This window comes from Moraxella lacunata (genome assembly GCF_900453205.1).
GTDB lineage: Bacteria > Pseudomonadota > Gammaproteobacteria > Pseudomonadales > Moraxellaceae > Moraxella > Moraxella lacunata_B.
In genome coordinates this window covers 222,675-280,345 of sequence record NZ_UGQU01000001.1, presented here as the reverse complement: position 1 = coordinate 280,345, position 57,671 = coordinate 222,675, and the positions used below count along the sequence as shown (strand labels likewise).

Here is a 57,671-nt window from a genome sequence, read left to right as displayed (position 1 = left end):
GATGTTCATAACGTATTCCTAATAATAAAATAAAAAGTGTATCGTAACAACGTGGCAATATATGACAAGTCATTAACATAACTTAACATAACCATGCTTAGCCATTTTAACAAAACTTATTTTCTCATTATTATCACAATGGTAATGTTTTGTCTTTATATTTATTTAACATAATCTATTTTTTTAAAATGCAGTTATAAACCCCTAAAATCAATACAAGGCTAGTAATATGTAGGTGTGGGGATGTGCTGAGCACGTCCTTTGGCGGTATCAATTTTTATGGGCGTGCAAAAACAGCCCTGCAAAGCCTGTGGAGAACATTTGATTTGTTAGGCGTAATAAAATAAAAACCATACGCATGATTTTATCCCATAAATTTTTACAAAAATACACAAATTTTTGGTACAATGGTTTTATTTTAAATCAAATTGTTATTTTAAACCAAATAAGGAAAAACCCATGCCAGTCGGTGATGTCAGTCTTGTGCCATTATTGCCCATTGATGGTGTAAAAATCGGCATTTGTGAAGCAGGTGTCCGCTATGCAAACCGCCGTGATTTGACGGTGTTCAAGATAGATGACGGGGCGAGTGTGGCTGTTGTTACCACGCAAAACCACTTTGTGGCAGCCCCTGTGCAAATCGTGCGTAAACATATCCAAACGCACACGCCACGCTATCTACTCATCAATACAGGCAACGCCAATGCAGGCACAGGGCAGGACGGCTTGGATAGGGCGTTGGCGACTTGTCAGGCGTTGGCGGACAAAACAGGCGTGAATGCGTGCGAAGTGCTACCGTACTCCACAGGCGTGATAGGCGAGACTTTGCCGAGCGAGCGGATTATTGTAGGACTGGATAAGACATTGGCGGATTTGACTGCCGATAACTGGCTAAACGCTGCCCACAGTATCATGACGACCGACACCATCCCCAAAGGACATAGCGTACAGACCACGATAGACGGCACGACTTACACGGTAACAGGCATCAGCAAGGGGGCGGGGATGATACGCCCAAACATGGCGACCATGCTTGGCTTTGTGGCGACAGATGCTTGTATCGGCCCAAAGCTACTCCAAAAAATCTTGGTGGATTTGACCAACCAATCTTTCAATCGCATTACCATTGACGGCGATACGTCCACCAACGACTGCTGTACGCTCATCGCCACAGGCAAGGTGGGAACTCTGATAGACAGTGAAAACCATGCCCATTATCAAGCCATTTATCAAGCCATTAAAGAAGTTATGCTAAAAATCGCCCAGCTCATCGTGCGAGACGGTGAAGGGGCGACTAAATTCATCACAGTCAGGGTAATAGGTGGTAAGACCACGGACGACTGTGCCAAAGTTGCCTATGCGGTGGCTCATTCGCCCCTTGTCAAGACGGCATTTTTTGCGTCCGACCCGAACTGGGGGCGGATTTTGGCGGCGGTGGGTTATGCTGGCGTGCCATTTGACCAAAGCTGTGTGAGCGTATCGCTCGATGAGATTGCCATTTGTCAGCGTGGCGGACTGGCGGACGGCTATACCGAAGAGCAGGGGCAATCGGTCATGAGTCGCCCTGAGATCACCGTCAGTATTGATTTGGGGCAGGGCGATTGTACCGATACGGTCTATACTTGTGATTTGTCGCATGAATATGTGAGTATCAATGCCGATTATCGTTCATAATAGTTTTTAAATAAAAAGGCAAACCATGAAAAAATTATCCATCATCTTAACTTTAACCTTATCCGCCCTAATCTTGCAAGGCTGTGTGCATAAAGTCGTTACCGTTCCTGTCAAAGTTGCCTATAAGACCACCAAAGGCGTAGTTAAAGGTACGGCAAAAGTGGTCGGAGAGGTCATTCCTGACGGTGACAAAAAAGACAGTAAAAATGACGATTGAATATTAAAAAATAGTTACAATTTAGCAAAATTATAAACACAACATTGGGACAAAAAACCGTTCTAATGTTGTGTTTTTGTAATTATCAGAGCGGATAATATTACAAAACCAACCCTTTTAAGATTTTTTCTTTATAATAGCCCGTTTTGAAACGGACTTAGGTTGAGATTTTTTAATCATATATTGTTTGATAATTTATAAAACTAAATAAAATATTAAACAATTTCAATGATTAAGCAATTTTAAATTAAGTCCGTTTTTGTTTACAAATGCATTGTAAATTTAGGTGTTTTATGACAAAAACAAATAAAATGAAAAAAATCTTGATGATTGTCGGGGTTTTGTTAATTGTGGTTTTGGTGGCGGTGCTACTGTTCTTGTTCCGCCCTGTGGCGACCAAACCGGTCAAATTGGCAGGCGATGAACCTGTGGTGGACATGGTGCTGGTGGGCGGTGGTATCATGTCGGCAACGCTTGGTACGTATCTGTCGGAGCTTGAACCGACATGGAAAATCCAAATGTACGAACGCCTTGACAAGGTTGCCCAAGAAAGCTCAAACGGCTTTCATAACGCAGGCACGGGGCATTCAGGCTTTATGGAGATGAACTATACCGCCGAAGCCGAAGACGGCAGTATCTCGATTGAGCGTGCCGAAAAAATTGCCGTGCAGTTTGAGATTTCCAAGCAGTTTTGGACGCACCAAGTCAAAAACGGAGCGTTGGGCGACCCCAAAACGTTCATCAATCCTGTGCCACACATTGCCTTTGTGTGGGGCGACAACGTGGACTTTTTAAAACGTCGCCACGAAGCCATGATAAAATCCCCTTTGTTTAGCGACATGATTTATAGCGAAGACAAGACAGAGATAGGGCAATGGGCACCGCTCGTTACCAAAGGGCGTGACGACAGCCAACCAATCGCCGCCACTCGCATGGACATCGGTACAGATGTAAACTATGGAGCAATCACCACACAGCTCATCAATCATTTGGGTAAAAATAGCAATTTTAACCTAAAAGTTAGCACCGAAGTGACGGGTATTAGCCGTAACGATGACGGCACGTGGACGGTGAGTGTCAAAAACCTTGCCGATAACAGCGTCTCACACACTAAGACTCGCCGTGTCTTTATCGGGGCAGGTGGTGCGGCGATAAAAATGCTACAAATGACAGGTCTGCCTGAGAGCAAATATTATGCAGGGTTTCCTGTGGGCGGTCTGTTTTTGATGACCGATAACCCTGATGTGGTCAATGCTCACACCGCCAAAGTCTATGGACGTGCCGAACTTGGAGCACCACCCATGAGCGTGCCACACATTGATACTCGCTATATTGACGGCAAAAAATACGTGCTGTTTGGACCTTTTGCCACGTATTCAAATAAATTTTTGAAAAATGGCTCGCAAACTGACTTATTGGCATCAGCAACCAAAGATAACGCCTTGCCTATGGCGGCGGTGGGACTGGATAATTTGGATTTGGTAAAATATCTGGTCAGTCAAGTATCACTCTCGCCTGAACAAAAAATGGCGGAACTGCGTAAATATTATCCAGAAGCCAAGCAAGCCGACTGGATAGAAAATCAAGGCGGTCAGCGTGTGCAAATCATCAAAAAACTGCCAAATGAGCCTGCCAAATTGCAGTTTGGTACAGAGATTTTTGCATCCCAAGACGGCACGCTTAGTGCCTTGCTCGGTGCCTCACCGGGGGCGTCTACATCGCCAAACATGATGCTTGATTTGTTGGCAAAATCTTTCCCTGATGAAGTGCAGGGCAAATGGAATGCCAAACTTTTGGAGATTATCCCGTCTTATGGACAGGATTTGGCAAAAAACCCAGAACTGCTTGATAAAGTGCGTACCGACACCAGTCGCACATTGGGTCTGGTCTATACATCAAAAACCCAAAGCACTCCTGTGCCACAGGATGGTGCAGACGTGCCAGAGCCGACTAAGTTTGTGCCGTCTCCTGACGCCAAAGAGCCAGTGGTAGAAGTGGGCGAAGAGAGCCAGACCGAGCCTAAAAAAGCAGCGTAAGCATGACATAAATACAAAAATAAAGGGTAAGTAGTTGCCCTTTATTTTTTATCAAAATTTATGGATTCAAAAGTAAAACGTGGGGTAAATCATATTTATCCCAATGACTGTAATTTAAAACAAGCCGATAATTTAAACAAGCCAAAAACATGACAAAATTTTTACGTTTTCTGCAAGGCGTTAGTTGGGTAGTACTCATCATGCTTGGGGTATATCTGTGGATATTTGATTGGGGTGTGGGCTATCTGGCACTTACCGCCATCATCGCAGGCGTGCTAACATATCTGCAAAGCAAAAACATCATCAAAGGGCAAGGCATTGCATGGATGGCGATAGCGGTGCTATTTGGTTTGCATATCTGGGCGTGTTACGAGCTACACGCCCACAAAGCATGCCATGACACAGGCGAGCGGTGGTCGCAGTATGGGGCGTTGTGAAAATACCCCAATCAGATTGATTGGGGTATTTTTGGGGTGGAAGCTTATAGGGTAGCTCTTATAGGATAACTAGGTCGCTTTGAATGTATATCTGCAACTCATTATTATTTGTTGCCTGCCATACATCATATGCTTCACCGTTCTTGTCATTAATGGTCTGGTTGGTTTTGGTGAATTCACCTTGCTGACCGAGTTTTATTTTATCTCCGTCATCACCCCGAACATACAAGCCACCAACATTATCAAGGGTGTTCATATAGGATTGGTAGCTATCTGCACTATTAATGGTTAGTGTATTGATGGCTTTGCCATCAGCACTGGTCATGTCAATAGATTCGAAATCAAGCAAGTCTGATAGGCTTATTGAGCCAGCATTATTAACTTTTAAGCTGTCAAATCCATTACCGCCATTAATGCTTTGTCTTCCAGAATTGATACTACCTAAACTAACAATATCATCACCATCTCCGGTTTCAATACTCATAGAATTCTCACCTTTAATTGTAATGATATCATTGTTGATACCGCTTATTATCTTGGAGTTAGATGAGTGGAAGTTGGTGATAGAGCCGTTAATAGTAAGATGATTCACACCATCTCCAAGGTTTAAAGTAGCTACACCATCAGCATATCCAGCTCTATAATCACCTTCAATGATAATTGTATCATTGCCTTCTTCGGCAAATAAAGAAGCGCCGTCAACCTTACCTTTTATGTGTAAATAGTTTGTACCACCACCTAATTTTATGTAATTAACCCCTGTAGTGCTAGCGTTAAAATTGCCATTAATAACTACTTTATCATCTCCATTACCTGCTTCTATATTAGTAGCAAAGGCATCCTTATTTAAAGTGATGACATTGTTACCATTCCCAGCGTTTACTTTCATTGAAAAAGCTTCCATCAAGTTAATCTCATCATTAGAGTGACCTGTGGTGATAACTGAATTTCTAGATTCACCGGCGATAGTTAATGTATTTTTACCATTCCCAAGAATAATATCACCCAAATTCTTACCACCTATTTTTATAACATCTGCACTGTTGGTGCTGTCAGAAATGTTTTCCGTGATAATATTGCCATGATTGTTACCCTTAATGACAACAGTATCATTATGATTACCGAGACTTATGTTGGAAGTATTATGTCCTTCAATGTCTAGGTAATTTTCTCCATTTCCCATTTTAATTAATCCTGAATTGGATGTCCCCTTGATGATAATGGTATCCTTGCCATCTAAGGTGGTTATGGAGCCAGTTACTCCTTTATAAATATTAATATTATTAGTACCACCTCCAGTGTTAATATTTACCCCCTCAGTATGACCATAAATATTTATATTATCATTACCATCTCCTGTGGAGATCCAGTTTGTAAATCCTGTTGAGAATTGACTCCCACGAACTTCTCCAGAGATTGTAATGTCATTGTTTCCATGACCTAAATCTATCATGGAACCCACAAGAAGATTTCCATTAACATCAAGAGTGTCGTCGCCATCTAATGCTGTAACATCAATCTGGATATTCTTGTAACTACTACCCTCTGGTCCTACATTTACTGTAATATTATTCATACCTCCACCAGCATGAATACTAGTTTTGTAAGGATCTAGAGCTGCACTGGTCGTAATATTAATATTGTCACTTCCAGAACCAGTGACATATTTATTACCACCACCTCCAATAGCTTTTATGCTATTATCGCCATCTCCCAAATCAATTATATTCAAATCATTGCTATCAGAAAGTTTGCTTTCATAAATAAAGCTATCATTACCTTCTAGTGCTGTAATTTTGCTATTTTCCATACGTCCTTTGACTACAATTTCATTGTTTCCATTACCCAAATGAACAGATGAATCGAACACGAACGTTCCGTCTTTTTCATAATCCTTATTGATGGTTAGAATGTCATGACCTGAACCTGTTTGGACATCTGCTTTAACCAGTTCGGAGTCGGCATCAAGTGTGATGGTATCACGACCTTTACCTGTAATAATACTTCCAGAAAAGTCATTTTTAGAAATGGCAATGCTGTTATTACCATCTCCTAAATTAATTTTAGCTGAACTTCTTCTGCCACTGTCATTAATATTAAGAATATCATTACCATCAGCAGTCGTTATGGTAGACCGAACTCCTGAGTTAATTGTAATCTCATTATCCCCACCGCCTAAATCGATGATGTTTTGTTTGCCTCTTTTTTCTCCATCATCGGAATGAATCGTTAGGCGGTCTATTGCATCTCCACCATAAATTTCACTGCCGGCAACTCGTCCGATGGTAGCTGTATTTACCATTCCTTTTTCGTCAGCAATATCTGTATTTAATGATGTTTTCCCATCAGAATAAAACTTTTTGTAGTCATCAATTTCAATTTGATTACCAGAAACTTGGTACGAACGTTTATAAATACCGCTACCCAAATCTAACAAACTTTCTTCCAAGTCCCTAAGTTCTGCCGTATCATTACCATTCCCCAAATAAATACGTGCATTCCCGATAAAGTTTTTAGCAATGATTTTATCATCACCTTTTTCCATAAATACACCGGCATAATGCTTGATGTCGTCAATGACTCTACCCGGTCTCTGATTGCCTAAATGACCATTGATAATATAGGTGTCATTTCCTTCACCGAAATGCACCGATGTGCCAAGCACCTGCCCTCCTTTTAGCTCTAAATGGTCATTACCATCAGCCAAGTCAAGATCACCAAATACATTGCCTCTAGAAGCTGCATTACCTACATATCCAACTTTGATAGTATCATCAGCATTTGTGGTTTTTATACCATCAGCGTGATGTTTGGTGTAATGTTCAGCTCCTGAACTGTCTGTGTAATAATCAGTATGATCTCTACTGGTCATTTCTTTCTCAGTTGGACCGCCCTGTAAATCCCATTTGTTATCAATAATGCGTGTATCAACATTAATGCCTTGAACCACCGCAACAGAAACATCAATAATTGTGACGTTCTGTGTTTTATCGCCAACTTTAATCGCTAAAGTTTCATCTCCTTCCGTCGCTTTATCGGCCACAATCGGTAAAGTAACACTAAACTCTTTTACCCCTTTTGGTACATTTAATGTGCCATCTGCATTTTGTTTAACACCATTACCAAAAACAACATTGCCATAATCCGCTTTTTCAACACCGCTAATGCTAAAAGCAACTTTATCATTACCGTTGGTATTATCAAGTTTTACCGTGGCAACCAAACTTTTACCTTCATCCACAGATTTTACAGCCTCAACTGTGGTAACCGTGGCTTTTGTAATAGTTGGAGTGGGTGGGATAGGTGCTGGTGTTACCGATGTATCATTGATATTAAGCATGGTTTGCTTATCGCCAACGCTAAGTGTGGCACTAACATCGCCTTCGGTTTTATTGTCAGCGATAACATCTAGGGTAATGGTAAATCTATCAACACCTTTGGGGATATTTAGCGTACCATCTTTATTGACAGTCACCCCATTAAATGTGACATTGTAATCTTTATTACTGCCAATATTGGTAGTAAGAGCAGGGTTGCCGTTGGGGTTATCTAGTCTTACGGTTAAGGTAATGCGCTCACCTTCATTAACCGATGGTTTTTCAGCGGAAATGCTGGTAACAGTGGCTTTTGTAATAGTTGGAGTAGGTGCTGGTGTTGTTGATGTATCCACCACTTGAACAGTAGCATTCTTTGAACCCACGCCAAGCACAAGATTTTGATTACCTTCCGTCGCTTTATCCGCCACAATCGGTAAAGCAACACTAAACTCTTTTACCCCTTTTGGTACATTTAATGTGCCATCTGCATTTTGTTTAACACCATTACCAAAAACAACATTGCCATAATCCGCTTTTTCAACACCGCTAATGCTAAAAGCAACTTTATCATTACCGTTGGTATTATCAAGTTTTACCGTGGCAACCAAACTTTTACCTTCATCCACAGATTTTACAGCCTCAACTGTGGTAACCGTGGCTTTGGTTGGCGTGGGTGTTGGGGTGGGTGTAGGAGTTGTTGAAGCATCAGCAATGCCCACAGCGACAGATTTATCACCAACTTTTAGTGTTAGAGTTTCATCTCCTTCCGTCGCTTTATCCGCCACAATCGGCAAAGTAACACTAAATTCTTTTACCCCTTTTGGTACATTTAATGTGCCATCTGCATTTTTAGTCACGCCATTTGAGAAAGTGGCATTGCCATAATCTGAACTCGCCACACCTGATAGGGCAAAAGCGACTTTATCATTGCCATTGGTATTATCAAGTTTTACCGTGGCAACCAAGCTTTTACCTTCATCCACAGATTTTACAGCCTCAACTGTGGTAACCGTGGCTTTGGTTGGCGTGGGTGTAGGAGTTATAGTAGGTGACGTAGGTGTTGGTGTTGTGGAATTTGAGTTGGTTGGTCTGTCCGAGTCATTACTTGCAGCAGCAATACCAACTACCCCAGCACCTAACAGTCCTAATAGCAGTGGACTATAATCATTTCCTGATAAAGCAGTGGAGCTAAGCTCAGCGGTTGTTATGGAGTCTATGCTTGCCTGTGAACTATTTAACCCATAAGAGCTAAATTGACCATCTTGAACACCGAGCACTTCCACATTCTCAGTGGTAAAATAATCTTTGATGACAAGATAGGTTTCATCGTCATCTTCTTTTTTGATGACCAGATCATTACCCTTTTTGGTGGTGCGTAGTTGTTTTGGAGACAGTTTGGTGTCCTTATCCAAGATGACAAAATCAACATTTGGCACTGCTTGAACTGACATGCTTTGATTGTCAATATCAAAGGTGCTGATTGCTTTTTGCGAAGATACGATATTTACGGTTGTATTTTTCATGAGAGCCTCTTGCTTGATGAAAATTTATGAAATTGCCACTTGTCATAACCGAGCATGACTGTTTTTTGGCAGATATAGTTATATCATAAATTTTCAGAAGCATCGTTCAAATTTCCGACGTTTTAAGGGGAGTTTGTAATTTATCTTGTGATAACACGCCAAAACCACCATCTAGATAAGACCCAGCCTATTCCATAAGACAAGGCAAGCCATTGCCAAATTTGATTGATGGTAAGATTATCACTAAAATTTATACCAAAAAAGCCGATGCCCCATAGTCCAATCATGGTAAATATGAAAGCCGACCAACCATGTCCAATGGCTCTTAGATAAAAAGCATTTAGACTGGCAGTACACTCAAAAACACCTCGCAATATCAATAAAGGTAATGCACCAAATATTAGCTCTTGTGAAAAAGTATCAATGTTGTAGTAGCCAACCCATAATGAGCTTGTACCATAGATGACTAACCCCGCTACCACGGCAAATCCTAAGAGTATCATTTCAGCGTATTTTATGGTTTTTAAAGTGGCAATAGAAGGGCTTGGATAACGCTGTCCAAGCCAAATGCTCATGGCAATCATTAGTGCAATCGGTAAGGATAAAAACAAATCATAAATATTACTCATAATCTCATGAGCGGCAAGCATGTTTTCATTAGCTACTGCCAACAGACTGATGATGATGGGAAATAGTGAGTATTCAGCCAAGTAGCTGGCACCAATGGGCAGTCCATATCCAAGCAATTGTCTAATTTCTGACCATTTTGCCCAAAAAGCGGTGATGGGAGTGTTATGTATGTAAGGATGGATGCGACGATAGCTTATGTATCCAACGATGACAAATACCAGCCAATAATACAGATTCGTTGACAGGGCCGTACCAGTCGTGCCTTGCCATGAATTGCCAAAATATCCCTGCACACATCCGTAGCCGATAATTATTTTAAAAGGCAGTGCCATCCATAAAATCTTAAAGACCACATCAGACATATCGATTGCTTGCAAGTAGGCAACCAATATACGAATGCCTAACACAGCAGGTACGCCCATGGTAATAACATAAAGATATTGGACTGCTAGGGTCTTTAAGTCGTCACTAATGGACAGCTGACGAATGCCTAGACTGCTAAACCATAACAGTCCCCATGCTACCACTGTCATGATGACCAACAACCAGCCAGACTGTATCAGTAAGGATGCAATGCCTGCGTTATCATTTTGTCCAAAACGTGGGGCGATGGCATAACTGGTTCCTTGCAATACCCCTTTGGCAGCCAAAATCCATAGTCCATAAAATGCATTAGCAAGAGCATAACCTGCAACGTTTGTGCTAGAGATGCCACTTAATAGATAAGTGTCAATGAGTGGGATAATGACCAATGTCATTTGAATAAGCCAAATTGAGCCTATCTGCTTAATCAAAATCGATGTAGTGCCGTCTTGATGACTATCGGACATGACTGATACCCAAAGTTTGCACTAATATTAGAGCTGATAGACCAATCCCTTTATCAAAACAATAATTACCATGCTCATCGATCATTTTCCAATAAGAAACATACTGTCCTGAGATGTTGGGGCTTATAAATTCTACCGAGATGGTAACGCATTCGCCAGGATGTGTTGTGGGGATGGCAACTTGATTAAAGAGTGGTGCAAGATGGTAATCAGCGGAATTTTGGTTGCTAGGATAGATAATGTCTATTTTGGGATTTTGACATGATAAAAAGCGGTTATGCCAGATTGTTTGACCGACATTTTGGATTGTCCAGCTTTTGATAAATCGGGTATTGGGGGCAATGAGCAAACCATCAGGCGGTGCTTCATCAACAAAAGCACTGGCATCTAATTTGCCCTCATGCGTGCTGTTGGTAAAATGCTGTTTTGAGATAACAGGATTGACCGCACCAATATCAAAATCTGCCCATTTCATCTGCAATAATATCTGTGGATGCACATTCATCGCCCGAGCTAGGCTGATGATTTGGCTCATGCGAGCATCTTTGGTGGGGTCTAATAAGGCATAGAGCGTGGCTTTGGCAAGCCCAGCATTACTGGCCAATCGCTCCATGCTAACGTTGTGCTGGGAGCAGTACTGACGAACATAAATGCTCAAGTTGGACATGAGTTTAGGGCAGGGTTGCTTTTGCTGAATCATATACGACACCAAAAGAATGGTTAAAACATCTGTAACATAATCTTTTATCCTATAATAAATTTGACACAAAAAGCAACAAAAATACACGTTATTTTTAAAAATCGTCAGAATTTTGAACGGTAATATTTTTAAATCATTTATCCTTATCTATTTTAAAAAATAAATAATCTAACAGCATCATCTATCGTACGTCTATTTATTTATCAGCTCCTTTTATAATCCGTCAAATCCACCACCATATCACAGTAATGCCGTGTCAAATCGTGGTTATGACTGACCATAACCAGTGTGCAGTTTTGGGTGCGACAGGCGTGCGTGAGCAAATCGAGCGTGGTTTTTTGGGTAATGGGGTCTAGGCGGTTGGTAACCTCATCGGCAAACAGTAGCACAGGTTTCATCATCAAAGCTCGCATGATGGCAATGCGTTGAAGCTCGCCCCCAGAGACGCTCTCGCTTGTACGGTGCAGTAGGTCAGGGTGGAGCTGTAAGGCTTCCATGAGCGGGGCGATTTGGCTTTTATCGAGACTATGGCGTTTGACCACGTCATCGATGAGCGTGCCGAGCGTGATGTTTTGGGCGAAAGCGGACGGCGGGTCTTGGTAGAGTTTTAGCACTTGGTGGCGTTTGGGTTTGGTGTGCCATGTCATCACCCCTTTGGATGGATTGATAAGCCCGCAAATGGCGTCCCCCAGCGAGCTTTTGCCGATACCGCTATCGCCGATGAGTCCCACCGCTTGCCCTGCGTGGAGTGTGATATCTAACCCGCTAAACAGCTCTTTGTTGCCACGACTGATTGCCACGTCTTTTAAGGTCAAAAGGGGCGTTTCAGTGGGGGCGATGCCCGCCTTTGTCCATGTGGCAGGGTTGGCACTCATCAGCTCTTTGGCGTAGTCGGATTTGGGATTTTGTAGGACGTCGGTGGCTTGCCCTTGCTCCAAGAGCTTGCCTTTTTTCATGACCATGAGCAGGTCATTATCGCCACTTAGACGGTTGGCGACTTCGATGTCATGCGTGATAGTCAAAAGGCAACCGCCTTGTTTGGCGACTTGGGCGAGCATATCCACGACAGCGATTTTATTGGTGTGGTCAAGCCCTTTGGTGGGTTCATCGGCGATGACCATATACGCCCCACTCACGGTGGCAGACGCAAAGGACGCACGTTGTGCCATGCCCCCTGACAGCTCATGGGGATAGTAGTCTTTGGCGTGGGCTAGCGAGAGTTGCTCTAAGGTGCGTAAGGTGGCGTCTTTAGCGGCAGAGTTATCGACTCGCTTGACAAAATGCAGGCTCTCCCAAATCTGGCGAAACACCGTCATGGTGGGGTCAAGCGAACGCACCGGTTCTTGGGGGAGCATGCTCAAATCACGCCCCCACAGCGTGGCAAATTGGCGTTCATCAAGCTCGCCTTGTCCGCCATGGAGTGTTTTGCCGTTGATGAGAATTTGCCCTTTGACCGTCAAGCCCTTGGGTAATGCCCCCATGACCGCTTGGGCAAGTAGGCTTTTGCCTGAGCCTGTCTCGCCTAGGATAGTCAAATTTTGCCCTTTTTTTATGCTAAGACTAATGGGCTCGACTAAGGTAGTACCGTCTGCGGTGTGGACGGATAAGTTATTGATTTGGATTAAAATATCTTGTGATGATTGGGTGTTTTGCATGATTAGCCGTCCTGTTTACCTGATAATAATTGAAAAGAAAGCACGAGTAAAAACACGGTGATAATCGGCAAAAAGAACACCAAAGGAGCTTCATAATAATAAGGAAACAGCTCGGTCATCATCAGACCCAACTCGGCGGTCGGTGGTTTAAGACCGACATTGACAAAGCCGAGTGTGGCAAGGGCTAGCACCGCATTACCCGCCCCAAATGCTGAGAGTGTCCACATGACAGGGGTGAGCCGTGGCAGATAGTGGCGTTTGATGATGTACCACAGCCCCATGTCCATGAGTGTACTGGCTTGTACTTCGCTCGATTTGCGTAGGTTTAGGCTCATCGCACGGGTCATCTTAAAAAACTCCACCCACATGACAAGTGATACGCCCAGATACAGCGACCAAAAACTGTTAGGAGCGATGGACGCAAACAGCAGGATAAACAATAAACCAGGTAGAGCCATGATACAATCACAGATAAAGTTAAAAAACTTATCCAAAATCCCGCCAAAAATCCCCGCCAGTAAGCCAAACAACAGCCCAAAGATGAGCGACACCCCCACCGAGCCGACAATGAGCGAGAAAGACAAGCGAATGGCGGACGCCAGTCGTGCCATCATATCACGCCCCAGATGGTCAGTGCCAAAGGGGTGTTCGCCACTCGGGGCAGATAGGATAACATCTAGGTTTTGCAGTGCCATGTCATAGGGACGTACGAGCGGACTGACGTAGGCAAAGCCGAGTAGCACCACCAAAATGACAAGTCCGATAAGCTGAGTGGGGGTTAGGTTTTTTAAGTATTTCATCATAATATTGGCAAGTTGATAATGGGGTTTGGCAAATGCTGATAAGGCTTAGTGAGCTTCATAACGAGGGTCGATGTAGCGATTGATGACATCCAAGATGGCATTTAACATCACGAACAGTCCGCCCATGACCAAAGCCGAACCTTGTATCATCGGTATGTCTCTGGCGATGATGGCATGGACTAGGGCATGACCGATACCCGGCCATGCAAATAGACTCTCCACGATGACTACGCCCTCGATGAGGTAGATGAGCTGTACCCCATGATAGGCAACAATGGGAATGGCAATGTTACGCACGCCATGCCGTCTAAACGCCTGCCAAGGGCTTAGTCCCTTTAATTTGGCAAATTCATAAAACGTAGAATCAAGCACCGCCACTGCCGCATTACGACTGACCCGAATGGACACCGCCGACAGACCCAAGGCGAGTGTGAGAGCAGGCAGGACGTAGTTAATCGGCTTGCCGTAGCCGATGGCAGGTAGCCATTTTAAATGCACCGCAAAGATGGTAATGAGTAGCACGCCAATGATAAAGGCAGGGGCAGAGCGGAGCAAGGTGGCGATAAATAAGGTAAAACGGTCAAAGACGCCATTAGGTCGCAGGGCAGAGAGTATGCCAATGGGCGGTGCGATGATGAGTGAGATAATCAAAGCGACAAAAGCGAGTGACAGCGTGTGCCCAAACTGGTGGGCTATCTCGTCCCACACGCTTGCCCCACTGACGAGCGAGTTTCCCAAATCCAAGCGGAGCAGGTCGCCAAACCATGCTATATACTGCTCATACCACGGCAAATCAAGCCCCAGTTCGGCTCGCACTTGGTTGGCAGAGCTTGCGGTAACTTGGTCGTAGCCATAGCGAGACGCAGCGATACGATACGCCATGTCGCCGGGCAGGCTTCGCATAAGAACAAAGGTCAAAGTGCCGACCGACCAGACGACCAAGAGCAGTTGGATAAGCCGTGATGTGAGTAGTTTTAGCATGATAATAATGATAAGCAAAATTGGACTATTATAATTTTTATTGATGATGAAAGCAAATGTAATAACATAATATTTTTTAAAATAGAAAACCCCACGCATGACATGGGGTTTGGTGTTTAGATTTGGGTGGGTGGAGTGTTGGGATTTGCAGGGGTGAAGACCTGTTCGTCCAAACGCTCCGCACGACTTGCCAAACCGCATTTAAAGCAATAATGATTAAAGGTGCTTTTACGGGTGGTGCAATTTGGGCAATATTCAAACAAATGTATCCCACAATGCGGACAAAAATCCAAATCGGTGTTGCTAAAATCGAGCGAGCGTTCACAGCTTGGGCAAATGCCCTTACCGATTTTGACATGAGCCTCATCATAGTCCATTTGTTGTTGGCGTTCGTTGCTGGATAAGGCTTCTTCGACTCGTTTGCGTTCTAGATAGGCATTCATCGCCCCAATGGCGTATTTGCCGACAACCACCGTTACGATAATCCCCACGCCATAACGAACATAACCGCCATAGTTGGGTAGATATGGCACAAGCTCCACAAAAAACGCAAATAAGGCAAAAAACACAAAGCCCCACACAAACGGCCATGCGTTGGTGTGGCGATAGCGTTTAAACAGATAACCTGCCAATAATAGCAGTGGCAAGGTAATCATCAAACGATAAATAAATACCTGCAATTCGGTGCGGTTGTTGTGGCTATTATAACCGTCCATAGCGTCCGCTTCCATGAGTGTGATTTTTCGTTCGATGTTTTCCACCGCTTGTCGTCTGTCAAGTTGGCGTTTTTCTATGGCGGACAGCTCACTTTGCAGGGCTTTTTCTTGGGCTTTTAACTCGTCAAGCTCGCTGGTGCGTTTGATGACTTCGGGGTTTTGGTCGGACTGCTCGGTAACAGAGCGTGTGGCAAGCCAATTCTCAAAACTCTCACGAGCGGTGGCGTAGGTGGTTTGTTGATTATCAAGCTCGTGTTTCTTTTGTTCCCATTCGTGGTCAATATCTCGTTTGGCATCGATTTGATGGTCTTTTTCTTGTTGGAGGGCATCATAGGCAGGGCGGTCGAAAACAAAATCAGACAGCTCCACAGACTCTGTGCTAATCATCGGCAAATCCGCCACGATTTTGCTCCCCAGTCCAATCAAAAAGCCAGCAAAAATTATCGCCACAATCCACAAAAAGACATTAAACCATTTTTCAGGTTGTCGCCCTGCGGTTTTGGCTTTTGGGGCGGGTTTAAAATTGGCTTTACCTTTTTTGTTCATGTTCTGTTCACTCATGATAAGCTCCAATGATGAAAAAATGACGAAATGATAAGGGTGTGTGGTTTCTAAAAGACTTCTTTCCAAACCCCGATTTTTGTGGATTTTTAAAAACTTCAACCCCAATACTTATAAGGGTTTATTTTTAGTTTGGAAAGAGATTTATTTTATAAAATAAGATGAGAATTTGATGATTTCAATCAATTTTTGCATGAAAAATGGCTATCCGACCACTTAACTGTGTGATTTTAAGATTTTTTACTTAATTTTTAAAATTAAGTGGTCGGATTGTTTTTCATCGTCAAAAACTTGTCTGATAGAAGACTCACAGCCTTTGTTTTTTCCTTGAAAAACGGGCGATTCCCCTTCTTTTTTAAACAGGTATTTTTCATTGCAAATACCAAAGGCAGGCACGCCCTATAAAAAAGACCGCATAACACGGTCTTTATGGGCTTACCATTTAAGCTGATTTAGGTTGTATTTACGCTCAAATGGGTCAAGGGTCAAGCCTTGTAAGGATTTATGAGCGGACGCACTTTGTTGGTAGTACACGACAGGGATAAGTGGACGCTCATCTGCCAAAATGGTGGCGACTTGTTTTTTGAGTTCATCTCGCTTGGCATCATCGGTCGTGGTGGCGATGTCATGTAAGGCTTGGGTGAGTGTGGGGTTTTGGTAATTCATCACGCCCCAGTCGCTCCCTTGTGGGCTTAAGTCGGATTGTAGTGAAGCTAGTGGGTCTGGGGTGTTGCCGTAGTTACGAGCGTACAGAGCCATTTGCAATGAACCGTCTTGGTGGGCTTTGGGAATTTCTGATGAGTTGGTGATATTAACTTGTAAATCCACACCGATTTTACGCCATTGGTCTTGTAAGGCGGTGGCGATAAGCGGTAACTCTGGGCGGTCAGAGAACGTGATGAGTGATATGGTAAAGGGCTTACCGTCTTTTTGTAGCACGCCATTTGCCCCTTCGGTAAAGCCATTGGCAAGCAGTTTGGCTTTAATGGCAGGATAATCAGGGGTGGATTTTGCCACGCCTGCCTGCCAACCGCCAAACATGGGTGGTAGTAGCTCATACGCCCCCGCATCGCCAATGCGTAGCACCGATTTGGCAATGGCTTCACGGTCTATGGCATCAGATAGGGCTTGGCGAGTGGTCTTATCGGCAAAGAGTGGATTGGCAATGTTCATCTTAATGGCAATGGTGCGAGCGAGCGTTTGGGTTGCCACTTGTAGGTCGCTGTTGTTTTGTAGGCGTTTTAGACTGGCACTGTCTAGGGTGTACACCAAATGGTCATCGCCACTCTCCACGAGTAGGGTGCGAGTCTCACTGCGAGAGTTGGCAAGGTAGTTAATGCGATTGATGTGGGCTTTTTGACCCCAATAGTCGGCATAAGCGGATTGTTCAATCTTTTGTGGTGGCTCAACCTTATCCGCCCGATACGCCCCTGTGCCGATGATTTTGGTGGCTTGCCCTTTATCATCAAAGGACGTTGGGGCTAGAATAATGGCGGTGGCGTGTGCCAAATAGGACGGTAGGGTGGTCAAAGGTTCGGCAAGAACGAACTCGACGGTTTTGTCATCGATTGCCTTGATAAGCTCGATATTGGCACTTTCTAGGGCGGTGGGCTTGTTTAGGGCGAGTGTTAGGCTATTAACCACTTCTTTGGCGGTCATGGGTGTGCCGTCATGGAATTTGACATCATCACGCAACGTAAATACCCATGTTTTGCCGTTGTCGGCGGTTTCCCATTTTTCGGCCAGGGCAGGGATAATCGCCCCTTTGTCGTCCACGTCCACGAGCGTCTCGCCAATACCCATACGCTGATAGACAAAGCCTGATGTGCTAGGGTCAGCATTGGTAATCTCCCAAGGGGTGACGACCGTGAGTGTCTTATCGCTCATGGCAGGCGTGGCGTTGTCTGTGGCGGTAGTCGCCTTGTCGTCATTACCGCAGGCGGTCAAGGCAAGGGCGGTGGCAAGTGAACAGGCTAGGGCAGTGTATTTAAAAGTCATGATAAAATCCTAAGGTCAGCCAAATGGCAAAAAGTAAGCTATGTTATTATATAACTTACAAAAATACAAGCTACTTATAAATAAAAAATGAACGAGCGTTGGAAATAAAAGAGTTTTTTAGGGAAAATGCGTGGGGATTGGCTTAAATATTTAAAAAATTATTTAACATAATCATATCTTTTTCTTAAAAACTTTATAAAGGAGAATTCCAATTTTTTCACTTTACCAAATTTTCCCCATGCTCTAATTTGCCAAATCCAAAAAACCTTTTTTACTTTATATTAATTTATTTAACATAATCCATTTTGTTTAGCAAACTATTAAAATGGAAAAAAATGAAAATTTAAACACATCATTATTTACCACGGAAAATCGAAAAATTCATTATTGGCAACTATTTGAAATGGTAGGGGAAATTGGATTTATTACTAATTGATGTATTTGAAAATTATAGCAAATTAATGCCAATTCACACCGATTCCACATTTTTTAATAAGGTTTTGGTGCGTAATACACACCTTTGTATACCCCCTTTTAAGGTATAATAAGCAAAAACCCGTTATCCACATCTTGTACGCACCTTAGAACCATAAGGGCAACCACCCAAGATTAAGTTCGTGTCGTAGCTTTAAGAGTGGATAACCTTTCATCAATCAAAACCGTACAGTTGATAGACTCTAAACCGAATACAAGGCAGGTTAATGATGAATAATGCTAAACAAACCAAAAATACCAAGCAAACCAAAACCAATGTAGCGAACAAGCCCAATGAACCCATTTACTGTGGCATTGATGTGGGCAAAAAGGTCTTTGTGGTATCACTTTCTTGTAAGGATAAAACCAAAACCTTTTCAAACACTGGGGGCGACATCAAACAAGCGATGGCTTATCTTAATACCAATGCAGGCACAAACCTAGCTTTGGTAGTACTTGAAAGTACAGGCGGATTAGAAATCCCCCTTGCCAAAGCCCTGTATCAATCAGGCTTTAATGTGGTGATTGCCAATCCTAATAAAACCAGCCAGTTTGCTAAGTCTTATTCTAATGCTAAGACAGATAACCAAGATGCCAAAATGCTTGCTCTTTATGCCAAGTTTTTAAGTCTTGATGAGAGCAAACTTACTCATTTGCTCTATGTCCCACCAAGCGAAGAGCAAGAACGCTTAGAGGCATTGGTAGTACGCCGTCATCAGCTTGTGGCAATGCGTGTACAAGAAAAGAACCGTATTTGGCAAATTCATCAAAGTCAGCTTGAGAGTGTTAAACAAGTCATTGCTTACCTTGATGAACAGATTGCTAAGTTAGAACAAGACATCGACACCCTAAGCAAACATTTTGATGACACCACAAAAAAGTTTAAAGACATCAAGGGGATTGGTGGTGTTACTGTCGCTACCTTGATGTCAATGTTACCTGAACTTGGTACATTAAGCAATAAAGAAATCGCCTCCTTAGTGGGCGTTGCCCCACACCCCAAAGAAAGTGGCACACTTAAATACAAGAGCCATTGCAAAGGGGGTAGGCAATCGGTTCGTAATGTCTTATACAATGCCACCAATGTGGCAAGACAATATGAACCCAAATTTAAACAGTTTTATGAGCGTTTGATAGGCAAAGGCAAACCCTTTAAAGTTGCCATCAACGCTTGTATGCGTAAACTCCTAATCGTCATTAACGCCATTGTTAGAAATGACAGTGTTTGGCAAGCGGATTATCATCTTAATCTTAGCGTTAAGTAACATCCACAAGCCAACAAAGTTAATGAGGGTTGGTGGTACTGTATTCTTTAGGGATACAGTTGCTACTGCCAATGGTGTATTTTGAAGTTAAATGATTGTAAATAAGCATAAATCCCATTTTATCGTTTAACACCCCAAATCAAAAACCCCAATCTGTCATGGATTGGGGTTTTTGATTTGGGGCAATTTTTGTGATTAACGCTCTAAAATACAAGTAACGCCTTGACCGCCGGCGGCACAGATAGAAATCAAGGCACGCCCTGAACCTTTTTGGGCGAGCAGTTTGGCGGCGGTTGCCAAGATACGTCCGCCTGTGGCAGCAAAGGGGTGTCCTGCGGCAAGGCTTGACCCATTGACATTGAGCTTACTGCGGTCAATGCTACCAAGTGGCTTATCTAACCCCAAGCGGTTTTTGCAGAAGTTTTCATCTTCCCAAGCGGCTAGAGTGGAGAGTACTTGACTGGCAAAGGCCTCATGAATCTCATAAAAATCAAAGTCTTGCAAGGTCAGACCAGCACGAGCGAGCATTTTTGGTACGGCATAGGCAGGTGCCATAAGCAGTCCTTCGGTCAGCCCGTTTTTACCCACAAAGTCCACAGCCGCCGTTTGTTGGTGAGTGATGTAGGCAAGCGGTTCAAAACCGTGCTCACTTGCCCAGTCATCACTGGCAAGTAGCACACAAGACGCACCGTCGGTCAGTGGCGTGGAGTTACCTGCGGTCATGGTTGGGTTGGCGTTACGCTTACCAAAGGCAGGTTTTAGCGTGGCAAGTTTATCAAGCGTGGTGTCTGCACGCAAGTTATTATCACGGTTTAGCCCTTTATAGGGAGTCATCAAATCATCAAAAAATCCTGAGTCATACGCACGAGCCAAATTTTGATGGCTGTTAAATGCCAACTCATCTTGGTCGGCACGACTGATGTTCCATTCTAGGGCGGTGATGGCTTGGTGTTCGCCCATAGATAGGCGAGTGCGTGGCTCACCATTGGCAGGGAATGACAGCAGGTCTTTGGGGTTGATGTGGGTTAGGGCGGTCAGTCGAGCTTTGGCGGTTTTGGCGTTATTGATGGCAAGCAGGGGCTTACGAATGCCGTCCCCGAGTGCAATCGGTGCGTCCGATGTCGTGTCCGTCCCACCTGCGATACCACTGTCGATGATGCCCAGTGCGATTTTGTTGGCGACGGCAAACGTGGCTTGCAAACCTGTGCCACACGCCTGCGAGATGTCATAGGCAGGGGTTGTGGGCGATAGGGCGGTGTTTAGCAGGGCTTCACGGGTTAGGTTCAAATCACGGCTGTGTTTTAAGACCGTGCCGGCAACCACTTCGCCAACCTCTTTGTCCGCCAAATTAAAGCGAGCAACCAAACCGTCCAACGCCGATGAGAGCATATCAATATTACTGGCGTCTGCGTACGCACCATTTGAGCGAGCAAAGGGAATGCGGTTTCCGCCAAGAATGGCAACTTTTTTGATGGTCATGACTTATCCTTAATGAAATGAATTGATAAAGGTAACAGGGTTTTGGCAGATGATTTTTAAGATAAGTTAAGGTAAAAATCTAATAAATTTGCACGAAATTATCCTAAAATCAATCTTATCAAAACCCAAAAATGACATCGTATCTATCATTTTAGCTTATCCTAGCTTATCATCATTTGACTTAAAAGGGAAAATGTTTTTTGCGTTCTTAACTAATTTTTTGTTATTTATTTAAAATTTATAACTTATTTTTATAATAGAGAAAATTTTGTGCCAACATTTATTTTTATGCTAGAATGGGGCTTATCGTATTTACAAACAAAAGGATACTCCTATGAGCGACCGTTATGGTGAATTGGTGCAATCAGGTCTGGGCAGAACTGTTGCAAAAAATCTGGGTTTGCCCACACCCATTAAACTTGACCGCTTTGAAGTAGGTCAGCCTGTGGTGCGTGGCGAAGTGGCATTTGGGGCGATAGGCGACAGTGATGTGAGCCGTAGTGTGAATGAGATTTTGACCGCATTGGACGCCAAAATCACCACTAATGATAAACTCGATGACCGCCTAACGGACGAGAACGTGCGTTTTAAAGTGGCGATTTTTGATGTTACCAACATCAAAGATACGGACGGCTTAAAGGCGGTGTATGAATTTTTCCATAAAATCGCCCGTCGCATCAAACCGTCTGGTCGGATTGTGCTGATTGCTCGCCCGTCTTGCTGTACAGGCACGGACATTGATTTTGCTTTGGCACAACGGGCGGTGTTGGGATTTGTTAAATCAGTCGCCAAAGAATTTAAAAAAGGCATTACCGCCAATGTCCTATACACCCAAGTCGGTGCCGAAAAGCACCTAGACCACGCCTTACGCTTTTTTATGTCGGCAAAATCGGCATATGTGTCAGGGCAAGCGGTCTATATCAAGGATAATGGCGATGAGCTGTCGCTGGTCGATTTTGACGAAACCAAATCCCTAAAAGGCAAAAAAATCCTAGTTACAGGGGCAAGTCGTGGCATTGGCGAGTCAGTTGCCAAAGTGTTGGCACGAGACGGGGCACAGCTGTACTGCTTGGACGTGCCTGCGTCTTTGGCAGATTTACAAAAAGTCGCTGGCAATTTGGGCGGTCATGCCTTGCCACTGGACATCACTCAAACGGACGCTGGCGAGCAGATTTTAAAAGCGTGTGGCGTGTTGGATGGTGTGGTGCATAACGCTGGTGTTACTCGTGATAAGACTCTAGCCAACATGAGTGCCGACAAATGGGATTTAGTGCTAAACATCAACCTAAAAGCCATTAGCACCATTAATAACTACCTACTTGCCAATAATGGCTTGTCCGAGTCGGCTCGTATCGTCTGTGTGTCTAGTATCTCAGGCATTGCCGGCAATCTGGGGCAAACCAACTACGCCATGAGTAAAGCAGGGGTTATCGGTCTGGTAGAAGCGACCGCCAAGAGTCTAGACGGTTCGGCACGCCGTATCAATGCGGTCGCCCCCGGATTTATTGAAACTAAGATGACCGGTGCCATTCCTTTTGCCATTCGTGAAGCCGGTCGCCGTATGAACTCAATGAGTCAAGGCGGTGAGCCTGTGGACGTGGCAGAGACGATTTCGTGGCTACTGTCGCCAAAAGCGTCAGGACTCAATGGTAACGTGGTGCGTGTGTGCGGTCAAAGCGTGCTTGGGGCGTGATTTTATTCATTGGTAAATTTTGATGTGAAACCATATAAGCCGTACACTTGTACATTTTTGATTTACATTCCCCCAAAAATCCATTAAAATTTACCAAAATTATTCTATATTAAAGGTATGATATGGCAGAACAAAATTTTAAAGAATTGCCAAAAATGCACACCACTTATGCCAACGTTATCAAAAGTTTGATTCCGCACGGCGACAACCGAGCAGGGGCATTGCCTGATTCGGTGTATGCAGTGGACAAACTCGCCATTGACCAGAACAATTTGCGAGACTATCGGCGAATCTGTGGGTTTATTGATGATGGGCGTGTACCGCCAACGTATTTTGCGGTGTTGTCGCAGACGTTACAGATGAACATGATGGCAAAGCCTGATTTTCCTTTTGCCATGCTTGGGCTCGTGCATTTAGAAAACAGCGTTACGCAGTATCGTCCGATTTTTGATACCGAAACGGTCAAGATGAGTGTGCGACTTGACAACCTAACCCCCCATGACAAGGGGCAAACCTTTGATTTTATCACCGAAGTGCATATCGATGATGAGCTAGTATGGCAAGGGACATCAACTTATCTGTCTCGCCAAAAAAAGCCTGTCGATGAACGCACGGTCAAATCTGTGCCTGAGAGTGTGGCACGCTTAGAGCCTGATGACAATGGTTGGGCGGAGCTGATTAATATCCCAGAAGACATCGGACGGCGGTATGCGTTCGTGTCGGGCGATTTTAACCTAATCCATTTGCACCCCTTATCAGCTCGGGCGTTCGGCTTTCCTAAGGCAATCGCTCATGGCATGTGGTCAAAGGCGGCGAGCATTGCTCAATTTTATGATTTGCCGAAGGCGTACCGAGTGGACGTGTCATTTAAAACGCCCATTTTCTTGCCGTCCAAGATTGACTTTGTGGCACGCCAAGAGAGCGATGGGCGAGCCTTTGCCCTGTATGCGGCAGGGACGGAAAAACCGCATTTACTCGGCAAAATTACGTTTTTATGATGGGTGAAAAAGACATACTGAGTATGTCTTTTTTTATTTTTATTGAGTGTAAATTTGAGTTCAAAAGGGTGAGGTTTATAAAATTGCTATTTTTTTATGGAAAAATAAAGATGTTTAAAAAATCTATTATTCCCATTTTATGCTCATCACTTCTATTATTAGGCTGTGATAATAGACTGGCTCATAAAGTCATAGCATATCAAGAAGAAGTAAAACTATCCGATGGTAGTTTTATTTGGGTAGATATTAAAAGACATTATAGATTAGCAGGAGAACCTTTTCAAAAAGCTAATTATTTACCGAGTATTGTAGAGATTAGTTGGGATACGGGGTTTCTTGGGATGGTGGTGCGTCTGGTGTTTTAACCAAAAATGGGGAATTGTATGCTTGGGGAAGTCATGATGGTATGTTTGGAATGGGCAAATCTACAGATGAATATCCTAGCCGTGATGATGTTTTGACGGTGCAAAAATCGCTGTTTACAACCCATTAAATTTATTATAGAATAAAAATCATTCTTTTTTTTATCAAGGTAACAGGAGTTTTTTATGAGTAGTTCTATGAAAGACATTTTTTATCATACCTTCCCCACCAGAGCCTTGTCCGCTCTTTTTTTATGTCTGTCACTTGCTTTAACTGCGTGTAATGATAAATACCCTAAGGCAAATATGCCTGATACGCCATTAGAAACACCCTTAGAGATTATCATAGAACCTAAGAAAGTGGCGATGACAAAGACTTGGGCGGCAGGGATTAAAGACGATGGCACATTATGGACTTGGGGGAGTGGTCTAAGTAAGATTAGACGCACCACCACAGGCAACCATGTAGACCCCACTCCAATGCCAGTAGAGGGTATCAATGATGCCGTTGCCATCTCTGGTGGCATTGGTCATATGCTACTGCTTAGAAAAGATGGCAGTGTATGGGGATGGGGAAGTAATCATGATGGCTATGTAGACCCCAATGATGATAATACTTTGATTTATCAGCCTAGAAAGATAGAAGGTTTGGAAGATGTGGTGGATGTGGTGGCAGGGTTAGGTCTTTCGGCTTTTTTGAACAAACACGGTCAGGTTTATGTGCTGGGAGAGAATACTGCAGGGCTTTATGGAAACCCAATTAAACAGCTACCAAAACCAACCCAAGTTCAAGGCTTACAAGATATTATAAAAGTGCAAGCCAATTCAGACTATATTTTGGCACTAGACAAATTTGGACAATTATACTCTTCCTCAAGATACATTCAATATCTAGGTAATGATAAAGCAGAAACAGCCACCCACGAAAATGGAAAAACATATTACCCCATAACAAAATTAACTTTCCCTAAGAAAGTGGTTGATTTTGATGTTTCTTTTGCCAATATTGTTCTACTGGAAGACGGAACAGTATGGAGCTGGGGAGATAGTAGTTATACGGGACATGGACAGCCTTCAACCGATTTTGTTACCAAACCAACACGAATTTCTAGTTTATCTAAAGTTGTAAAAATTGATACCCATTCCGCCTTAACCCAAGATGGTAATTTGTATACTTGGGGTTTGCAAAGTTTTGAATGCTCTTCGTGTTCAAATGGCGTTCGGTCTCGTTATTATTATTCGCCAGTTCTTATTGCACAAAATATTGATATTAAACAATTTATTGACAGTAAGAACCATCAAGGTTTTCTTGATAAGAATGGACAGTTATGGACTTGGGGTGGCAACAAATACGGAACAGCGGGTACAGGCGAAGTTCAACAGGGTAATTGGACAAAAGATGAAGGCGAGGCACTTAGTCTAAAAAAATCCCTATTTACAACCCATTAAAACGGGCGTATAATCGTTCTCAATTTTCATTTTTAAGGTAACAGGAGTTAGTTATGCAAGCAACTATGAAAGATGTGTTTTATCACACACCCTCCATCAGAGCCTTATCCGCTCTTTTTTTATGCCTATCTGTTACCTTGACTGCTTGCGGTAAAGACCATCCCACCGCCAACATTCCTGATGCACCATTAGAAAAACCTTTAGAGATTATTGCGATGACAAAGACTTGGGCGGCAGGCATTAAAGAGAATGGGGCATTATGGACTTGGGGAAGTGGTTCGGGCAAAATCAGAGCCACTACCACAGGCAATCCTGTAGACCCTACTCCTATGCCAGTAGAGGGCATTAATAGTTCCGTAAGGTGCGTACCACGCACCTTTTAAACAAAATGGAATATTGGTGCGTAATACACACCTTTGTATACCCCCTTTTAAGGTATAATAAGCAAAAACCCGTTATCCACATCTTGTACGCACCTTAGAACCATAAGGGCAACCACCCAAGATTAAGTTCGTGTCGTAGCTTTAAGAGTGGATAACCTTTCATCAATCAAAACCGTACAGTTGATAGACTCTAAACCGAATACAAGGCAGGTTAATGATGAATAATGCTAAACAAACCAAAAATACCAAGCAAACCAAAACCAATGTAGCGAACAAGCCCAATGAACCCATTTACTGTGGCATTGATGTGGGCAAAAAGGTCTTTGTGGTATCACTTTCTTGTAAGGATAAAACCAAAACCTTTTCAAACACTGGGGGCGACATCAAACAAGCGATGGCTTATCTTAATACCAATGCAGGCACAAACCTAGCTTTGGTAGTACTTGAAAGTACAGGCGGATTAGAAATCCCCCTTGCCAAAGCCCTGTATCAATCAGGCTTTAATGTGGTGATTGCCAATCCTAATAAAACCAGCCAGTTTGCTAAGTCTTATTCTAATGCTAAGACAGATAACCAAGATGCCAAAATGCTTGCTCTTTATGCCAAGTTTTTAAGTCTTGATGAGAGCAAACTTACTCATTTGCTCTATGTCCCACCAAGCGAAGAGCAAGAACGCTTAGAGGCATTGGTAGTACGCCGTCATCAGCTTGTGGCAATGCGTGTACAAGAAAAGAACCGTATTTGGCAAATTCATCAAAGTCAGCTTGAGAGTGTTAAACAAGTCATTGCTTACCTTGATGAACAGATTGCTAAGTTAGAACAAGACATCGACACCCTAAGCAAACATTTTGATGACACCACAAAAAAGTTTAAAGACATCAAGGGGATTGGTGGTGTTACTGTCGCTACCTTGATGTCAATGTTACCTGAACTTGGTACATTAAGCAATAAAGAAATCGCCTCCTTAGTGGGCGTTGCCCCACACCCCAAAGAAAGTGGCACACTTAAATACAAGAGCCATTGCAAAGGGGGTAGGCAATCGGTTCGTAATGTCTTATACAATGCCACCAATGTGGCAAGACAATATGAACCCAAATTTAAACAGTTTTATGAGCGTTTGATAGGCAAAGGCAAACCCTTTAAAGTTGCCATCAACGCTTGTATGCGTAAACTCCTAATCGTCATTAACGCCATTGTTAGAAATGACAGTGTTTGGCAAGCGGATTATCATCTTAATCTTAGCGTTAAGTAACATCCACAAGCCAACAAAGTTAATGAGGGTTGGTGGTACTGTATTCTTTAGGGATACAGTTGCTACCACTATGTATAAGATTAAAGAATTTGGATCCATGTACTTTTATGATATGGATTTTACTTATGTTGAAAGAAGTAATATACTTTACCCCATTCTCGACTATATATAAATGATTGATTTATCACGGGCGAATGTGATTCGCCCCTACGATCCAAAAAACGCCCCACACTTTGAATTTTCCCCCAAATTCTTATACAATAAGCCATTTTTATCATTAGGTACAGACCATGTGGCAAGATTTTCCCAAACTGCTTTCTAAATTACAATTTGACGACTCGCCTGCCGGTGGTTCACTGGTCATCACTCACAAAGGCGAGACGGTGGTAAACACCGCCATAGGGCAAGCCCTGCCACACCAAGACTGGCACGCCCACACGCTATCGGTAAATTTCTCTATCGGCAAAGGCGTGATGGCGACCCTTGTGGCGGTGTTGGTCTCAAAGGGACTGTTGGGCTATGATACGCCCATTAGTTCATATTGGGTGGAGTTTGGGGTAGGGGGTAAAGAGCATATCACGCTACGCCACATCTTGACTCACACCGCAGGGCTGTTTAACATTACCACGCTCACCGACGACACCGATGAGCTGACCGACTGGCAAATGATGACCGCCAAAGTCGCCCAAATGTCGCCTGACACCCCCAAAGGGCAGGACGAGCAGGGCTATGGCAGTGCGTATAGTGCGTTGGTTTCGGGGTGGATTTTGGGGGGATTGGTGGAACGTGTAACAGGACTGCCCTTGCAACACGCCCTAGATGAATACCTTGCTACGCCCTTAGGCATACAGGGCGAGCTGTATTATGGACTGCCTGCTGACAAGCTAGGGCAAGTTGCCAAGCCTGTGCGGTATTTTGATGGTACGCCCACAACCAAACGCAAACCAACCCTAAAACCTGACACCCCAGAGATGTTGGCGGTATATGCAGGGCTTGACATCACGCCATTGTGGGCGGATAAGGTGGGAATGCTTGGCACATCTGGCATTAATAAGCTGTATTTTGACACCGCCAAGATGAACCTTGTCAATTATAAAAATGCACTCATGCCAAACGGGCGTGATGGCGTGGAATACCATCATGATAAGGTGTTGCAAGCGGTCATTCCTGCTGCCAATGGGGTCTCTACCGCCCACGCCCTAGCCACTATCTACGCCATGCACGCCAATGGTGGCGTATGGCAAGGACAAACGCTCATCACGCCTGCGGTACTTGCCGACATGCGTGCGGTGCGTGTGGACGGTTTTGATGCGGTCATGCCTGCCAATATGCGGTGGCGGTCGGGTTTTCATCGCTTATTTAGCCTACAAAACACACCAAACGCCTACGGACACATGGGTTATAACGGCTCGGTGGCGTTCTGCGACCCTGATAGGCAGTTGTCTTTTGCCTTTATTCATAATTTTGACACAACCATGCTAAATGACGTACGCCAGTTTGTACTGGTAGAGACGGCAATCGCTCGTGCCACACCTTAAAAAACTATTGCAAAACGCCCAAACGGTGTTATAATCATGCGATTACTTTTATTTTATAAACGCTCTAAGTTTATAAAATAATTTTATTAAAAGCTCTTTTTATCAAGGAAAAACTTATGAGTTTAGCAACCCAAGACGGCAAAATGTGGCTAGATGGCGAACTGATCAACCAACCTGATGCCAAAGTCCATGTACTCACACACAGCTTGCACTATGGTTTGGCGGTGTTTGAAGGTGTGCGTGCCTATCAGACCCCTGACGGACGTACCGCCATTTTCCGTCTACATGAACACACCGAACGCCTACTTAATTCTGCCAAAATTTTTCAGCTAGACGTGCGTTATAGCCATGATGAGCTGGTCAAAGCCCAAAAAGACGTGGTGCGTGAAAATGGCTTGGCGTCTGCTTATATTCGTCCGCTCATCTGGGTTGGTTCAGAAAAGCTCGGTATCGCCGCCAAAGACAACACCATTCATTCAGCCGTTGCTGCATGGCATTGGGGGGCGTATCTGGGCGAAGACGGTATCAAAAACGGTATCCGTGCCAAGACATCAAGCTACACACATCATCACCCCAACGTAACCATGTGTAAGGCAAAAGCCGCCGCCAACTATCCTGTGTCTATCCTAGCCAACCAAGAAGCAACCAAAGCAGGCTATGAAGAAGCCATTCTTATGGACCCACTCGGCTATGTGTGTCAAGGCTCGGGCGAGAACTTATTTTTGGTAAAAAATGGCGAACTGCATACTCCAGACCTAGCAGGCGGAGCGTTGGACGGTATTACTCGCCGTACGATTATTGAGTTCGCTCATGATTTGGGTATCAAAGTCGTAGAACGCCGTATCACTCGTGACGAGTTCTATCTTGCCGATGAGATTTTTATGACAGGAACCGCCGCCGAAGTTACCCCAATCCGTGAATATGATGACCGTGTGATTGGCAAGGGCGGACGTGGCGAGCTGACCGAAAAACTACAAACCTTGTATTTTAATGTGGTGCAAGGGCGTAATGACAAGTACAAGCACTGGCTGTCTTTTGTCAATGAATAATCAAATTTGATTAAATTTTTAACAATCCCCAAAATATGATGTTTTGGGGATTTTTATCTATCAAAATGTTAAGTAGATTTTTGGGAATAGGCCATTGATTTTTAGACAAATTCATATTTTAAAAAGCATTATCAGCAAATAATCCCTGCATCCATCAAAATTTTCAAACTTTTTTATAAAAATTATCAATTTTTGCTTGCAAATAATAATAATTATTGCTAATATAATCTCATGAGTCAATAAGAATAACCGTTCTTATTTTCGTTTAAAAAATAGCCAATCCACAACAGCATTTGCCAAGGACTTCGCCATGTATGTTTGTATTTGCCATGACATCAAAGACACCCAAATCAAAACCGCCATGCTACAAGGCGTTGATAGCGTGGAAGCATTGCAAAGTGAGCTACTGGTCGGTACTTGCTGTGGCTGTTGTATGCCTATGGTGCAGGATTTGGTTGATGAACATCATGCCAAATATGTGGCGGTGGACGCTATGGCGGTGTGATAGAATTTTTGTAAATATTTGGTAAATTTATTACTGTAATTTTTCTAAATATAAGTGTCTTTGCACAATCTTAGCTAGATTAAAATTATCAATCAATAGTCATTTTCAAGTTGATAAAATTAACTAATAAGCCTTATTATTTGCAAATTATTAAAATGGTAAAAGGAATTGTCATCAATAATAAAAATAACAACATAATCAATAACTTAGCCTATTTGCCAAAACCATTTTCTCCAATTCACCTAAGATGATTTCTTAGGTGAAAATTTTTGTTATTGTAATAGCCATTCTCATAGCGTAAGTCGTTCGCAGTTCCTTTGCCATACAAATACCCCCTTGTCAATCCCTATCTTTGTGCTATGATATGTCCCATACAGCGTTGGCTGATTTTTCTTTATCTAACACAGGATTTTTATCATGAAATCATCTCAAAAAGTCATTGATTATCTAAATTTCTTATTGGCGGGCGAGTTGGGTGCCAGAGACCAGTATTTTATCCATTCACAAATGTACGCTGAATGGGAGCTGGGTAAATTGCACGACCGCATTTATCACGAAATGGAAGATGAAACCCTACACGCACGCCTGATTATTAACCGTATCATCATGCTGGGCGGTACACCAAATATGCAAGTGGGCGAGATTAACATCGGTGCCGATGTGCCTGCCATGCTAAAAAGCGATTTGGAACTAGAATACACCGTACAAGAACATCTAAAAGAAGGCATTGCCATCTGTGAAGCCGAGCGTGATTATGTAACCCGTGATATGCTCGTGCGTCAGTTAGAAGACACCGAACAAGACCACGCTCACTGGCTAGAAAAACAACTACGTTTGATTGAGCTGATGGGACTACAAAACTACCTACAAAGCCAAAGTGCTGAACCCAACATGGTGGGTGCCACGCACTAAGTAGGGCGATAAGGCAGAAAAAGGTAAAAAAAGGGGGTGTGTATGCACCCTTTTTTAAAAAGTTAAATGTTTAAAATTAAAGATAAAAAGGTAATAACATGAAAGGCGATAAAGACGTTATCCGTCAGTTAAATTTGGTATTGGGTCAGTCCCTGATTGCCATTAACCAGTATTTTTTGCACGCTCGTATCGTTAAAAACTGGGGCGTGGAAGAGCTAAACGACTCATTTTTTAAGCAGTCCATTCGCGAGATGAAATGGTCAGATGAGCTGATTGAGCGGGTGTTGCTATTAGAAGGTTTGCCAAATTTGCAAGATTTGGGTAAGCTCATGATTGGTGAGACCGTAGAAGAGATTTTGGCGTGTGATTTGCGTTTGGAGAAGCGTAAGCATGACGTGCTGGTAGAAGCCATTGACGTATGTACCGCCAAGCGTGATTTTGTTTCTCGTGAGCTACTCATCAAGCTAAAAGATGGCAATGAAGAGTACGAAGACTGGCTAGAAACCCAACAAGAAAAGATTGCGGACATCGGCATTCAAAACTATATCCAATTACAATCAAGCGATGATTGATAAGCAGATAAACAACAAAAAGGGCGAACATGGGTTTGCCCTTTTGTTATTTGCTAATTATTTTGGGGGGGTAGTGGCGAATCACATTCGCCCTTGATAAATCAAGCACTTATATAAATTTAACCATTAAAACGTATAAGTCAAACCCACATTTGCCCCAATGTCCACTTTATCATCGGTTAGGGGGCTGTCTTTTTGGGTTGATGAGAGCCATTCGGCTTTGGTGTTGGCAAAGGCACCGATGTGGTCGGTAAATTGGTATTTGCCAGAGACAGAGACAAAGGGCGAGTAGCTGGATTTGGCGGTGTAGGTGTCTATGCCTGTTTTGGTGCTTTCTTGCTCGGATACGCCAAAGTAGTATTGGTTATAATCATCACTGTACCAGTTTACGCCAAATTTGGGATATACAGTGAGCTTGTCATCGGCGAATTTAAACAGACTGCGATGAGCCAGTGAGATGGTTTGACCGCCACTTCTGTCCATCATGTCTGTACCCGCCTTAATCTCAAACCCGCCCACAGGCGTGATACGCATATAACTTAGTACGATATTGGCACTGGATTTACGGCTGTTTAGGCCTTTTAGGGCGGTTATGGTTGCGTCATCTGGCTCAAAGTGGCGAGACTCATAGCCTGCCCCCACACGAAACCAGTTTTCGCTGTCTTTGTGAGCATAAAAACCGAGCTCCGAACCTTCGGCATAAAAATAGTCGTTATCGTATAGCACGAGTGGCACTGCCCCCACTTTATCATCTGTGGCATAGGCGTGCGAGCCAAAACTGGCTAAGGCACCAATGGTCAAGCCGTCAAGGGCTGATGTGTCCTGAGCGGTAGCAGATAAGCTAAGGCTAAGTAGGGTTAGGCTAAGTAAGGATTTTTTCATGATAAATGTTCACGGATAAAATAGGGTTATTATAATGCAAAAATGGCAGTTTGGGAATGATGGTTTGGGGAGATTTTTAATAGACTTCTTTCCAAACCCTGATTTTTATAGATTTTTAAAAACTTCAACTCCAGTGTTTATAGGGGGTTATTTTTGGCTTGGAAAGAGATTTAATAAAAAAGCGTGCCTTTTGACACGCTTTTATTTTGGGATAAATTACTTAGGAAACACAGGGCGATTGCCAGGGGTTTCACGATTTAAATGCAAAAACGCCCGATGACGCTCGTATTTGTCAAGCACATCATTGATGACTTGCTCGCTGTTAAAGCCTGACAAATCATTGCCTTGCAAACCTTCAAACAAATACGTCTCCAAGCGATAATAAAACTCTTGCCCGTCATCAACCGTTGGACGCTCTGGCACGGGGTATTTGACAGGGACGATGCCATACACGAAGTTATACTCGTCCTTATAATCCACCGTCAGCATATGTTGCACAAGGCTTGGCTCATCGTCCAAGGCGACCGATTCCACACGCACCGACAGCCCCTTTTGGCGTAGAGCGTCCGCCACGTCAGTTAGGGCAGGCAGGCAGACATTTGTCATCATCGCTTTTGTCTCTGGGGCGTCAGGATAGGCGGTAATGCGGTGCAGGCGAGTTTGCCAGTCGCTCACGTCCACGCCACCTGCCACAGGCACGGCATTGATTTTGGTAATCTCTTCTCTAAAATCTTCAAGGCGTAACGACTTAAACAGCCCCACCATGACAAAAAACATGACAAAGCTAAATGGCAAGCCCATGACAATAGTCGCCTTTTGTAGGGCGGTGATGCCGTCCGTCATCAGCATGGCAGCGGTCAGCATGCCGATTGCCACCGCCCAAAACAGGCGTATCCAAATGGGGGGCGTGTCGGTGTTTTTTTGGCTTTTAAAGCTAAAATTGCTAAGCACGATCGCCCCAGAATCTGCCGATGTTACATAAAACAAAAGCCCTGAGACAAAGGCGATGATTGCCGTTACCGAGAACCAAGGATAAGTGGATAACAGCTCATAAAAACCAATCTCAGGGCGTGCGATGATTTTTTCGGCAAAGGCAAGGTTGCCACCTAGCACTTCATTTAAGGCACTGTTGCCCATGACTGACAGCCAAGCAAGCGTAAACATAAAGGGAATGGACAAGGTGCCGATGACAAATTCACGAATGGTACGACCCTTTGAGATTTGAGCCAAAAACAGTCCCACAAAAGGCGACCACGCAATCCACCACGCCCAAAAGAACAGCGTCCAGTCTTGAATCCATTGTTTTTGTTCGGGTGTTTGGTTGTAGGCAAAAGTATCCAAAGTCAAAGTCGGAAAACGGCTAAGATAGTCGCCTACGTTCATGACAATGGCGTTTAACAAAAATTCGGTATTGCCCAAAAACAGCACAAACAGGATAAGTCCCAAGGCAAAATAAATGTTAAGCTCCGATAGGATTTTGATGCCCTTGGATGCCCCTGTGGTTGCCGACACAATGGTAATGGCGACCGCTAGGGCGATAAGCCCAATTTGCCAAAGTAAGTTTTCAGGTAAATCAAAAATAACGTGCAGACCGTAGTTTAATTGCACCACCCCGATACCGCAAGTGGTGGCAATACCAAAAATCGTCCCCAAAATCGCCGCCACGTCCACAGCATGACCGGCAGGTCCATCAATCTTTTTGCCAATCATGGGGTACAATGCCGAGCGAATGGTTAGGGGTAGATTGTAGCGGTAGGCAAAATAGCCAAGGGCAATACCCACCAACGCATACATACACCAGCCTGTCAGCCCATAGTGAAAAATCGTCCACATCAAGGCTTCACGAGCCGCCTGTGTGGTCTGACCGTCCCCAACAGGTGGATTCATGTACTGCATGATAGGCTCTGCCACCGAAAAAAACATGATGTCAATGCCAATCCCTGCGGCAAACAGCATGGACGACCACGTCAAAAGACTGTATTCAGGTTGGGAATGCTTGGGGCCTAGCTTGATGTTACCATAGCGAGAGCAGGCAATAAACAGCACAAAAATAATATACACCGATGCGGCAAAAAAGTAGTACCAACCAAAGGTGGTACTTACCCACGCCAGCACACCATCCAAAATGGCGGACGCACTGTCATTAAACAGCATGGTATATAAGCTAAAAAAGACGATAATCACCGCCGAACAGACAAACACTGTTCGGTTTAGGCGACCGTCTTTGAATTTGGTATCTTCCATAGTGTTACCTTCCAAGTTTGTTAATGATATAAAATTGCTAGGGCGTGCTAAATTTTCATCTTATTTTTTATGAAAATGTCATCAAGGTTTAAAACGCCCTAAATAGTTTTCAAAAAACCTAATAAATTTACAAAAGGTTTACAAAAATCAATTTGCAATATACAATCATTTTACACAAATTAAACAATAAATTCATTAAAAATCAATTATTTGCGTTATAGATGATTTTTTGTTATCATAACCCATCTTTTTGGTTTCATCAACCTTTGAATAAAATTTATAAGTTTTGATGATAAATTTTTAAAAATACAGGAGTCTTGTTATGGCATTGTCATCACTACCAAACGTAGAACAAACATCGCTATACATCGGCGGAAAGTATGTATCTGCCAGTAGCGGGGAGTTTTTTGAGACGGTCAATCCTGCTACGGCAGACACGCTTGCCAAACTGCAAAGTGCTTCAAAAGCGGACGTGGATAAAGCGGTGCAAAGTGCCAAAGCAGGACAAAAAATCTGGGCAGGCATGACAGCGGTGGAGCGTTCTCGGATACTGCTAAAAGCGGTGGCGATTTTGCGTGAACAAAATGATGAGCTGGCACGCCTGGAGACGGCGGACACAGGCAAGGCAATCAGCGAGACTGCTTATGTGGATATTGTTACAGGGGCGGACGTCTTGGAGTATTATGCAGGGCTTGCCACCGCCGTTGAAGGAGTGCAAGTGCCACTTCGCACAGGCAAAGAAGGGAGCTTTTTTTATACTCAAAGAGAACCGCTTGGCGTAGTGGCAGGGATTGGGGCGTGGAATTATCCCATTCAAATCGCCCTATGGAAATCCGCCCCTGCCTTGGCATCTGGTAATGCCATGATTTTTAAGCCGAGTGAAGTTACGCCTTTGACCGCCCTAAAACTTGCCGAGATTTATACCCAAGCTGGCGTGCCTGACGGGGTGTTTAATGTCGTGCAAGGTGGCGGTGATGTGGGGGCGTATCTGACCGAACACCCTGACATTGCCAAAATCTCATTTACAGGCTCGGTGGCAACAGGCAAAAAAGTGATGAGCCTTGCAGGAGCATCATCACTAAAAGACGTAACCATGGAGCTTGGCGGTAAGTCGCCTTTGATTGTTTGTGATGATGCCGACATTGAGCTGGCGGCGGACGTGGCGATGATGGCAAACTTTTATAGCACAGGACAAGTGTGTACCAATGGCACACGAGTTTTTGTACCAAGTGCCAAAAAACACGCCTTTGAACAAGCCATTTTGGCACGCCTGCCCAAGGTTCGCTTGGGCGACCCAACTGATGAGACAACCAACATGGGTCCTTTGGTGAGCTTTGCCCACATGGAGCGAGTGCTTGATTATATGGAGCAGGGCAAAAAAGCAGGGGCAACGGTGCTGTTTGGTGGACGGCGTGCGGTGGCGGATGATTTTGCCGAGTATGGCGAGTCGCTGTCCAAGGGGGCGTTTGTGCTACCGACCGTTTTTACTGATTGTACCGATGAGATGAGTATTGTTACCGATGAGATTTTTGGACCTGTCATGAGTATTTTGACTTATGATGATGAAGATGAAGCGATAGAGCGTGCCAATGACACGATTTTTGGCTTGGCAGGGGGTGTGGTTACGTCTGATTTAAATAAGGCTCATCACATTACCCACGCCTTGCAGGCGGGCATTTGTTGGGTCAATACATGGGGCGAGTCAGATGCCAAAATGCCTGTGGGAGGCTATAAGCAATCAGGCGTGGGACGTGAAAATGGCATAATGACGCTAGAACATTATACCCAAGTCAAATCCATTCAAATAGAAATGGGTAAATTTGAGTCTATTTTTAAATAACTGATATATTATCAAATTTATTAACTTATTACGGAAAACTTATGACAGAATATGACTATATCATCATCGGAGCAGGTTCGGCAGGTAATGTGCTTGCCACACGTCTGACAGAAGACAGCGATGTGAGCGTGCTACTTTTGGAAGCAGGTGGTCCTGATTATCGCTTGGATTTTCGTACGCAAATGCCTGCGGCACTGGCGTACCCCTTGCAAGGCAAACGCTACAATTGGGCGTATCTGACCGACCCTGAGCCTTATATGAATAACCGCCGTATGGAGTGCGGACGTGGTAAGGGGCTTGGTGGTTCATCGCTTATCAATGGCATGTGCTACATTCGTGGTAATGCCATGGATTTGGATAATTGGGCAAAAATGGACGGGCTAGAAGATTGGACGTATGCCGACTGCTTGCCCTATTATAAAAAGGGCGAGACCCGTGATGTGGGCGAAAACGACTATCACGGTGGCACAGGTCCTGTGAGCGTAACGACTTCACAGCGTGGCTCAACCATAGGCAGTAGCGTGCTGTTTAATGCCATGGTAGAAGCAGGCGTGCAAGCAGGCTATCCACGCACCGATGATTTGAACGGCTATCAGCAAGAAGGCTTTGGACCTATGGACAGAACGGTTACGCCAAAAGGACGCCGTTCTAGCACGGCTCGGGGCTATCTAGACATGGCAAAATCACGCCCCAACCTTACCATAAAAACCCATGCCGTAACCGATAAAATCTTATTTTCAGGCAAGCGTGCCATTGGCGTGCAGTATCTACAAGGCAATGACACAAACCCCACAACCGTCCACGCCAAGCGAGAAGTCATACTCTCGGCAGGGGCGATTGCGTCTCCGCAGATTTTACAGCGTTCGGGCGTTGGGGCAAAAAATTTGCTTGATGAATTTAAAATCCCCGTTGTCCATGACTTACCAGGGGTGGGCGAGAACTTGCAAGACCATTTGGAGATGTATCTACAATACGAATGCAAAAAACCTGTATCGCTGTATCCTGCCCTAAAATGGTACAATCAACCTGCCATTGGGGCAGAGTGGCTGTTCTTGGGAACGGGCATTGGGGCAAGCAATCAGTTTGAGGCAGGGGGCTTTATCCGAACTCGTCCTGAATTTGAATGGCCAAATATCCAGTATCACTTTTTGCCAGTTGCCATTAACTACAACGGCTCAAATGCCGTAGAAGAGCATGGTTTTCAAGCACACGTTGGCTCCATGCGTTCGCCGTCTCGTGGGCGTATCCGCCTAAAATCGCTAAATCCCCACGACCACCCCAGCATTTTGTTTAATTATATGTCGCACGAGCAAGACTGGCAAGAGTTTAGAGACGGCATTCGTATCACTCGTGAGATTATGCACCAGCCTGCTTTGGATGAGTACCGTGGGCGTGAGATTAGCCCAAGCCGTCATGCCCAGACCAATGCCGAGCTTGATGAATTTGTGCGTAATCATGCCGAGACCGCTTATCATCCGTCTTGTAGTTGTAAAATGGGCATGGACGATATGGCGGTGGTGGACGGACAAGGGCGTGTGCATGGCTTAGAAGGCTTGCGTGTCGTTGATGCGTCTATCATGCCCCTTATCATCACAGGTAACCTAAATGCCACTACCATTATGATGGCGGAAAAAATCGCCGATGTCATGCGTGGGCAAAAATTGCCAAAATCAACGGCAGGTTACTACAAAGCCGACCCCAATGTGCTAAGACAAGAGCCTGTTCGAGTGTTTGACCCGAGTATGATGCTTTAGGGGTTTGTAAAGGGCGGATTTATTCGCCCTTTTTTATTTTCATTGCAAAATATAGTCAAACAAATTTGAAATAAGACAAGGAAAACGAGCGAAGTTGTACAAGTAGTACTACGAGCGAGTTTGACACAGTATTATTTCAAAGTTGGCAGACTATACAAATTACAAAGACGGATGTTAGTACATCTCAGACCCAGCACAGTTCAAAACACTTATCAGAAATATATCTAAAAAATTTTATATTTATCATAAAAACTAATAACAATACAAAGATTTTCCATTTGCTATTTTGTCAGCTTTGGTTTAGTTTATACACGTTTATTTTAAACATTTACGGTTAAAACCAATAGGAAAAAAACAATGACAAGCAACCATCTAACCATTAGCCCAAAACGTGTCAGCAACATCGCCCGTCACGCCACAAGCCATCATCATGACAACCACGCCAACCATCAAGAGATACTAGCGAAGTTTATCCCCATCTATTATCAGCACCTGCCCACGGAGATGGCAGATAGATTCTCCGATGAGACGTTGTCGGGCATGGCATTACACCATTTTAGCTTACTAAAAACACATAACGGCACAAGCCCCAATATCAGCGTCATCAACCCTCTGGGCGAGTCACACCTGTTTAACAGTGAGCGTACCATCATTGCTTTGGTCGCCATTGACCGTCCCTTTTTGACCGACACGCTCCTGATGAGCTTGGAGCGCCGGGGCATTGGTGTTCATCGCATTTATAATAACATCATCAAGGTAGAACGCACAGACGGACACATCAGTGACATTCAAGCAGTTGATGAGAGTAGCGGTCGGGCGGACAGCTGTTTTGCGTTGGTGCATATTGAGATTGACCGCCAAAGTGATGACAAGCTGGCGGACATCAAAGAGATGCTATTAAAGAAAATCCACACCATTGATGTCATCGTTGGCGACTTTGGGGCGATGGCAGATAAGCTAGACGAGATCAAAGAAGAACTAAAAAGCCTGCCCATTCCCACAGAGCATTATACCAAAGAAGCGGTGACGGGCTTTTTGGAATGGGTAGGGCGTGATAACTTTATCTTTATGGGGTATCGTGAATACCGTTTTGAAAATGACCATGGTGTGCCTGAGCTGTACTCGGTGGGTGGTAGCGGACTGGGCGTGCTACAAGGCAAAGAGACCGATGAGTTATCCAAGAGCTTTCACGGTCTGCCCACGCACCTAAAACACCTGATAGCCGAGCCACGTGTATTACTGCTGTCTAAATCGGCACGGCTGTCGCCCATCCATCGCCCCGCTTATCTGGACTTTTTAGGCATTCAAAAATACAACGACCAAGGCGAGCTGATTGGCGAATATCGTTTTGTTGGACTTTTGACATCACGGGCGTATCAGACCAGCGTGGCGAACATTCCGCTACTCAACGAGAAAGCAGGTAAAATCCTTGCCATGTCACGCCTGCCCAAAAACAGCCATGCTTATCTTAAACTTACCCACATCGTCAATACCTTGCCCCGTGATGACCTATTCCAAGCCAGTACCGATGAGCTCTACCCGATGGTGGCGAGCATTGCCAGCTTGCAGGACAAAAACCGCCTACGCCTGCTCGTGCGTACCGACCATTATCAAAGATTTGTATCGTGTCTGGTCTATGTGCCGTTGTCTAAGTTTAACAGTGACTTACGTCAAAAAATCCAAGACATTCTAACCCAAGCCTTTGGCGGTGTGTCATCGAGCTTTACGACCGAATTTAACGAGCTTCATCACGCCCGTGTGCATATCCATGTACGCACCGAGACAGGCAAGGTCAAGGATTATGACCTAGCCAAGTTGGAGCGTGAACTGTCGGCACTCATGCACGACTGGACGGATGAGTACGCCAAAGCCCTAACCGCCCAGACAGGCGAGAGCCGTGCCAGAGAGATACTGGCGACATTGGGGGCGAGCATTCCTTTGACGTATCGTGAGCGGTTTGATGTGCATACGGCGGTGGCAGATACTGCCAAACTGCTGTCACTTGATGATGATAAACCTAAGATTTGGCATTTGTATCAGTCGGCAGGCGAGCGTGCGGACAGCCTAACCCTAAAACTCTACGGCAGGGGCGAGATTTTGACGTTGTCGCACGTCTTGCCGATATTGGAGCATTTTGGGGTGGCGGTCATCTCAGCGTCCACTTATGACTTTGGTGGGCAAGACACCCCTGATGTCAGCGATGATTTGTGGTTACAAGAGTATAAACTCACCTTAAAAGCAGGATTGACGGTGGATTTGACCGCAGTCAAAACGCAGGTGGAGCATGCCTTAGATGAGATTTGGCAAGGGCGTGTTGAGTCCGACCGCCTAAATCAGCTGATTTTGACCACGGACATTGACACCTATGATGTGGTGGTATTGCGTGCCTTATCTCGCTATGTCGTCCAAGCCCGAGCCCCGTTTTCGACCGAGTACATTCACAGCACGTTGGTGGGCAATCCCGTCATTGCCAGTTTGCTTGTCAAGCTGTTCCATGCCAAGATGTCGCCCACCGAGCAGACGGACACCGCCCCGATTTTGGCACAGATTGACAGTGAGCTTGGCTTGGTAACAAGCCTTGATGAAGACCGCATTGTGCGTTGGTTCTTGGATTTGTTAAACGCCATGCTCCGCACCAACTTTTATCAAGTGGACAAAGATGGAGTAAGAAAAGACCGCTTGTCTTTTAAATTCAAAGCAAGTGATATTCCCAATTTGCCCAAGCCCAAGCCCATGTTTGAGATTTATGTGTACTCGCCAAGGGTTGAAGGGGTGCATTTGCGTGGTGGTAAGGTGGCTCGTGGCGGACTTAGATGGTCTGACCGCATGGAAGACTACCGCACCGAAGTGTTGGGACTTGTCAAAGCCCAAATGGTCAAAAACTCAGTCATCGTGCCTGTCGGCTCAAAAGGCGGTTTTGTCTGCAAAGACAAATCCAAGCAGGCAAGCCGTGAGATGTGGCAAGCCGAAGGCGTGGCGTGCTATCAGACCTACATCCGTGGCTTGTTGGACTTAACGGATAATTTGGTTGATGGCAATGTTGTCCCGCCTGCCGATACCGTCCGCCATGACGAGGACGACCCCTATTTGGTGGTGGCAGCCGACAAAGGCACAGCGACGTTCTCAGACATTGCCAACGCTTTGTCCGCCGAATACAACTTTTGGCTACAAGATGCCTTTGCCTCGGGTGGCTCGGCAGGCTACGACCACAAAGGCATGGGCATTACCGCTCGTGGGGCGTGGGAGAGTGTCAAACGTCATTTTCGCTTGATGGGCAAAGACATTCAAGCCCGTGATGAATTCACCGTGGTGGGCATTGGCGACATGAGCGGAGATGTGTTTGGTAATGGCATGCTACTGTCCAAAAATATCCGCCTTGTGGCAGCCTTTAACCACTTGCACATCTTTATTGACCCAAATCCTGATGCCAAGGCAAGCTTTGAAGAGCGTGAGCGTTTGTTTAATTTACCACGTTCGGTATGGACGGATTATCAGGCAGAGCTTATCAGCGAAGGCGGTGGGGTATTTAATCGCACCGACAAAGCCATCGCCATTACGCCACAGATGAAAGAGCGTTTTGACATCACTGAAGATAGCCTTACGCCCAATGAGCTACTAAACAAACTTCTAAAAGCTCCTGTGGACTTGATTTGGAATGGCGGTATTGGCACCTATATTAAGTCATCTGATGAAGACCACAGCGATGTGGGCGACCGTGCCAACGATGCCATTCGTGTGGACGGGCGTGAAGTGCGTGCCAAAGTCGTGGGCGAGGGTGGTAACTTGGGCTGTACTCAGCGTGGACGTATTGAGTATGCCCTACATGGCGGACGTATCTACACCGATGCCATCGACAATTCAGGCGGTGTGAACTGCTCAGACCATGAAGTGAACATCAAAATCCTATTAGGCTCAGTCACCGAACGTGGGGATATGACCATCAAACAGCGTAATGACTTACTGGCGAGCATGACCGATACGGTGGCAAATTTGGTACTACGCCAAAACTACTTACAGCCACAGACCATTGAGCTGTCAGCTTATCAAGCATATGAGCGTGCAGGCGAGCATATTCGCTTTATGAATTTCTTAGAAAAAGCAGGTCGCCTTGACCGTGCCATCGAATACCTGCCAAGCGATGACACCCTAACCAAACGTAAGGCAAAAGATGGACGTGGGCTGACCAACCCTGAGCTGGCGGTACTGTTGTCTTATGGCAAAATGTGGGTGTATGATGAACTACTAAGTAGTGGTCTGACCGAAGATGCCTACTTCTTGCATGAGCTTAAAAAGTACTTCCCAGATACGTTGGGCGAGCAGTTCTTTGATGAGATGACCCGCCATCGCCTGCACCGTGAGATTATCTGCACTTATCTGACTAATGGACTGGTGAACCGTCTAGGCATAGAAAACGTGTTTGCCATGAGTGATGAGACAGGTCATAGCGTGGCGGACATTACTCGAAGCTATGCCATCGTGCGTGATGTCTTTGATGTGCAAGCGGTGTGGGACAGACTGTCAAGCCTTGACAATGCCGTCGCTGGCAACACCCAAATCGAGCTTGAACTTACCATCCAAGACGTGCTAAAACAAGGCATGACATGGTTCCTAAACCGTCAGCTGACAGGCGAGAGTGTGGCACAGACAGCACTGACCTTTAAAAACTTGGTGGCGGACTTATTCTCTTATGATGTCATTGATGAGCATTTTGGGGCGTATATCACCAAAGATATCGCTGATTTGACCGCCCAAGGACTTAGCGATGATGATGCCCGTGCCTTTGCCCGTTTGCCCATCTATGTGCATGCCCTAGATGTCGTGGCACTTGCCGACCAAAAAGGCGTGGCAGTGACCGATGTGGCACAAGCGTATTTTGGCGTGTTCTCACAGCTACACATGGATAAGCTAACATCAGCGGTGGCAGAGTTGCCTGCCGAGAGTTATTGGGACAGAAAAGCGTCTTATGCACTCACCGGTGAGTTTAACCGCACACTCATGGCACTCATCACCGATGTGTTGGCGGTGGGTGGTCTGTCAGCATGGCAGGATAAGTACCGTGAGCGACTGGCGGTACTCTCAGAGCAGATAGATGGCTTGTCAGACAAAGTGGGACTGGCGGAGCTGTCGGTGCTACTGAGTGAAGTTAATGGCTTAAAAGCGGTTTAAAGCCAAAGGTTTTAGAATTATAAAACCCCAATCTAGCCTTAGATTGGGGTTTTGTCCATCAAGCTTATTTTAAAATGCTACAAAGCCATGATAACCCAAACTCAGCCCAATTCCCCATCAAACCGAAAAGTCGCCCCATCGTGCCACATCTGCACAAAGGTAACAACCTTATCGCCTGAATATGTGTAGCGAGACAAACGCAGGGCGGGAGAGTTTGGCTGACAGCTCAAAAAAGTCGCCACATCAGGCGGACAAGGTTTGGCTTCAATAAAATAGTGTCCACGCACAAGCGGTACCTGACTGATAAGGTAGTCACTTGTGTTGATTTTGTTAAAATCTTGATATTCAAAGGCAGGGATAATCGCCAAATCCACAAAACGCCGTTCAAATTGCAAAGGCTTATCATTGCCAAAATGCACAATCTCTACCTTGTACAGACGCTGAGTGTCATGAAATACCGCCCGAGCTGATGGCGGTAAGTCGCTATGGGGCAAGGCAAGCTGGCTTACGACTTTGGCGTGATAGCGTTTGCCTGTGCTTTCTATGTCGTGGGCGATGTTGCGAACGGTGATAAAGGTCTGGTTAAATTGTTGCTGGGCGACAAACGTCCCCGACCCTTGACGGCGTTCTAGCACCTGCTCATCTGTCAGCTCTTTTAGGGCACGATTGACGGTCATGCGAGCCACGCCAAATTCACGAGATAACGCCATCTCGGTGGGAATGGCAGAGCCGACCGCCCATTGTCCTGCGTGGATTTTGGCTAAAATGGCGGATTTTATGCGTTGGTAGGCGGGGGGTTTGGGGGTATTAGGCATAATGGTGTGATGATTGATAAATTGGCGTGATTTTATCATAAAAATGCAATGTTTTTCACAAAAGCCAAAAAAGTTTTTTTGGGGTGTGCCCCACTTTTGTATTTACGATTAAAAATGAGAAAAATCGTAAGTTTTTCAAGGAAAAAGTGAAGTTTGATGGTCATTATTAAAATCGTTTTTTTGCTTTTTTGTGTTATGATAGGGCTTTAATTTTTTATTTGAGAGTTTGATATGAAATTATTTCATTTAACCGCCATTTCCTTGGCGATGTTATTGACTGTAACCGCTTGTGGTGGCGATAAACCCAGCGAGACAACACAAGAAGTCAAAACCGAGACCGCCACAGAAACCAAAACCGATACAGGAATACCTGCTGGTATTGAAAAACTTATTATCCAAAGTCCTTATATGGAATTTTCGGTGCAAAGCAATCGTGTGTTTGTGGTTAATCATATTAAATCCGAATCTCAATTAACCCCAGAACAAAATGCCTGTTTATTAAGTTTGGAGGGCAATCCTAATTATCTTGAAATACTTGAACCGTATGTCAAGGGTATTTTAAGTGATGACGACATCAAAGAAGCGGACGAATTTTTTGCCAGCGATGCAGGGCGTAAATTTGCCGAGATGATGCTAAAACAAATGGGTGCAGAAAATTTACCACCATTTGTTGAACCAACCGACAGCGAAAAAGCCGAGATTGCCAAAGCACTATTAAAACCATTTTTTGTAAAAATGAAAGCCAAAACGGACGCAATGAGCGAGCAAGAAGCACTGGATTTTATGATGTCAATAGTGGATAAAGAAAAGGCTCGTTGTCAGATTTCTTAATTTGAGATTTGATTGGTTTTACTGTAAAATTTTTATTTTTCAACATAATTTTGCAGTACTTTTTAAGGATAAAATTAAAGGATAACACAATGTCTTTTTTGTCAAAATTATTTGGTAATAAGCCAAAAGCTGATTTTATTGTCCATCGCATTGATTTTGATGTGCCAAACAATAAAACCTTAAAAGATGGCGAATATCTGTGGGCAACCATTGATTTTGAAAGCAAGCACCCTTGCCAAGTTTGGCTTCACCCCAATTCAGACGATATATTTCGTGGTGATGCTTCTGGTGGTTATCATCCGTCCGATGTTTATCCAGCGGGGCGACACACCATAAAACGCTGGTTTTATTTTAATAATCTTGATGTGGCGGATTATCCTAATGGATTGTTGGTCAATGGTGGAAAAGTGATTGCTCAGACAGAAGATGGCTATACTTTACACGATCAAGTATATCCGACTGATTGTGCTTTTGTGCCGTTTTCGCCTGATGAATTAAATATGCGTCAAAATATTGATAAAGAGGGCTTACAAATAGAATTTATAAAAGCCCGCATTACTGATAGTGAATATGGTTATGAGCTGATTGGCTTATCGCCCAATGATACGGTGGGTATGGAGACAGAAATTAGCGTGCGTATTCATACCAAATGCAATGATGAAGTGAGTTTTGCTTGTTTCCCAAGAACAGATGGGGAAATGAATTATGGTTATAATCCAATGTCAAAACCCTTAGATGGTGTGCTGGATTTACAATTTACAATGAAAGAAACGGGAAACATTAAAGGCTTTTTGATTATTGCTTATAACCGTTATGACTATGAGATAGAGCATCTTGCCGTAGATTTTCCTTTAGTTGTAGAAGATTGGTCTGATGATGGGGTGGGTCAAGAATTAAACTTTGCCTTTGATGGTATTTATGATGATGAACCAAATTTAAATGGCGAATTTGAACGAATTGAAAAAAATTCTACCATTTCGCCTGATAAAGATGTACGCTTTTATATTTATTTAAATCATCAATTAGAGCATGGTATTCATATTAAACTATATGATGTGATTGATAATAAACCACAGCATTTATATTATTGCAATGTGCTAAGTCAAGAAGATTGTCAAGAATACGATGGCAATCCTTATTTTTTTCTTGATTTTATGGAAGATGAATTGGAAGAATTTTATGAAAATAATCAATCACGCCAAATCTCTGGATTTTATATGGTTGTCAGTAATATGGTGGGCGAAGTATTAGCCGAGGAAGTGGTGGATTATCCTTTGACCATTGTGCCGTAGGATTTTTTGATGATAGAAAATGCCCGTCAAAATTGATGGGTATTTTTTTGTAAAAATTTCTTGCATTCCCCCAAAATTTTTGCTAAATTATCATAAAATTTGTATATACAAATTTTTAACCCAACACAAAAACGCATTCACAATAGTGGTAAGTGGTTGATGTTGTAGGGGCGAATTGCAATTCGCTCATTTTTCAAAAATATTTGAATAATCAATCAGTTACAATTAAAAATTGAGAATGGCAACCCAAAAAAAAAGGAACGCATTATGGCAACTCGCACCGACCCAACTCGTACAATCCTTGCCCCGACAGGCACAGAGCTTACCTGCAAAAGCTGGCTGACCGAAGCCCCCTATCGTATGATTCAAAACAATTTGCACCCTGATGTTGCCGAAAATCCACAAAGTCTTGTGGTCTATGGTGGTATTGGGCGGGCGGCTCGTAATTGGGAATGTTATGATAAGATTTTGGAAAGTTTAAAAAATCTTGAAAACCATCAAACCCTGCTGATTCAATCAGGCAAGCCTGTGGGCGTGTTTAACACCCACGAAAACGCTCCAAGAGTGCTGATCGCCAACTCTAACCTTGTGCCAAAATGGGCGACTTGGGAGCATTTTAATGAGCTGGACAAAAAAGATTTGTTTATGTACGGGCAAATGACCGCAGGGAGCTGGATTTATATTGGCACGCAGGGCATTGTGCAAGGCACTTATGAGACCTTTGCCGAAGCAGGTCGCCAACATTTTGGCAATGGCACGGACAAATCTACCGACAACTGGAGGGGGCGTTGGATTTTGACCGCAGGACTTGGTGGAATGGGTGGAGCTCAGCCTTTGGCGGCAACCTTTGCAGGGGCGGTGAGTCTGAACATTGAATGCCAGCAGTCAAGCATTGATTTTCGCTTGCGGACAGGCTATGTGGATAAGCAGGCAGACGACCTTGACCACGCTTATGAATTGATTAAAGAACACACCACCGAAGGCGAAGCGGTATCCATTGCCCTTTTGGGTAATGCCGCCGAGATTTTGCCAGAAATGGTCAAGCGAGCCAAAGCAGGGGAAATCAAGCCCGATTTTGTAACCGACCAGACTTCCGCCCACGACCTTATCAATGGCTATTTGCCAATAGGCTGGACGGTGGATGAGTGGAAAGCCGCCGCCACCGACCATTCACGCCACGCAGAGTTAAAGAAAGCCGCCGCCAAATCCTGTGCCGTCCACGTGCAAGCAATCCTAGATTTTGTGGCAATGGGCATTCCTGCGACCGACTATGGCAACAACATTCGCCAAGTCGCCTTTGATGAAGGGGTTAAAAACGCCTTTGATTTCCCTGGTTTTGTGCCTGCTTACATTCGTCCGCTATTTTGTCAAGGTAAAGGACCTTTCCGCTGGGTGGCGTTGTCGGGCGACCCAGAAGACATCTACAAAACCGACCAAAAAATCAAAGAGCTATTCCCTGACAACACCCATGTCCACAACTGGCTTGATATGGCAAAAGAACGCATTCACTTTCAAGGTTTGCCTGCTCGCATTTGCTGGCTTGGGCTTGGCGAACGCCATTTGGCAGGGCTTGCCTTTAACGAAATGGTCAAAAATGGCGAGCTAAAAGCCCCCATTGTTATCGGACGAGACCACCTAGATACTGGCTCTGTGGCAAGCCCCAACCGTGAAACTGAAAGTATGAAAGACGGCACGGACGCGGTGTCCGACTGGGCACTCTTAAATGGTATGCTCAATGTCGCAGGCGGGGCAACTTGGGTCAGCCTACATCACGGCGGTGGCGTGGGAATGGGGTACAGCCAGCATTCTGGAATGGTGATTGTCGCAGACGGTACAGACGAAGCCGCCAAACGCCTAGCCAATGTGCTTGTCAATGACTGTGGAAGTGGGGTAATGCGACACGCTGACGCAGGTTATGAACTTGCCATCAAAACCGCTAAGGAATTTGGGCTTAATTTGCCGATGATAAAATAAGTTTTAATGCTGGGGCGTGCTGAACCTTTATAATATTATTTACAAATTGGAAATAATTTAGCGATATTTTTGCATTAAAAATGGCTAAATCTTGATTTTCTGCGTCAAAAGCCTTGCCAATATTATTATATTGCCTGCAGCTTTTTCCTTGAAAATACTGCGATTTTTCTCATTTTTAATTGCAAATATAAAAGTTCAACACGCCCCAATTAAAATTAACAATAAGTCATTGGCGTAAAAACCAATGACTTATTTTGTTTTTAAAATTGAATGCTCGGTATTAAGGATAATCTATGAACAATCAATCAAATGCACTGGCACTTATCAAGTTAATTGGATTTAGTTTGCTTGGTATCTTTTTGTTTTTTGTGCCGATAGAAATCGCAGGTAAAAATACCATTGCTTTTGACCATATGGCAAGTTTTTTGGTCAAAGAACAAAGACAGTTGGCGATTGTCTTATTATTTGACTTAATGATTTATGGGGTAATTAAACCGTTCTATGATAAATCATTTAACGCCAATTTAACCAATAAAATTTTAACCCTTTTAAAAATCGCAGGATTGATTTTAGCCATATTATTTATTACAGGTACCGCCCCTGCCAGCCTTATGGCAAAAGATATGTTGCCTTTTTTGTTTGAAAAACTTGCCTTACCTGTGGGAATGATTGTCCCCATTGGGGCGGTAATGCTGGCGTTTTTATTGGGTTTTGGGTTATTGGAAGCAGTAGGCGTGCTAATGCAGCCGATTATGAAACCGATATTTAAAACATCAGGCAAATCCGCCATTGATGCGGTGGCGTCCTTTGTGGGCAGTTATTCGGTGGGGCTTTTGATTACCGATAGGGTCTATCAGCAAGGGGCGTATTCCGCCCGCGAGGCGGTGATCATTGCCACAGGCTTTTCTACCGTTTCTACCGCCTTTATGGTCATTATTGCCAAAACATTAGAATTGATGCCTGTTTGGGGTTTTTATTTTTGGTCATGTCTTTTTATCACATTTTTGGTAACGGCAATCACGGCACGCATTCCGCCCATTAGCCGATTTAGTGATGAAAAAACAATTCCTGATAATGATAAATTAAATGCACCCAGAATAAAAGTCGCCCTAAATACAGGTATTGACACCGCCAAAAAAGCACCGCCTTTATACAAACTTTTGTGGGAGAATTTTATTGATGGCGTTAATATGGCAAGTGCGATTGTGCCATCTATTATTGCCATTGGTTTGATTGGATTGTTATTAGAAAAACATACGCCTGTTTTTGATGTTTTAGGTGTTGTGTTGTATCCTTTTACTTTAATTGGCGGATTGTCTGAGCCAATGACGGTTGCCAAAGGTTTGTCATCAGGGCTTGCCGAAATGTTTTTGCCTGCATTGTTATTGGCAAATGGCGATATTTTGACTCGCTATGTAGCAGCGGTGGTGTCGGTGTCGGGCATTATTTTCTTTTCGGCGATGATACCGTGCGTTTTGGCAACCAAAATCCCATTAAGCGTGGGCAAAATGGTGGTCATTTGGTTTATCCGTGTGGCGTTGTCCATTGTCTTGGCAAGCTGGGTGGGGCATTTGGCGATGATGATGGGGTGGCTTGGCTAGCACGTTTTGGTGATGGTGTTAATAAAAATAGGCTGCCCCATGATGGAGTAGCCTATTTTTAAAAGCATTCTTAAAAGTAGTTATTCGTTATAAAAATCATTCGCTTTAAACAAAATTACAAGCAAACTGGCATAACAAAAAATGCTAATGAGTGCCAAAAACATCAAGTTTACCGCACTGCGTTCGGGGCTTATCATGACTGCCAAAGGGTTAAAGGCATTTGCCATACTGCCCCAAAACAGATAATTGACAAACAGTTGTAAGATAAGCCCAATAAAGCAAATCCGCCCAACCAACCGCTCAACTTTGGTAGGGTTTTTTCTGACCAAATAAAACCCCGCCCCAAAAACCACGGCATAAATCAAAAACGAAAACAGATAAATCATAACAAGCCCCTTTTTTCACTATAATTACCTAAATTTTGTAAGTATTTATATCACAATTTAAAATTTTTGACCAGCGATAAATGCAGACACTTTTGTGGAATAATTTTTTGTTTTGGGGCTTGCACTTGATAGAATTTCTTGTTATATTTGTATAGACAAATTTATCTTTTATTCATTTTTTTGATTAAATAAGGACAGTTTATGAAACCCGCCATTACCCTAACCCCACGCCATCTTACCTTTGGGCAGTTGCGTGCCATTTATAATAGCCCCGTTACCATCAGCCTTGACCTATCGGCTTATGATGCCATCGAAAAGTCGCACCAAGCCGTACAAGCGATTATCGCTCGTGATAGACCTGCCTATGGCATCAATACAGGCTTCGGACTGCTTGCCAAGACCCGAATCCCTGATGATGAGCTTGAACTTTTGCAAAGAAATCTTATCCTAAGCCATTCGGTTGGCACAGGCGAGGCATTGCCTGCGGACGTGGTTCGCCTTATCATCGCCATGAAAGTGTCAAGCCTATCGCAAGGGGTGTCAGGTGTTCGCCGTGAAGTGGTGGACGCACTTATCAATCTTATCAATCATGACATCACGCCCATCATTCCTGCCAAAGGCTCGGTGGGAGCATCAGGCGACCTTGCCCCGTTGTCGCACATGACACTTGCGATTTTGGGCGAGGGCGATGTATTTGTTCGTGGCGAGCGTATGTCTGCCAAAGACGCTCTTGCCAAGGCAGGACTGTCGCCCATCACGCTTGCTGCCAAAGAGGGCTTGGCACTTATCAACGGCACCCAAACGTCCACCGCCCTTGCCATTCGTGGCTATTTTATGGCGTGCGACCTTTTGGCAAGTGCGACCGTAACAGGAGCGTTGTCGGTGGAGGCGGCTCGTGGCAATGATTCGCCCTTTGACCCACGCATTCATGAGGTGCGTGGACATCATGGGCAGATTGAGCTTGGCAAGACCTATAAGGCGTTGCTTGAACATAGCGGATTTAGGGGTAAAAACCGTGGCGAGGCGGAGTTGCGTGTGCAAGACCCCTACTGCCTACGCTGTCAGCCCCAAGTGATGGGGGCGTGTCTTGACCTTATCAATCAAGCAGGCAAGACACTACTCATAGAAGCCAATGCTGTAACTGACAATCCGCTTATCTTTGGCGATGATGAGCCTGTTGCTATCTCGGGCGGTAATTTTCATGCCGAGCCTGTCGCCTTTGCTGCCGATACCTTGGCACTTGCCATCAGCGAGATTGGCTCAATGAGTGAACGCCGTATTGCTCTACTTATTGACAGCAGTTTGTCAGGACTGCCTGCGTTTTTGGTGCGTAATGCAGGCGTGAATTCTGGCTTTATGATTGCCCATGTTACCGCCGCCGCTTTGGTTAGTGAAAACAAATCGCACGCCCACCCTGCATCGGTGGACAGCATTCCAACATCTGCCAACCAAGAAGACCACGTCTCAATGGCGACCTATGCAGGGCGAAGATTGTTTGAGATGGCACACAACACCGCCGTCGTGGTGGGTATTGAACTGCTTGCCGCTGCCCAAGGCGTGGACATTCATGGCGAAGATTTGGGCTACAAGAGCGATAAGGTGCTAACGGACGTTCATGCCAAAGTGCGTGCCAAGATTGCTCATTATAACAAAGACCGCTACTTTGCCCCTGATATTGAAAGTGCCAAACAGCTTGTCTTGTCGGGTGAGTTGCTTGATGGCTGGGACGAGCTACGCCAAAATTGGTTTAGCAATGTGTGATGGCTGGGGTGTGTTTGCCCCTATACGTCCAAATTTTAAAATGTATCTTTGTCAGAACTCTAAAATTACCACAAATTCAATAATATATTGATGTAGGGGCGTGCTTTCCACGCCCGTTGGGGACTGATAGGGCGTGCACAGCACGCCCCTACAAGGGTGCATTTTGAAGTTAAGCAAGTACAGCTAATAAAATTGAATTTTACTACGGAAACCGTTCGCCCTGAGCTATGCCTGTGGGTTGGTTTCCGTTATGGTTCGACAGGCTCACCACGAACGGAAACTGTAGCACTTTTTCATTTTGCAGAGTGTATATCAAGTTCGCTAGGTATAACCTAATTTTTATCTATCCATTTTAAGCCAATTAAAAAGCCATGACCGACATCCACACCACCCACACCCCCTTTGACCCTGCCTATTATACAGGACGCACCGACCCTTTTGAGAGCGATAGGGCGGTGTATTGGCATAATGCCGTACAAGCCTTTGACCGCCAGCCTATTGCCTTGGTGGGTTTTGCTTGCCATCAAGGGGTAAGGCGAAACTTGGGTAGGGTAGGAGCAAAGTCTGCTCCGCCTATTATTAGAGAGTTTTTTGCCAAATTGCCCATCACAACAGGTGTGCAGGACAAATATACCACTTTATCCGACTTAGTGGGCGACTGTGGCGATGTGGTGTGTCATGACAATGATACCATCGTCAAGGGTAGTTTAGAGTCCGCCCAAAGAAGTTATGCCACGCACATCACCCATGCCCTACAAAACAACGCCCTAGCGGTCGGGCTTGGCGGCGGGCATGAGATTGCTTATGGCAGTTTTTTGGGATTGTATGAGTATCTAAACGCAAGCAATGAGCATTTACCCAAGATTGGTATCATCAATTTTGATGCTCATTTTGATTTGCGGACGGACGAATACGCCACATCAGGTACGCCATTTTTGCAGATTGCTGATATGATGGGTGATGAGTTTTGTTATTTTTGTGTGGGCATTAGCCGTTTTGGTAACACAGCAAGCCTATTTGACAAAGCCCGTGCCTTGGGCGTTGGTGTTGTTGGTGATGATGATTGCCACCGCTTGTCTTATGATGAGATTTGGGCAAGGCTTGATGGCTTTGTTAGGAGCGTTGATGTGCTTTATGTTACGGTGGATTTGGACTGTCTGCCAAGTGGTGTCATGCCTGCGGTCAGTGCGGTAAATGCCAAGGGGATTGAACTTGATTTGGTGGAATTTTTGCTTGAAAAGCTCATTCAAACAGGCAAAGTCAAAGTGCTGGATTTTGCCGAATTTAACCCAACTTACGACATTGACAGCCGTGGAGCAAAAACCGTAGCACGACTGCTTGCGGTGTGTGTGGAGTGGGCGTTGCTTGGTGGTGTGTGATTGGGATTAAATTAAACTTAAAACTTGTCGATAACTATTAATCTACTCTATTCTCAACTTTGTATAGGTAATTGATTTATCAAGGGCGAATAAATCGCCCCTACAACCAAAAAATAATTGCTTGACAATCAATAATTTGCAATGTTAAGTTGAGATTGAAGTTAATCCAATATCTAAGGAAAAAACCATGCAATTTGACGCCCTAATCACCAACGCCAACATCGCCACCATGAGCGACACATTTGGCTACACCAAAGACACCCCATATGGGGCGATACATGGTGGTGCGGTTGGTATCAAAGATGGCAAAATTGCCTTTGTCGGCACGATGGACGAGCTTGGCACGGCAACCGCTGACAAGATAATTGATGCCAAACAAGGCTGGCTAACCCCTGCCTTGATGGACTGCCACACCCATGTGGTCTATGGCGGTAATCGCAGTAATGAATTTGAGATGCGTCTAAATGGCGTGGATTATAAAGACATCGCCAAGCAGGGCGGTGGGATTTTGTCCACTGTGAAAGCCACAAGACAGGCGGATTTTGATGAATTGTATGAACTTAGTTTGCCACGTTTTAAAAGCCTTGTAAGTCAAGGCGTGGGGACGATTGAGATTAAGTCGGGCTATGGGCTTGATTTGGATAACGAACGCAAAATGCTCAAAGTTGCCAAAAAATTGGGTGATGACTTTGGCGTTACCGTCAAAAAAACCTACCTTGCCCTACATGCTCTACCGCCAGAATATCAGGGGAGGGCAGACGAATATGTCAAGCAGGCGTGCGAGTGGCTAAAAGTGTTGCATGGCGAGCATTTGGTGGACGCAGTAGATGCGTTTTGTGAATCCATTGCCTTTGACACCCATCAAGTGGGCAGGCTCTTTGAAGTTGCCAGATCATTAGGATTGCCTGTCAAACTTCATGCCGAGCAGATGAGTGACATGGGCGGAGCGGGACTGGTGGCAGAGTTTGACGGCTTGTCCGCCGACCACATCGAATACCTGTCCACCGACAGCATTGTCAAGATGGCAAAGCATGGCACGGTGGGCGTGCTGTTGCCGACCGCCTTTTATGTTCTAAAAGAAACCAAACTGCCTCCCATCGATGCCATGCGACAACATGGCGTAAAAATGGCGGTATCCACCGACTGTAACCCTGGCACATCGCCATCAACAAGCTTACTGCTTGCCATGAACATGGCGTGTACGCTGTTTGGCTTAACGCCCGAAGAAGCTTTGGCAGGGACAACCATCCACGCGTCCAAAGCCTTAGGGCTACAAGATACCAAAGGGCAACTTTTGGTAGGGATGGATGCTGATGTGGCGTTGTGGCAGATTGACCGACCTGCCGATTTGTCTTATCTTATCGGACAAAACCGCCTACAAAGGCTTTGGATGGCAGGCAGGCAGATGGGCTAGGCTTTTCGCATAACGCTTTTATGTTACAATAGCAACGCTTACGCCCAACATGTATCATCATTCCTACATGTTGGGCGTTTGCTATTTAACATAATAACTATTATGCGAAGTTTTAAAAGGAATAAAAAAAGTAACTACAACAAGAAGTTATCCACAAGACCGCCCAAACACGCCCCAACAGACCCTAGCCAAAAGCCGACATGCGTTAGGGGGTTCGCTCGACTTTTGGGGGTCTGTAAGGGGCGTGGGCGTTCATGTGGATAACTTCATCACTTACGGACAAAGATAAGTTTAAGGCTCTTGTACGTGCCGACAAACACAAGTGAACCTATCATTACACTAATGCAGTCATCTACCCTAGCGATGTTAAGGTAGGCTGATACATCAGGATGTAATGCTGTGTTCATTTGCGTTATGGAGCGTACAAGATACGCATCTATCACGTGATTGATAAAACTTGCGGTTGCTAAGCCAAAACCTATGCTTGCAAGGATACGCCAGACGAGACCGCTAACAATAAAACCAATAACAGCTATAAGAGCTAAGGGCATTATAAATTCCTAATTACAAAAAAGCCTGCGGAAAGATAAGAAAATGCAAGCAACCAAGGGGCAATCTGTTCAAGCAAATTACAGAAATGATGAGTCGGTATAGGCTCTATAATCTGCTTGCCATTGATTGCAAATTTAAGTTCATGTTTCGGGCATTGTCCATCAAACTGTACTCGCTGTTTAAACAGCTCGTTTTCGTCCAACCCCAAATCAGATAAATTTGCCTTGGGTACTTGCTCTGGCGGTGGCGGTTCTGGCGGTTCTTGCTTTACCCAATCGATAAACTCACAGACTTTTGAAGCCCAGTCACAAAAGGCAGGGAGTTCAAAAGGCTTAGCATCCGTATTGTCAGGCTCACGACCAATGGGGGCTACATCGGGGGGCGTTGGCTGTGGCTGTGTTTCGGGGCTTGGACTGTCATCGGGTTGACTGACATTGCGAAGTGCTGTGTCAATGTCGTTATCATGTTCACCTTTTTCAATTTGTTCTATGATTGTTTCGTTTACTGTGTTGTAGTAATTGTTAGTGATGACGTTAGTTGTGCTATTGTCTTCGTTATTGATAACGTGATTTGCGATTGTGTCAAGTGGCATTGACTGTTCTTTCGTTGTTCCAATACGCTGAATGGAAGGAGCTGTAGTAATTGAAGGATTATCAGATGATATATATACATCATAAACAGAATCATTGTATGATGATTGCTTAATTGATGTGACAGATTTGCAAAGATTATTAGCCATAATCTGACAATTATAATTAGCGGCAGATTCTTTACTAGGATGAATTTTTTGGTGGTGGTCGAGCCAAAGATAACCATCGGGATGATAATATTTAATAGAATTATTATTTGGGTCAAGAACCCAATCTATTCCGTCGCCAAGCAAATCTACAACAGCATAAGCTAATGCAGCTGAATTGATACCACGAGCAAAACGCCCTGCTAATGTTTTAGCATTTGCTTTAATGTTAAAGGTGGATTGTTTTTTGACATTTGGGTGATTTGGGTCGTAAGGGACAACAGGGTAATTTTTAGCGACTGTGACAGTTGCACCGCCTGATTGTCTTTGTGTTGTTGTTGTCACGCCCCTTTTGTCAATATCTTTTTGTATTTTATTTAGCCTGTCATTTACATGTTCAGTAAATATCTTAAAATCTTCATTGGCATGAGCAAGCACGCTACACAGTGACAACAGGGCAAGCAGTGTGATGATGATTGTGCGGTTATAGTTCATAGCCTAGTACACCTGCGATGATGGCTATCCACATAAGTAATGCGGGTATGTAGATGATGATAATGCGTAGTATTGCTTGTAGCATGGGAGTTCCTTTTAGGTTGGGGTTTGTTTTTCTGGGCGTCCCCTTCGGGTCGGGCTTTACGCTTCAATCCTTTTTAGCTAATCAATTTATTTACTAACACTCTTTTCATTCTTTCTGCCGAGAAATAAAAATATTGTAATTAACTAATATTGATTATTAAAAAGATATTTCCGCTTCAATCCCTGACGCATTCCCAAATTCAAGTTTAGTTTTGAATTTGGGAATTTTCGTTTGGCATGGCTTTATGAACCCTGCCAACTTGATTTAGATAATATTCACATTCTTGTAATGTTAATATTATCAAATCGCCGTAGGTGTTATAAGCACTGCATGTAGCACCCATTTTCATTACTCCACGAACCTGTAAAGCAGGTTCTGATTTAATAACTTCATAATCGGGGGGTAATTGTTTATCAATTAGATAAATACGTCTATTATATTGTTCTAACGCCCTT

The 57,671-nt window shown here is 44.3% G+C and carries 42 protein-coding genes and 1 pseudogene (2 of these 43 cut by a window edge); 26 read left to right on the top strand and 17 right to left on the bottom strand.

Annotation, left to right across the window (positions count from 1 at the left end):
• Nucleotides 1-9, bottom strand: partial view of a hypothetical protein gene (locus DX073_RS01515; protein ID WP_115004889.1) — the 5' end (the start) only. It extends 357 nt beyond the left edge of the window; the window shows 9 of its 366 coding nt (coding positions 1-9); the start codon lies at nucleotides 7-9; the stop codon falls past the left edge of the window.
• A gap of 450 nt (nucleotides 10-459) precedes the next feature.
• Here DX073_RS01515 and argJ point away from each other — a divergent pair, with 450 nt between their 5' ends.
• The 4 genes and pseudogenes from argJ (at nucleotide 460) to DX073_RS01495 (ending at nucleotide 4,364) form a co-directional block, all read left to right on the top strand.
• Nucleotides 460-1,674, top strand: coding sequence for a bifunctional glutamate N-acetyltransferase/amino-acid acetyltransferase ArgJ (argJ, locus tag DX073_RS01510; protein WP_115004887.1), 1,215 nt, complete (start codon nucleotides 460-462; stop codon nucleotides 1,672-1,674).
• A gap of 25 nt (nucleotides 1,675-1,699) precedes the next feature.
• Complete coding sequence (locus DX073_RS01505; RefSeq protein WP_115004885.1) at nucleotides 1,700-1,891, top strand: NF038104 family lipoprotein; 192 nt, start codon at nucleotides 1,700-1,702, stop codon at nucleotides 1,889-1,891.
• Nucleotides 1,892-2,202: 311 nt separating this feature from the next.
• Nucleotides 2,203-3,807 (top strand): annotated as a pseudogene (mqo, locus tag DX073_RS01500) (malate dehydrogenase (quinone)); the annotation flags it as partial.
• Nucleotides 3,808-4,076: 269 nt separating this feature from the next.
• The gene (locus DX073_RS01495) at nucleotides 4,077-4,364 is read left to right on the top strand and encodes a hypothetical protein (protein WP_115004883.1); all 288 of its coding nucleotides are present in this window, start codon (nucleotides 4,077-4,079) and stop codon (nucleotides 4,362-4,364) included.
• A 58-nt stretch (nucleotides 4,365-4,422) separates the two neighbouring features.
• Here DX073_RS01495 and DX073_RS01490 read toward each other — a convergent pair whose 3' ends face one another.
• From DX073_RS01490 to DX073_RS01455, 8 genes are all read right to left on the bottom strand, one after another.
• Nucleotides 4,423-9,204, bottom strand: a complete 4,782-nt coding sequence (locus DX073_RS01490) for a hypothetical protein (protein ID WP_115004881.1) — start codon at nucleotides 9,202-9,204, stop codon at nucleotides 4,423-4,425.
• A 140-nt stretch (nucleotides 9,205-9,344) separates the two neighbouring features.
• Nucleotides 9,345-10,664 (bottom strand): MATE family efflux transporter, encoded by a 1,320-nt coding sequence (locus DX073_RS01485; protein ID WP_115004878.1) that lies wholly within the window; start codon nucleotides 10,662-10,664, stop codon nucleotides 9,345-9,347.
• Nucleotides 10,654-11,364, bottom strand: coding sequence for an NBR1-Ig-like domain-containing protein (locus DX073_RS01480; RefSeq protein WP_115004876.1), 711 nt, complete (start codon nucleotides 11,362-11,364; stop codon nucleotides 10,654-10,656). The genes DX073_RS01485 and DX073_RS01480 overlap by 11 nt, the downstream gene beginning before the upstream one ends.
• A 203-nt stretch (nucleotides 11,365-11,567) precedes the next feature.
• Nucleotides 11,568-13,019 carry an ABC transporter ATP-binding protein gene (locus DX073_RS01475; protein ID WP_115004875.1) on the bottom strand — a complete coding sequence of 484 codons (1,452 nt, stop codon included), beginning with the start codon at nucleotides 13,017-13,019 and terminating at the stop codon, nucleotides 11,568-11,570.
• A 2-nt stretch (nucleotides 13,020-13,021) separates the two neighbouring features.
• Complete coding sequence (locus DX073_RS01470; RefSeq protein ID WP_220186698.1) at nucleotides 13,022-13,822, bottom strand: ABC transporter permease; 801 nt, start codon at nucleotides 13,820-13,822, stop codon at nucleotides 13,022-13,024.
• A gap of 45 nt (nucleotides 13,823-13,867) precedes the next feature.
• Complete coding sequence (locus tag DX073_RS01465) at nucleotides 13,868-14,803, bottom strand: ABC transporter permease (protein WP_115006302.1); 936 nt, start codon at nucleotides 14,801-14,803, stop codon at nucleotides 13,868-13,870.
• 116 nt (nucleotides 14,804-14,919) lie between these two features.
• Nucleotides 14,920-16,080 (bottom strand): zinc ribbon domain-containing protein, encoded by a 1,161-nt coding sequence (locus DX073_RS01460; protein ID WP_181814343.1) that lies wholly within the window; start codon nucleotides 16,078-16,080, stop codon nucleotides 14,920-14,922.
• A gap of 435 nt (nucleotides 16,081-16,515) precedes the next feature.
• Complete coding sequence (locus tag DX073_RS01455; RefSeq protein ID WP_115004873.1) at nucleotides 16,516-18,078, bottom strand: ABC transporter substrate-binding protein; 1,563 nt, start codon at nucleotides 18,076-18,078, stop codon at nucleotides 16,516-16,518.
• A gap of 701 nt (nucleotides 18,079-18,779) precedes the next feature.
• On the opposite strand from DX073_RS01455, the gene DX073_RS01450 reads away from it, so the two are divergent.
• Nucleotides 18,780-19,817: an IS110 family transposase gene (locus DX073_RS01450; RefSeq protein WP_258556830.1), complete on the top strand. Its 1,038-nt coding sequence runs from the start codon at nucleotides 18,780-18,782 to the stop codon at nucleotides 19,815-19,817.
• A gap of 195 nt (nucleotides 19,818-20,012) precedes the next feature.
• On the opposite strand, the gene DX073_RS01445 is transcribed toward DX073_RS01450, so the two are convergent.
• Entirely contained in the window at nucleotides 20,013-21,296 is a 1,284-nt protein-coding gene (locus DX073_RS01445; RefSeq protein ID WP_115004871.1) for an acetyl-CoA C-acetyltransferase, read from the bottom strand.
• A gap of 334 nt (nucleotides 21,297-21,630) precedes the next feature.
• On the opposite strand from DX073_RS01445, the gene DX073_RS01440 reads away from it, so the two are divergent.
• The 11 genes from DX073_RS01440 to bfr (DX073_RS01390) all read left to right on the top strand — a co-directional run bounded on the left by DX073_RS01440 (nucleotide 21,631) and on the right by bfr (DX073_RS01390) (nucleotide 32,009).
• Nucleotides 21,631-22,989 (top strand): 3-oxoacyl-ACP reductase, encoded by a 1,359-nt coding sequence (locus DX073_RS01440; RefSeq protein ID WP_115004869.1) that lies wholly within the window; start codon nucleotides 21,631-21,633, stop codon nucleotides 22,987-22,989.
• A 122-nt stretch (nucleotides 22,990-23,111) separates the two neighbouring features.
• Nucleotides 23,112-23,987 carry a MaoC/PaaZ C-terminal domain-containing protein gene (locus DX073_RS01435; protein WP_062501687.1) on the top strand — a complete coding sequence of 292 codons (876 nt, stop codon included), beginning with the start codon at nucleotides 23,112-23,114 and terminating at the stop codon, nucleotides 23,985-23,987.
• Nucleotides 23,988-24,097: 110 nt separating this feature from the next.
• Nucleotides 24,098-24,352 carry a hypothetical protein gene (locus tag DX073_RS01430; protein ID WP_147279665.1) on the top strand — a complete coding sequence of 85 codons (255 nt, stop codon included), beginning with the start codon at nucleotides 24,098-24,100 and terminating at the stop codon, nucleotides 24,350-24,352.
• A 183-nt stretch (nucleotides 24,353-24,535) separates the two neighbouring features.
• The gene (locus DX073_RS01425) at nucleotides 24,536-25,798 is read left to right on the top strand and encodes an RCC1 domain-containing protein (protein ID WP_115004865.1); all 1,263 of its coding nucleotides are present in this window, start codon (nucleotides 24,536-24,538) and stop codon (nucleotides 25,796-25,798) included.
• A 53-nt stretch (nucleotides 25,799-25,851) separates the two neighbouring features.
• Entirely contained in the window at nucleotides 25,852-26,181 is a 330-nt protein-coding gene (locus DX073_RS14050) for a hypothetical protein (RefSeq protein ID WP_147279664.1), read from the top strand.
• A gap of 214 nt (nucleotides 26,182-26,395) precedes the next feature.
• A complete protein-coding gene (locus DX073_RS01415; RefSeq protein ID WP_258556830.1) occupies nucleotides 26,396-27,433 on the top strand; it encodes an IS110 family transposase in 1,038 nt (345 codons plus the stop codon).
• Between the two features lie 290 nt (nucleotides 27,434-27,723).
• Nucleotides 27,724-28,971, top strand: coding sequence for a serine hydrolase domain-containing protein (locus tag DX073_RS01410; protein ID WP_115004861.1), 1,248 nt, complete (start codon nucleotides 27,724-27,726; stop codon nucleotides 28,969-28,971).
• Nucleotides 28,972-29,087: 116 nt separating this feature from the next.
• Nucleotides 29,088-30,020 carry a branched-chain amino acid transaminase gene (locus DX073_RS01405; protein ID WP_115004859.1) on the top strand — a complete coding sequence of 311 codons (933 nt, stop codon included), beginning with the start codon at nucleotides 29,088-29,090 and terminating at the stop codon, nucleotides 30,018-30,020.
• A gap of 310 nt (nucleotides 30,021-30,330) precedes the next feature.
• Nucleotides 30,331-30,525, top strand: coding sequence for a (2Fe-2S)-binding protein (locus tag DX073_RS01400; RefSeq protein WP_062501173.1), 195 nt, complete (start codon nucleotides 30,331-30,333; stop codon nucleotides 30,523-30,525).
• A 417-nt stretch (nucleotides 30,526-30,942) separates the two neighbouring features.
• On the top strand, nucleotides 30,943-31,437 hold the full coding sequence (bfr, locus tag DX073_RS01395; RefSeq protein WP_062501171.1) for a bacterioferritin: 495 nt from the start codon (nucleotides 30,943-30,945) through the stop codon (nucleotides 31,435-31,437).
• A gap of 98 nt (nucleotides 31,438-31,535) precedes the next feature.
• Complete coding sequence (gene bfr / locus DX073_RS01390; RefSeq protein ID WP_062501169.1) at nucleotides 31,536-32,009, top strand: bacterioferritin; 474 nt, start codon at nucleotides 31,536-31,538, stop codon at nucleotides 32,007-32,009.
• A gap of 126 nt (nucleotides 32,010-32,135) precedes the next feature.
• Here bfr (DX073_RS01390) and DX073_RS01385 read toward each other — a convergent pair whose 3' ends face one another.
• Together DX073_RS01385 and betT are read right to left on the bottom strand one after the other, a co-directional pair.
• Nucleotides 32,136-32,891 (bottom strand): MipA/OmpV family protein, encoded by a 756-nt coding sequence (locus DX073_RS01385; protein WP_115004857.1) that lies wholly within the window; start codon nucleotides 32,889-32,891, stop codon nucleotides 32,136-32,138.
• A gap of 216 nt (nucleotides 32,892-33,107) precedes the next feature.
• On the bottom strand, nucleotides 33,108-35,135 hold the full coding sequence (betT, locus tag DX073_RS01380; protein WP_115004855.1) for a choline BCCT transporter BetT: 2,028 nt from the start codon (nucleotides 35,133-35,135) through the stop codon (nucleotides 33,108-33,110).
• A gap of 322 nt (nucleotides 35,136-35,457) precedes the next feature.
• On the opposite strand from betT, the gene betB reads away from it, so the two are divergent.
• The 3 genes from betB (at nucleotide 35,458) to DX073_RS01365 (ending at nucleotide 43,895) form a co-directional block, all read left to right on the top strand.
• Nucleotides 35,458-36,975 carry a betaine-aldehyde dehydrogenase gene (gene betB / locus DX073_RS01375; RefSeq protein WP_115004853.1) on the top strand — a complete coding sequence of 506 codons (1,518 nt, stop codon included), beginning with the start codon at nucleotides 35,458-35,460 and terminating at the stop codon, nucleotides 36,973-36,975.
• Between the two features lie 41 nt (nucleotides 36,976-37,016).
• Nucleotides 37,017-38,729, top strand: coding sequence for a choline dehydrogenase (gene betA, locus DX073_RS01370; RefSeq protein ID WP_115004851.1), 1,713 nt, complete (start codon nucleotides 37,017-37,019; stop codon nucleotides 38,727-38,729).
• Nucleotides 38,730-39,086: 357 nt separating this feature from the next.
• On the top strand, nucleotides 39,087-43,895 hold the full coding sequence (locus DX073_RS01365) for an NAD-glutamate dehydrogenase (RefSeq protein WP_115004849.1): 4,809 nt from the start codon (nucleotides 39,087-39,089) through the stop codon (nucleotides 43,893-43,895).
• 101 nt (nucleotides 43,896-43,996) lie between these two features.
• Here the strand turns inward: DX073_RS01365 and DX073_RS01360 are convergent, their stop codons facing one another.
• Nucleotides 43,997-44,749 (bottom strand): GntR family transcriptional regulator, encoded by a 753-nt coding sequence (locus DX073_RS01360; protein ID WP_309473748.1) that lies wholly within the window; start codon nucleotides 44,747-44,749, stop codon nucleotides 43,997-43,999.
• 192 nt (nucleotides 44,750-44,941) lie between these two features.
• Here DX073_RS01360 and DX073_RS01355 point away from each other — a divergent pair, with 192 nt between their 5' ends.
• The 4 genes from DX073_RS01355 (at nucleotide 44,942) to DX073_RS01340 (ending at nucleotide 50,408) form a co-directional block, all read left to right on the top strand.
• Nucleotides 44,942-45,541 carry a hypothetical protein gene (locus tag DX073_RS01355; protein ID WP_115004848.1) on the top strand — a complete coding sequence of 200 codons (600 nt, stop codon included), beginning with the start codon at nucleotides 44,942-44,944 and terminating at the stop codon, nucleotides 45,539-45,541.
• Between the two features lie 89 nt (nucleotides 45,542-45,630).
• Nucleotides 45,631-46,833, top strand: a complete 1,203-nt coding sequence (locus DX073_RS01350) for a hypothetical protein (RefSeq protein WP_115004846.1) — start codon at nucleotides 45,631-45,633, stop codon at nucleotides 46,831-46,833.
• Nucleotides 46,834-47,100: 267 nt separating this feature from the next.
• Nucleotides 47,101-48,807, top strand: a complete 1,707-nt coding sequence (gene hutU, locus DX073_RS01345; RefSeq protein ID WP_115004844.1) for a urocanate hydratase — start codon at nucleotides 47,101-47,103, stop codon at nucleotides 48,805-48,807.
• A 293-nt stretch (nucleotides 48,808-49,100) separates the two neighbouring features.
• On the top strand, nucleotides 49,101-50,408 hold the full coding sequence (locus DX073_RS01340) for a YjiH family protein (RefSeq protein WP_115004842.1): 1,308 nt from the start codon (nucleotides 49,101-49,103) through the stop codon (nucleotides 50,406-50,408).
• Nucleotides 50,409-50,488: 80 nt separating this feature from the next.
• Here DX073_RS01340 and DX073_RS01335 read toward each other — a convergent pair whose 3' ends face one another.
• Nucleotides 50,489-50,794, bottom strand: a complete 306-nt coding sequence (locus DX073_RS01335; protein WP_115004840.1) for a hypothetical protein — start codon at nucleotides 50,792-50,794, stop codon at nucleotides 50,489-50,491.
• 201 nt (nucleotides 50,795-50,995) lie between these two features.
• Between DX073_RS01335 and hutH the strand changes: the two genes are divergently transcribed.
• The 3 genes from hutH (at nucleotide 50,996) to hutI (ending at nucleotide 55,348) form a co-directional block, all read left to right on the top strand.
• Nucleotides 50,996-52,555, top strand: coding sequence for a histidine ammonia-lyase (gene hutH, locus DX073_RS01330; RefSeq protein ID WP_115004838.1), 1,560 nt, complete (start codon nucleotides 50,996-50,998; stop codon nucleotides 52,553-52,555).
• Between the two features lie 371 nt (nucleotides 52,556-52,926).
• A complete protein-coding gene (gene hutG, locus DX073_RS01325; protein ID WP_115004837.1) occupies nucleotides 52,927-53,934 on the top strand; it encodes a formimidoylglutamase in 1,008 nt (335 codons plus the stop codon).
• A gap of 187 nt (nucleotides 53,935-54,121) precedes the next feature.
• Nucleotides 54,122-55,348 carry an imidazolonepropionase gene (gene hutI / locus DX073_RS01320; protein ID WP_115004835.1) on the top strand — a complete coding sequence of 409 codons (1,227 nt, stop codon included), beginning with the start codon at nucleotides 54,122-54,124 and terminating at the stop codon, nucleotides 55,346-55,348.
• A gap of 269 nt (nucleotides 55,349-55,617) precedes the next feature.
• Here the strand turns inward: hutI and DX073_RS14980 are convergent, their stop codons facing one another.
• From DX073_RS14980 to DX073_RS01305, 3 genes are all read right to left on the bottom strand, one after another.
• Complete coding sequence (locus tag DX073_RS14980) at nucleotides 55,618-55,899, bottom strand: DUF2523 family protein (RefSeq protein WP_115004832.1); 282 nt, start codon at nucleotides 55,897-55,899, stop codon at nucleotides 55,618-55,620.
• Nucleotides 55,899-57,131, bottom strand: coding sequence for a hypothetical protein (locus DX073_RS01310; protein ID WP_115004830.1), 1,233 nt, complete (start codon nucleotides 57,129-57,131; stop codon nucleotides 55,899-55,901). The genes DX073_RS14980 and DX073_RS01310 overlap by 1 nt, the downstream gene beginning before the upstream one ends.
• 290 nt (nucleotides 57,132-57,421) lie before the next feature.
• Nucleotides 57,422-57,671: the 3' portion of a zonular occludens toxin domain-containing protein gene (locus DX073_RS01305; protein ID WP_115004828.1), read on the bottom strand. 563 nt of this gene lie beyond the right edge of the window; 250 of the gene's 813 nt are visible here — the last part of the coding sequence; the start codon falls outside the window, past its right edge — the gene reads right to left on this strand; its stop codon occupies nucleotides 57,422-57,424.

Coding starts and splice junctions, on each gene's coding strand:
- argJ (WP_115004887.1), top strand. CDS start 460: ATGCCAGTCGGTGATGTCAGTCTTGTGCCATTATTGCCCATTGATGGT.
- DX073_RS01505 (WP_115004885.1), top strand. CDS start 1,700: ATGAAAAAATTATCCATCATCTTAACTTTAACCTTATCCGCCCTAATC.
- DX073_RS01495 (WP_115004883.1), top strand. CDS start 4,077: ATGACAAAATTTTTACGTTTTCTGCAAGGCGTTAGTTGGGTAGTACTC.
- DX073_RS01490 (WP_115004881.1), bottom strand. CDS start 9,204: ATGAAAAATACAACCGTAAATATCGTATCTTCGCAAAAAGCAATCAGC.
- DX073_RS01485 (WP_115004878.1), bottom strand. CDS start 10,664: ATGTCCGATAGTCATCAAGACGGCACTACATCGATTTTGATTAAGCAG.
- DX073_RS01480 (WP_115004876.1), bottom strand. CDS start 11,364: ATGATTCAGCAAAAGCAACCCTGCCCTAAACTCATGTCCAACTTGAGC.
- DX073_RS01475 (WP_115004875.1), bottom strand. CDS start 13,019: ATGCAAAACACCCAATCATCACAAGATATTTTAATCCAAATCAATAAC.
- DX073_RS01470 (WP_220186698.1), bottom strand. CDS start 13,822: ATGATGAAATACTTAAAAAACCTAACCCCCACTCAGCTTATCGGACTT.
- DX073_RS01465 (WP_115006302.1), bottom strand. CDS start 14,803: ATGCTAAAACTACTCACATCACGGCTTATCCAACTGCTCTTGGTCGTC.
- DX073_RS01460 (WP_181814343.1), bottom strand. CDS start 16,080: ATGAGTGAACAGAACATGAACAAAAAAGGTAAAGCCAATTTTAAACCC.
- DX073_RS01455 (WP_115004873.1), bottom strand. CDS start 18,078: ATGACTTTTAAATACACTGCCCTAGCCTGTTCACTTGCCACCGCCCTT.
- DX073_RS01450 (WP_258556830.1), top strand. CDS start 18,780: ATGATGAATAATGCTAAACAAACCAAAAATACCAAGCAAACCAAAACC.
- DX073_RS01445 (WP_115004871.1), bottom strand. CDS start 21,296: ATGACCATCAAAAAAGTTGCCATTCTTGGCGGAAACCGCATTCCCTTT.
- DX073_RS01440 (WP_115004869.1), top strand. CDS start 21,631: ATGAGCGACCGTTATGGTGAATTGGTGCAATCAGGTCTGGGCAGAACT.
- DX073_RS01435 (WP_062501687.1), top strand. CDS start 23,112: ATGGCAGAACAAAATTTTAAAGAATTGCCAAAAATGCACACCACTTAT.
- DX073_RS01430 (WP_147279665.1), top strand. CDS start 24,098: ATGTTTAAAAAATCTATTATTCCCATTTTATGCTCATCACTTCTATTA.
- DX073_RS01425 (WP_115004865.1), top strand. CDS start 24,536: ATGAGTAGTTCTATGAAAGACATTTTTTATCATACCTTCCCCACCAGA.
- DX073_RS14050 (WP_147279664.1), top strand. CDS start 25,852: ATGCAAGCAACTATGAAAGATGTGTTTTATCACACACCCTCCATCAGA.
- DX073_RS01415 (WP_258556830.1), top strand. CDS start 26,396: ATGATGAATAATGCTAAACAAACCAAAAATACCAAGCAAACCAAAACC.
- DX073_RS01410 (WP_115004861.1), top strand. CDS start 27,724: ATGTGGCAAGATTTTCCCAAACTGCTTTCTAAATTACAATTTGACGAC.
- DX073_RS01405 (WP_115004859.1), top strand. CDS start 29,088: ATGAGTTTAGCAACCCAAGACGGCAAAATGTGGCTAGATGGCGAACTG.
- DX073_RS01400 (WP_062501173.1), top strand. CDS start 30,331: ATGTATGTTTGTATTTGCCATGACATCAAAGACACCCAAATCAAAACC.
- bfr (WP_062501171.1), top strand. CDS start 30,943: ATGAAATCATCTCAAAAAGTCATTGATTATCTAAATTTCTTATTGGCG.
- bfr (WP_062501169.1), top strand. CDS start 31,536: ATGAAAGGCGATAAAGACGTTATCCGTCAGTTAAATTTGGTATTGGGT.
- DX073_RS01385 (WP_115004857.1), bottom strand. CDS start 32,891: ATGAAAAAATCCTTACTTAGCCTAACCCTACTTAGCCTTAGCTTATCT.
- betT (WP_115004855.1), bottom strand. CDS start 35,135: ATGGAAGATACCAAATTCAAAGACGGTCGCCTAAACCGAACAGTGTTT.
- betB (WP_115004853.1), top strand. CDS start 35,458: ATGGCATTGTCATCACTACCAAACGTAGAACAAACATCGCTATACATC.
- betA (WP_115004851.1), top strand. CDS start 37,017: ATGACAGAATATGACTATATCATCATCGGAGCAGGTTCGGCAGGTAAT.
- DX073_RS01365 (WP_115004849.1), top strand. CDS start 39,087: ATGACAAGCAACCATCTAACCATTAGCCCAAAACGTGTCAGCAACATC.
- DX073_RS01360 (WP_309473748.1), bottom strand. CDS start 44,749: ATGATAAAATCACGCCAATTTATCAATCATCACACCATTATGCCTAAT.
- DX073_RS01355 (WP_115004848.1), top strand. CDS start 44,942: ATGAAATTATTTCATTTAACCGCCATTTCCTTGGCGATGTTATTGACT.
- DX073_RS01350 (WP_115004846.1), top strand. CDS start 45,631: ATGTCTTTTTTGTCAAAATTATTTGGTAATAAGCCAAAAGCTGATTTT.
- hutU (WP_115004844.1), top strand. CDS start 47,101: ATGGCAACTCGCACCGACCCAACTCGTACAATCCTTGCCCCGACAGGC.
- DX073_RS01340 (WP_115004842.1), top strand. CDS start 49,101: ATGAACAATCAATCAAATGCACTGGCACTTATCAAGTTAATTGGATTT.
- DX073_RS01335 (WP_115004840.1), bottom strand. CDS start 50,794: ATGATTTATCTGTTTTCGTTTTTGATTTATGCCGTGGTTTTTGGGGCG.
- hutH (WP_115004838.1), top strand. CDS start 50,996: ATGAAACCCGCCATTACCCTAACCCCACGCCATCTTACCTTTGGGCAG.
- hutG (WP_115004837.1), top strand. CDS start 52,927: ATGACCGACATCCACACCACCCACACCCCCTTTGACCCTGCCTATTAT.
- hutI (WP_115004835.1), top strand. CDS start 54,122: ATGCAATTTGACGCCCTAATCACCAACGCCAACATCGCCACCATGAGC.
- DX073_RS14980 (WP_115004832.1), bottom strand. CDS start 55,899: ATGCCCTTAGCTCTTATAGCTGTTATTGGTTTTATTGTTAGCGGTCTC.
- DX073_RS01310 (WP_115004830.1), bottom strand. CDS start 57,131: ATGAACTATAACCGCACAATCATCATCACACTGCTTGCCCTGTTGTCA.